Here is a 57,671-nt window from a genome sequence, read left to right as displayed (position 1 = left end):
GCGCTCACAGGCCATGAGGATTTTCGCCAATTGGCCGGTGAGCATGGTCGAGACGCCGATGTAGCGCGCCTTGCCGGAACGCACGATATCGTTCATGGCACTCATGGTTTCTTCGACCGGCGTGTTTACATCGAAGTAATGCAGCATGAACACATCGACGTAATCCATGTTCAGGCGCTTCAGCGAAGCATCGATGCTGTCCATGATGTGCTTGCGGGAATGGCCGCTGGCGTTAATACCGTTGCGAGTGCCGTAGCCGACTTTAGTGGTAATGACCAGGTCTTCACGACGGGCCAGGCGCTTGACAATGCGCCCCACCACTTCTTCGCCGACACCGGCGGAATAGAAATCCGCGAGGTCGATAAAGTTCACGCCGTTATCGAGGGCGTGCGCGACGATCGGCTCGCTTTTCTTCTCGTCGAAGATCCACGGTTTCCAGTCCGGGGTGCCCATGTTCATGGTGCCCAGGCACAGGCGGGAGACTTGCAGGCCAGAGTTGCCCAAACGTATGTATTGCATGGTGCGGACCTCAGGCTTTGGGTGTGTAGAAAGGGTTGCTGATGTGATTGACCACATCCGCCAGTTGCGCGGTTTCCGGCTTGCCGGTCAGCGCGGCACGGATCGCCGTGCGGCAGGCGTTGTAGTTGTTCAGGTAAACCGCATCAAGGTCATCGCAGGACGGGTTGACCCAGTTGGCGGTGACGATGGCCCATTCGTCTTCGGCTTCCGGCGGCAAGGTGCCGTCCAGCAACGCTTCAAGCACAGCCTTGGCGATACCGGCCTGGGAGGCGCCCCAGGTGGCGTTGCCGTGCAGGTCGCCGCTAATCGCGGCTTTGTTGACGTAAAGGGTCATTGGCTTGACCGGAATGTTCGGCTGGGCAATCACCATGAACGGGCAGTGCCCCTGGCTTGGCGACGCCAGGCTGTTGGCAAACGCCTGGCCGGCCGGGCCATTGCGCGGGCCGATCAGAATGTTGATGTGCGCGGCGTTCACGCCCGGGCCTTCGAAACCTTCACCGATGTACAGGTCGAGTTCTTTCATGAGTCGTTACTCTTCAGGGAGTTGAGGTTGATCAGAAACGCACGCAGGCAGCGGGCCTGGCGTGGCACATGTCGGGGTTCGAAGAGCGCAGCGGGACGCTGGCGAAGACGCGGCAGAGATGATGAGTCATGGTTGCAAACGCTCTTTTTTGTTGTTGATGAGCTGGTTTGCGATTTTTTAACACTGGAGGTTTGCGCGGCTGTAACCATTAAAAGTCATGAGGGCATGAGTTCAAGTCATACCCTGTAAAACCTGTGGGAGCGGACGGGCTCCCCACAGGCATTCAGAGGATTGGACTATTGCGATGGGGCGTCTTTTTTCATGGTGTCTTTGCTCATGCTGTCCTTGGACATTGCATCTTTGGACATGCTGTCTTTCTTCATCGTGTCCTTGGACATGGAATCCTTTTTCATCGTTGTTTCTTTTTTCATGGTGTCTTTGGACATGGCGTCCTTGGACATCGAATCCTTGCTCATGCCGTCGCTGCTCGTGGTATCGGTAGCAAATACACTGGCGGCGCCCAGTGCGATGCACATGGACAGAACGGCGGTTGCTAGCTTTTTCATGATGTACTCCTTGAAGCTCAGGTTGGGGACGGGGTGAGTTTGCTTGTCAGCTGCCACCGAACCAGTTGTAACCCTGGTCTTCCCAGTAGCCACCGCTGTAGGTGTTGCTGACGAAAATCGCCTGAATGTGTTTGGGGTTTTTGTAGCCCAGCTTGGTGGGCATGCGCAGCTTCATCGGGAAACCGTACTGGCGAGGCAGCACCGCGCCGTCATAGGTCAGCGTCAGCAAGGTTTGCGCATGCAGCGCCGTGGCCATGTCGATGCTGGTGTAGTAATCGTCCGCGCATTTGAAACCGACGTACCTGGCATCGGTGTCGGCGCCGACGCGCTTCAGAAAATCGCTGAACCGTACGCCTCCCCAACGTCCGATGGCACTCCAGCCCTCGACGCAAATGTGCCGGGTGATCTGTTCGGTCTGCGCCATGGCGCGCAGTTCTTCAAGCCGCCAACTGTGTTTGTCCGCAACCATGCCGGTCACTTCCAGCCGGTAGCTTTCTTCCTCCACCGTCGGTGCTTCATCAATCCCGTAGAAGGCATTGAAGGGGAATGGCCGGGTGATCATGGATTCCGGGTAGGTCGGCGCCAGGGCGTTGGGATTGAACAACCAGCCTTGCACCCGATCATTGAAACGGGACATGGACGACAATGCGGTGTCGACGCTTTCGTTGTCGGTCAGGTTGCAGCCAGACAACATCGCCACACCGCCGAGGGTCAGGCCGCGCAGCAGGAACGCGCGGCGCGAAGGGTCGGGGATCTGCGGGGCGAGTATTTTTCGGGCGTCTGTCAGGATCGAGGACTCGTCCAGCCCTGAACGTTCGATGCGCTTTTTCATACCCGCTCCTTGCGGCCGGCGATCATGGCCCACAATGTTTTTGGAACCAGTGCGACCATCAGCAGGTGCACCGCCACGAAAGCCACCAACAGCGACATGGCGAAGAAATGCACCCGTCGCGCGCCTTCGTAGCCCGCCAGCAGTTCACGCAACAGCGGAAACTGGACGGACTTCCAAAGCACCAGCCCGGAGATCACCAACAGCGTGATGTCGACCATCACGAACAGGTAGGCCACCCGTTGCACCTGGTTGTAATGACTCAGGTCGGCGTGGCTCAATCGCCCGCTCAACGCAGCCCACAGGTCATGCAGGACACCTTTGGGCGAGACGGGCAGAAAGCGGCGTTTCAGACGACCGCTGAACAGATTGATGGCGAGATAAACAAGGCCATTGATGGCCAGAAACCACATCGCCGCGAAGTGCCATTGCAGTGCACCGCCGAGCCAGCCGCCCAGCGTGATCGATTTGGGAAAACTGAAGTCATAAATCGGCGAGGCGTTATAAATACGCCAACCGCTAGTGACCATGACCAGCACGGCCAGGGCGTTGAGCCAATGGGTCAGCCGTAACCAGCGCGGATGGCTATTGACGACGGGTGAAGCAGATAGCTGCGACATGTCCGGCTCCCTGCAGTTGTTCGTTGGAGCCGAGTATGGGAGCCGAGAGATCGCCAAATCCTCACGTAAAGTTAAATTAAACGTGATAACTCCCGAGGCGTTGGAACACGCTTCGCCCTGCAATTGTGGTTAAAATGCCGCCCCCTCAAATTGCCGACCCTGCCCGATGAACTCAGACGCACTTGCCACCCTCCACGCCCACCTGCTGACGGCCCTGGCAACGGCCCCTGCGGAAACCCGCCGTTTGTTTCACGGCCGTGGCCGCTGCTGGCCGGGGCTGGAGCAGTTGACCGTCGACTGGTTGCAGGGCGTGGTGCTGGTCGCGCTGTTCAAAGAACCGGAAGTGGCTCAGCTGGAAGATTTGAAACGACTGCTGATGCAGATCACCCAGTCACCCGAGTGGGCACAATCCGGCGCGCACACCTTGCTGCTGCAACATCGCTACCTGCTCCAAAGCACCACCGAGTGGTTGCTGGGGGAGGTGATCGATGAGATGACCATCACCGAGGGCGGCTTGCGGTATCGCGTGGACTTGGGCCGCAAACAGAACACCGGGTTGTTTCTCGACATGCGCTACGGCCGCGACTGGGTGCGGGAGAATGCCCTGGGCAAGCGCGTGCTGAACCTGTTTGCCTACACCTGCGGGTTTTCGGTCGCCGCCATCGAGGGTGGCGCCCAGCACGTGGTCAATCTGGACATGTCCAGCCCGGCCCTGAGCCGTGGGCGCGACAATCACCGGCTCAACGGGCACGATTTGAGCCAGGTCAGTTTTCTTGGTCATGACCTGTTCAAGTCCTGGGGCAAGGTGATTGGCAAGGGGCCTTATGACCTGGTGATCATTGACCCGCCATCCTTCCAAAAAGGCAGTTTTTTGCTGACCAAGGATTACCAGCGCGTGTTGCGCCGGTTGCCGGAATTGCTCAGCCCTGCGGGCGCGGTGCTGGCCTGCATGAATGACCCGGCGTTTGGCTCTGACTTCCTGATCGATGGGGTGATGCGTGAAGCGCCGAGTTTGCGTTTTGAGCAGCGTCTGGAGAATCCGCCGGAGTTTCCGGATGCGGATGTTGAGTGTGGGTTGAAGGCGTTGGTGTTCAAACTGGGCGACTGAACCCTGTCGGGCTCAACGCGGCTGCAACACCAACGCAAACAGCTCCCCATGCCCGTTCACGTTGAGCTTGTGATAGACATTGCGCCGATGCACTTTCACCGTCTCCGGTGAGATGCCCATGTGCTGGGCGATGGCTTTGCTGGAGAAGCCCTGAAGGATCAACCGGGCGGTTTCGATTTCCCGCACCGACAGGCGTGCGTCGAAGCGGTCCAGCAATGTCGCCAGATCACCAGCCACCGGTTCGGCCGTCGCACCTTCCGGCGGCATCAATTGCAGATGACGGCGCATCGCCGACAGTACCCAGTCGCGCACGCACAGCAGTCGTCCCTGCTCTTCGAGGCTGAATCGCGTTGAGCGCCCCAGCGACAATCCCAGTACTGCGCCGTCGACATTGACCATGAACTGCAGCTCGTCCGCCCCCACCACCGAGCGGAAATAGCTCAGGTAGTACTCGCTTTGCTGGAATTGGTCGGGTGCCACCGATTCGAGGCTGTGCAGGCCCTCGGCAATACCGGCGCAAACGGCCTGGTAAAAAGGGTCGAGGAGGTACATGCCAGCGCTGTAGTCCGCCAATTCTTCGTGCTCGGCGGCACCGCCCTTCGAGTCGAAATCAATCAGCAAACGCGGGACACGCCCCGAGCGCATCACCGCGACCAACGCATTGTCCAGCGGCACCAGCAGCCGCAACGTGTCGACCAGCGCCCGCCAGAAACCGTCCTGGCCCAACGCGCCAAACACCCGTGCCAGCGATTGATGCACCGGCAGCTCTTTCAACAATGCGTCCACGCACTACCCCTTTCGAGTAACCCATGATGGGAATGGGTGAGTCCCCCGCCTGCCAGTACGCTGCAAGCACCTGTTCATCACCGGCCTGCAGCAGGCCAGGAGTGCCGCATCATGAGTTGTCACCGCTCGCATATCAATCTAGGACTGGGCGCCTGTTTGTGCGTCTCTCTGTCGGCCATGGCCACCGACGCCCCGACCGTGCATGTCTACAACTGGTATGACTACATCGGTCCCAATACCCTGCACGACTTCAAGCGCGACACCGGAATCGAGCCGGTCTACGACACGTTCGACAGCGCCGAAGTGCTGGAAGGCAAACTGTTGACCAGTCGCAGCGGCTACGACGTGGTGGTGGCGAGCAACTTCAGTCTGCCGACGCTGATCAAGGCCGGCGCCCTCGCCCCGTTGCCTCACGCGCAAATGCCCGACTTCAAGAACATGGACAGTGACCTGCTGGCGAAACTCGCCAACAACGATCCGGGCAACCAGTACGCGGTGCCATACCTGTGGGGCACCAACGGGATTGGCTACAACATCGACAAGGTTCGCGCCGCGTTGGGCGACAAGGCGCCGGTGGATTCCTGGGACCTGGTGTTCAAGGAAGAGAACCTGGCGAAGCTCGGCCAATGTGGCGTGGCGATGCTCGACTCGCCGTCGGAGATGTTGCCGGTCGCCCTGCACTACCTGGGCCTGCCACCGAACAGCACCAACACCGAGGACTACAAGAAAGCCGAGGCGCTGCTGCTGAAGTTGCGCCCGCACATTGCGTACTTCAACTCGTCCAAATTCATCAGCGACCTGGCCAACGGCAACATCTGCGTGGCGGTGGGCTGGTCCGGCGCGATGCTGGAAGCCAAGACCAACGCCGAGCAGGCCAACAACGGCGTGAAGATCGCCTACAGCTTGCCGAAGGAAGGCGCGCCGGTCTGGTTCGACACGCTGGTGCTACTCAAGGACGCACCGCACCCAGAACAAGGCCTGGCGTTTATCGACTACCTGATGCGCCCCGAAGTCATCGCCCCAGTCAGCGATCACCTGAACTACCCCAACGGCAATCGCAGCGCCACGCCGCTGGTGGCCGAAGCGACCCGCATCAACCCTGCTGTGTACCCATCGGCTCAAGCGCTGGCCACTTTGTTCACCCTTCAACCGCTGCCGCCGGCGACTGAACGGGTGCGCACGCGGGTCTGGAGCAAGGTCAAAAACGGCCAGTAACCCTGAGACCACGCGATTTGGCATTCCAATTATTTTTAGTGAAGATGAGAAACCCATGAAACCACGTGCCCGTGACCTGAACATCCAGTTCGGCCAACTGCAACCCGGCCCGCTCAATGCCATCACCGACGTACCCGGCGTTCGCGTCGGCCACAGTGAGGTGCGCGGCCGCACCGACAGCGGTCGAGACATCCACACCGGTGTCACCCTGATCGAACCGCGTGCCGGTTCCACCAACCAGCAACCGTGTTTTGCCGGTGTGCATGTGCTCAACGGCAACGGTGACGCCACTGGCCTTGAGTGGATTCGCGAAGCCGGCCTGCTGACCAGCCCGATCGCCTTCACCAACACCCACAGCCTCGGTGTGGTGCGCGATGCGCTGATTGCACTGGATCGCCAGGCCCAACCCGATGACGGCCGACTGTACTGGAACATGCCGGTGGTGCTGGAAACCTACGATGGCTTGCTCAGCGACATCAATGGTTTCCACGTCAAACCCGAGCATGTGGCCCAAGCGCAGCGCAATGCCGTTGACGGACCGGTGATCGAAGGCGCAGTAGGCGGTGGCAGCGGGATGATCTGCCATGAATTCAAAGGCGGGATTGGCACGTCCTCGCGCCGCTTGAGTCCTGCGCAAGGGGGCTGGACCGTCGGCGCCATCGTCCAGGCTAACCATGGCATCCGCAACGAGTTGCGTGTCGACGGTTACCCGGTCGGACGCTACATGGAACAGGTCGACTCGCCGTTCCTCAAAGCCTCGCTACCGTATCCGGGCATGGGTTCCATCGTCGTCTGCCTGGCCACGGATGCGCCGTTGCTGCCGCACCAATGCACACGCCTCGCGCAGCGTGCCAGTCTGGGATTGGCCCGCACCGGTGGCGGTAACGAGGACCACAGCGGTGACATTTTCATTGCCTTCGCTACCGGCAACCAGCACGTGCCGCCTGCCGCTTATGAAGGCAAAGGCGCGCCCACGTGCGACAACTTGCGCATGGTCAACAACGATCACATCAGCGAGTTGTTTCTGGCGGCTACCGAGGCCGTGGAGGAAGCCATTATCAATGCCCTGCTCGCGTCTGACACCGCGGAAGGCAATGGCCATACCGTGAAGGGCCTGGATGCCGACACGCTGCTCAAGGCAATGCGTCAGGCGGGTTGGCCGGGCCAGCGCTGACAGCGTCGCCCGATGCCACGTGTCGGGCGAACACGGCTTACTCTTCCAGCACCAGCAGCGGCGTGCCTTTTTTCACGATGTACGTCGCCAGCTCCGACGCTTTACCGCCCCCCAGGTTCTTCGCGACATGCGCCGTGCCCGCCGGGATGTACAGCGAATCGCCAGCCTTTAGCGTGACCGGTGGCCGGCCCTCCAGTTGATACTCAAACGACCCTTCGATGACGTAAGCCACTTCCACGCCCGGATGCGAGTGTTTGGGCGAGGCCACGCCAGCGTCGAAATCGACACGCACCTGGATCACCTCACGCTCGGCCGCCCCCAGGTCCTGGCGCACCAGATCGGTACGGTGGATTCCGGACTGCCAGTTTTTCGCAGGCTGCGGCTCGTGATTTGCCTCGCCAGCCTGCGAAAAGCTCGCGAAGGCGGCCAGTGAAAGAACGGCAAGGGCATTGCCTGACCGGCCAGCCGTGTTGCGGGAAGTGATACGGAACATCGCGAATCTCCAATGACTGCCGCCAATGCGGTGAACCCATTTAGCGGCGGCGGTGTATCCCGCGCGTGTCACGCAACCCCTGTTTTTGTATGTGAAGTTGGCTGCCGGCGCCGGAGATACGTAGCGATACAAACGTGTGCCCGCGAAGACCGATTATCTGAAGAGATGCCCACTGCCCCCTGATTACTGATCCTGAGCCGCCATCGGGTTCGCCCCGCGGCTACCCTTGAAGGCCTCTCGCCGTGCTTTGCGTTCAGCGGCGTAGGCTTCGCTGGGCGTGCTGAGCAGCTCGCCACGGCGCAAAGGTTCGCCGCAATGTGCACACAACGGGCCCAATCCGGCAGGCTGGCGACAGGTGGCGTGGGTGTAAACGACCGCCAACCCCTCCTCCTCTGACTTGCACCAGGTTTCCCCCCAGGCGCGCAATGCCAGCACCACGGAATAGAACGCATCGCCTTTGGGCGTCAGATGGTACTCGTAGCGCGGGGGCCGTTCGCTGTAAGCGCGGCGCGCGATCAGCCCGTCAGCCTCCAGGCGTTTGAGGCGGGTGGCGATCATTTGCGGGGTCCCGGCGGTTTGCGCCTGGATCTCGTCGAACCGATGACTGCCCATGAACAACTCGCGCAGCACCAGGACCGTCCAGCGGTCGCCGACGACGGCCTCGGCCCGTGAAATCGGGCACAGGGTTTCAGGAACAGGTGTATTTACCGACATGCGGTCTTGCCTCTTTTGCTGTTACTATGATTATCATATCAACATGATGTCCCGGCAAGTGTCGGGCATCGGTCACTCAAACATTCCTGGAGAACGCAGCCATGTCAAAAGCCCTCTATCCCCTCGACAGAACCGCTTATCTGTTGGTCGATCCCTACAACGACTTCCTTTCCGAGGGCGGCAAAGTCTATCCGCTGATCGAACCAATCGCCGTGCAAGTCGGCCTGCTCGACAACTTGCGCGCACTCGACCGCACGGTACGTGCCCTCGACATTCCGGTATTCATCGTACCGCACCACCGCTGGGAAAAAGGCGACTACGAAAATTGGGATCACCCAAGCCCTACCCAATGCAAGATCATGCACATGCATCACTTTGCGCGTGGCGAATGGGGCGGCGAATGGCACCCGGATTTCGCACCCAAGGAAGGCGACATCGTCGTTCAGGAGCACTGGGGTTCGAGCGGGTTTGCCAACACCGACCTTGATTTCCGCCTTAAGCAGAAAGGCATCACCCACGTGATCATCGTTGGCTTGCTGGCCAATACCTGTATTGAAGCCACTGCACGTTACGCCCAAGAACTCGGCTATCACGTCACCTTGGTGCGCGACGCAACGGCCGCCTTCAAGCCAGAAATGATGCACGCGGCCCATGAACTGAACGGCCCGACCTTTGCCCATTCCATCGTGACCACCCCAGAACTCATCGCCACATTGACTCAAGGTGAACGCCCATGACCTTGACTGGCAAGCTCATGATCGGCGCCCACGATGTGCCCGGTTCCGAAGGGACGATGAAGGCGCTCAACCCGGCCACAAACCAGCTGATCGAGCCGGACTTCGCCCTGGGTGGCGCGGCCGACGTCGACCGGGCCGCGACCCTCGCCGATGAGGCATTTGATGTTTACAGCCACACCTCGCTCGACCGGCGCGCGGCGTTCCTCGACAGCATTGCCGACAATCTCGATGCAGTCCGCCAGTCGCTGGCTGCCAGAGCCGCCCTCGAAACCGGTGTGCCGGAGGCGCAACTGGAGGGCGAAGCAATAAAAGCCGCCACACAGTTCCGCCAGTTCGCTGATGTCGTGCGCAGAGGACGCTTCCTGCAACTGGCCATCGATCCGGCACAGCCTGACCGTCAGCCGCGCCCGCGCATGGACCATCGCTTGCAGAAGATCGCCCTCGGCCCGGTGGCGATTTTCGGCGCAAGTAACTTTCCGATTGCGTATTCGGTCGCCGGCGGCGATACCGCTTCGGCACTGGCGGCCGGCGCGACCGTCATCCTCAAGGCGCATAACGCGCATCCCGGGGCTTCGGAAATTCAGGCACACGCCATCCGCCAGGCCGTACAAGCGCACAATCTGCCCGAAGGTGTGTTCTCGATGGTACGCGGTGGCGGTAACGCCATCGGTGAAGCGCTGGTCGATCACCCGCTGATCAAAGCGGTGACGTTCACCGGTTCCGAGCGTGGCGGCATGGCCCTGTATCGCCGTGCGCAACTGCGCCCCGATCCGATTCCCGTCTTTACCGAGATGACCAGCATCAACCCGACGTTCATCCTGCCCCACGCGCAGGCGGAAAAAGGTGCGTTGATTGGCGACGGCTTTGTCGAGCGCATGCTGGTCAACGTCGGGCAAGCGTGCCTGAAACCCGCGCTGCTGATCGCCATCGACGGACCTGGCTTTGAGGCGATGCGTGCGGCAATGATCAAACGCGTCAACGAGGCCTTGGCGCGACCGATGCTGACACCCGGTATTCACGCGGCCTATCTGAATGGCCTTGGCCAGATCGAGGACGCCGGGGCTCGACGCATTGCCGAAGGCTCGCCGGCCATTGCAGCGCTGGATGGCGCATCCGCCTTGATGGAAGTCGACGGCGCGCAGTTCCTGAGCGATACGCTGCTGGCCGAAGAAGTATTCGGCCCGGCGGCGCTGTTGGTGAACGTCAGGGACGAGGCAGAAATGCTCGCCGTTGCGCGTTCACTCAGAGGTCAGCTGTCGGCGGCCATGCACCTAGAGGACGAGGATTTGCCCTTGGCGCAGCGCTTGTTGCCCGTGCTGGAACGCCGCACCGGGCGCATCGTCGTCAATGCCTTCGCGCACCCGCAGGAAGTGACGTTTGCCACCGTTCACGGCGGACCGTTTCCGGCCACGTCGGACAGCCGCTTTACCTCGGTCGGCATGACCTCGATTGAACGGTTCTTGCGCCCGGTGGCTTACCAGGGCTTTCCGCAGGCACTACTGCCTGAGGTACTGCAAGACGCCAACCCGTTGGCGTTGCCTCGTCTCATTAATGGTCTCTAAAACAGCGGTTCGGGGTTCAATGCCGGGCCATCAGGCCATGCAGGACCCCGAACCTCAACCCGCCTTCTGACGGCGTCATCTGCGAGATACCAAAGACCTTGAACGCCGCCAGCATTACCACCAGACCACCGGGCAAGGTGCTCAATCGGTGGTTTTGCAGGCCGGCCAGTTTCAGCTGTTTGACGTGCCCCACTTCCAGCAGGCGCAACGACAGGCGCAGTAGGCCGCTGTAGGTGATGCCGCTTTCGCCGTCATCGTTCATGCCGTTGGCCTTGAGCACTTTGGCGAGCATCCGTGCCGTCCCCGAAGAGCCGATAGCCTGCTGCCAACCCAAGGCACGATACCGCCGCGCCACTTTCTCAAACTGCAGCGTGGCCACGCGCTCGGCCTCCAGCAGCGCCGGAGCGGTGATGCAACCACCGGAAAAGTAGCGCGCACCAAAGGTACCGCTGCCAATCGCAATGCTTTCGGTCAACAGCGGCTGAGTGCCCTGCCCCAGAATCAACTCCGTGGAGCCGCCGCCGATGTCCACCACCAGTCGCATGCTGTGCGGGCTGGGGATCGAATGAGCCACACCGGCGTACACCAGATGCGCCTCTTCATGCCCGGAGATGACGTCAATCCGAAACCCGAGATGACGCTCGGCACTGGCTAAAAACAGTTGCGCATTGTCAGCTTCGCGAACCGCGCTGGTCGCCACCGCCCGTACCCGGCCAGGTTCAAAGCCGCGTAGCTTTTTGCCGAATCGCGAAAGCGCCTGCCAGCCACGATCCAGCGCCATTTCATCCAGCGCGCCACTCTGAAAACCTTCCGACAAACGGACAGGTTCACGCAGGGTTTTCACCTCGTGAATCATCCACTTCTGGTTCCGTTTGACCGATTGGCCAATCATCAAGCGAAACGCATTGGAGCCCAGGTCAATGGCTGCAAACAGGGAGGCGTCTCCTTTCATGGGGCAGATTCCTGGCAATTTCGTCAGCCCGCGAATGGAGTTCCGCAGAGCGTTCAAGACGGTTTGCGAGGATCCTGCCATGGGCTAGGTGACACCAAGATGACACCCCGCTTTATTTCGCCATGCCCTCAACGTGATTTGTCCGTCACATCCCCAGGCCTGGCATGCCCACTTCCACTTCTGTCGGGACGCGTTCACCAAGACGTGTTTTTTGGACTGCCTTTTAGGGGCGGCTTTTTTTGTCGGGTGGTTTGGACTCGTTTTATCCCTTTTCGACTTCGGCCACGGCTCACATCGCACGCGCTTTGGCGTATAGCGAGAGCCCAATCTTGAGGCTGACCAGGAGAGGGGCAGCCACGACAAATAACAGCGCGACTGCGAAGAACGCGGTATCAAAAGCAATCACCGTAGCCTGACCTGACACGACCTTGCCCAGCAGATTAGTCGCAGCCCGGCCGGCGGCGACTTGATCCATGCCCTTCCCGGCCAGCATCGCACCCGTGGAGGTCAGCCGTTCGATGAGTGCGGTCCCTCCTGGCGTAACGTTGGCACCAAGGACCGCATTGTTGATGACGACTTCATGCTCGATCAGCGTCTGGAGCCCCGCGACGCCCATCAAGCCCCCCAATTGCCGCCCGGTGTTGAACAGGCCAATGCCGAAGGCGAGGTTGCGGCTGTTGAGGTCGCTGAAAGCAATCAGCGTGATCGACAGAAACAGGAAGCCAAGGCCCAGGCCTCGAAGCAGGATGGCTGTCATCATGCTGGCCGTGCCGCTTTCGCTGGTCGAACCGGACAGCATCCACATGGCCCCCATGATCATCAGGATGCCAAAGGGCACAGTCGCCACAGGGGGAACGTGGCGGACTTTGAAGAGAAACGCCGCGAGAAGCAGTGAACCGATAAAAAAACCGCCACTGGGCAACAGGAGCAGGCCGGCATCGGTCGGCGTGAACGCGAGCACCGACAGGGCAAACGCGGGAATCAGGAACGCGCTGCCGAACAACGCGGCACCGGCAACAAAACTGACGATAAAGGCAAAGGTGAAATCGCTCGATTTGAACGGGGTGAAATCGAACAGGCCCTGGCCTTTGCCCCATAGTTGCTGACCGATAAATGCCAGCAACGCGCTGCCGCCCATCATCGTCAGCAACAGAATGCGGGGGGCCTCGAACCAATCCCAGCGGCTGCCCTGGCTGAGCACGTAAGTGAAGCAGAACAACGTCGTAGAGATCAGTGCGAAGCCGAGCCAATCAAAGGAGCGTTGCCGCGCACTGGCAGGCGTGGGGTGGTCAGTGATGAGCAAAAGACCCGTCGCCGCCAAGGCCAGCGGCACCACGCTGAAGAAAATCCAGGTCCAGGACTGGCTGTCGATCAACCACCCTTGCAGGGCCGGGACGATCGTCCCGGGTGCAACCACCGAACCCATGGCGAACAGGGCTTGCAGGATTGGCTGGCTGGAGCGCTTATACGCGCGAAATATCAGCGCCTGCCCCCCGACCAGCAGGATCCCCCCAGCGAAACCCTGCATAACGCGAAGCCCAACCAGCACGTCCATTTGAGCGGTAATGCCGGCCATGCAGCACGCCAGCCCCATGAGCAGCGTTGAGCCGATAATCACATGACGCGGATAGAAACGGCTCAACAGCCACGGGGCGGCCATGAACCCGATCAGCTTGAGCGCGATGTAGCCGACATCCAGCCAGGCGAACTCATCGGGTGTGGCATAAGTGTCGCCGATGATGTCGCCGCGTCCGAGTGACAGAACGGTGCTGGCGATTGCTTCCGTCAATGTGGCCAGCACGATCCCCGTCATGAGCAGAACACCAGAAGCGGCGCTGTCATGACTGCGCGTCGAGACGGTCGTGTTCATGAGCCTTCCCCGCTCGCCACTTCAACGCGCGCGGACAGGCCCGGCACAATTCGCCCCGGCATTGGATTGTGGGCAAAACGGATCTTTACCGGAACCCGCTGAACGACGCGCACAAAGTTCCCGGTCGCGTTGTCGGGCGGCAGCAAGCTGAACGCCGAGCCACTGCCCGGTGCAAAACTGTCGACCACGCCGGCAATGGGCTGGTCAGGATAGCCATCGACCGTGATACGCACACGCTGACCGCAATGGAGGGTTTCGAGCTGGGTTTCCTTGAAATTGGCCACGACCCATACATCGTTGACCGGCACGATGTCGAGCAAGGAAACACCCGGTGTAACGAACCGGCCGAGTCGAATCTGGCGGTTGCCGACAACACCTGCCACCGGCGCCCGCACCACGGTGTGGTCAAGATCGAGCTGCGCGAGATCACGCGCGGCCTGCGCTTGCGACACAGCCGCCTCGGCCGCCTCTCTTTCGGCCACGAACACAGCGATGTTTTGCTGTTGCGCCTCGACCGTTGCCGAAGCGGCCGACACCGACGCCTCGGCTCTGGCGCGCGCGGTGGCGGTTTCATCGACCAGGGCCTGGCTGACCGCGTTGCTGACAATCAGTTTGCGGCTGCGATCATGGGTCTTTGTCGCCAGATCCATCTCGGCCGAGGCCGAGCGTCTTTGCGCTTCGGCCTGTCGAATCAGCGCATGCTGCAACTGGATTTGCGCATCGACATGGGTCAAGCGTGCCTGGGCTGCGCTGACATTGGCCTCGGCTTGCGCCAGTCTGGCGCGATAGTCGCGCTCATCAATACGAAACAGCACGTCACCGGCACGCACAGTCTGGTTGTCTTCGACCTCCAGCGCCGTGACATAGCCAGCGACCTTGGCGGCGAGCGACGTGACGTCACCGCGGACATAGGCATTATCGGTCGAAGTGACGCCCCTCGAAAATGCAATGACCGCCCAGGCCGCCACAACCGCTACGGCGGAGACGCACAGCAGTATGCCGATGGTCTTGCGCTTGCTTCGCCGTGCAACGACGACAGGGGTACCGGCGTCGGCAGCAATGGCGGCCTTGTCCTGGAGCGAGGTCATTGCTTCATTTCCTGTTCAATGCCTGGAACTACTCAGCCAATGGGCGGCAGCGTTTTGCCGCCCGGCTGCCCTGCATTCTTGAGCGTATTGATCGGCTCACTTTTTGATCGGTGTGACGAGCACCTTTTCATCGGTGTCGAGGACGAATACGGCCAACAGGCGTGCAGGTTGGGTGTCGCTGGCGTTGGCGCTGACCTCGTGCACGGAGCCCGGCTCCTCTACGAAGTTTTCACCGACGTGGTAAATCTTTTCCGGCTGGCCTTTGACCTTGATGCGAAATGAACCCTCCAGGACCGTTGCATAAATGAAGGCCGTTTTCGGATGGGTGTGGGACGGCGACGCGGCGCCCGGCCCGTACTCGACGACCACGCCTTTCATGCTCTTGCCGGGGATATTGGGAATGGGGCGATCGAACACGACCGTTACCTTGCCGGGGGGCGGTTCAGCGGCCGACGCTGCGCTGATCGAGAGCGCTGCGAAGGCAGCGGCTAACAGGAATCGGGTAACCATGGGATTGCTCCTTTTGTGGATTGGGAAGTGATGACGCGCGCCGTTACCGGGCCGCCGACTGAGCGATCCAGTCTTCGAAGCGGATCGCTCCAAGGCGTGGGTGCTTGCCGGGCACCAGCGACTGATCGTCGAGCACGGCACCGAAGTAACGTGCGTGCACGTCCGGCGAGACCTTGCGATTGTCCTGAGTCGCCCGCAGAAAACGCCGGGCCAGTTCGTCGAGCGGCATGGCTTCCGGGCCGCCGACTTCAACCGTGCCATTAACCGGTGCCGCCAGCACCACATCGGCCAGCGCCGCCACCACATCGTCGGACGCTATCGGCTGGATCAGCGCCGGCGAAACACAAAACTCCTCTCCGACAGCGAACGATTGGACGATGCCGTCGACAAACTCGAAGAACTGCGTGGCACGCAAGAGGGTGTAGGGAATGCCGGACGCCTTGATCAGGTTTTCCTGCGCAACCTTGGCCCGAAAATAACCGCTGTCGGGCAGCCGTTCGCTGCCAACGATAGACAGCGCAACGTGATAACGAACGCCGGCAGCCGCTTCGGCGGCCAGCAGGTTTCGTGTCGATGTTTCGAAGAAATCAAGCACGGCCTGATCTTCCCACGACGGCGCGTTCGCCACGTCGACAACGATGTCCGTTCCATCCATCGCTTCGGCCAGGCCTTCGCGGGTGATGCTGTTCACGCCGGTGCCGGGGCTGGCGGCGACTGCGTCATGGCCGCGCTCGCGCAGTGTGTTCACAAGTTTCGATCCGATGAGGCCGGAGCCTCCGATAACAACGATCTTCATGGCTTTTCTCCACGTGTCGACGGCAACCATTGCGTCGGTGTAGAGGGAGATTGCCTGCGCGCGCGAGGCAGGTCCTTGCGTCGGGCTTGGATTTACCTTTCTGAAGTCTTGAATTTACGTCCAACGATGGCGCTATTTGTCCAACCTCCTCCGCGGACGGTGCAGCGGGTTTCGAGCTGCCGTATTATCAATTTCAAATACAATTTCGAGCTGCCTGGACATGGAGTTGAGGGCGCTTTGCCAGGGGAAGCACACTTTGCAATTCGCGTTTGAAGACTACGTGCTCGATCAGCAGCGCCGGGAACTGACCTTGCGCGGACAGGTCGTGTCCGTTGGACCGCAGATCTTCGATCTATTGCTATATCTGGTCAGCCATCGCGATTGCGTTGTCAGCAAGGACGATCTCCTCAAAGCAGTTTGGAGCGGCCGAATCGTCTCGGAGTCGACGATCACCAGCCACATCAATGCGGTGCGCAAGGCCATCGGCGATACCGGCGAAGAGCAGCGCCTGGTCCGTACGGTTGCCCGCAAAGGCTACCGCTTCGTCGGCGAAATTGAGCCAGCGCGACAGCTGGGAGAGCCGGGTATCGGCGAACCCGCGCCGTTCAACCCGAAGGAAACGTCGCTACCGGTGTTCACCCTTCCGGACAAGCCCTCCATTACCGTCTTGCCCTTCCAGAACCTGAGCGGCGACCCGGCGCAGGAATACTTCGCCGATGGCGTGGTGGAGGACATCATCGTCGCCCTCTCGCGGATCCGCTGGTTGTTCGTCATCGCGCGCAATTCAAGCTTCACCTACAAGGGACAGGCGGTGGACGTGAAAGGTATCGGCCAGGCGCTGGGCGTTCGCTACGTGCTCGAAGGCAGCGTGCGCAAATGCGGGAACAAGGTGCGCATCACCGGACAACTCATCGACGCAACGAGCGGCACGCACATCTGGGCCGAACGTTTTGAAGGCCTGCTCGACGACATCTTCGAGCTTCAGGATCAAATCGCCGAAAGCGTCGTCGGAGCCATTGCGCCGCAACTGGAACGGGCAGAAATCGAACGCGCAAAACGCAAACCAACAGAAAGCCTGGACGCCTACGACTATTACCTGAGGGCCATGGCAAAATTGCACAGCGGTAGCCGTGAAGCCATCGAGGATGCGCTGCCGATGCTCTACAAGGCCATCGAACTCGACCCGGAATTTGCTTCGGCTTATGGCATGGCCGCCTGGTGCCACTTGTGGCGCAAGCTCAACGGCTGGATGACCGACCGGCCTGCAGAAATCGCCGAAGGCACACGGCTTGCACGCCTGGCGGTGACACTCGGGCGCGACGATGCCGTCGCGTTGACGCGCGGCGGACATGCCCTTGCTCATCTCGCCAGCGATGTCGATGGCGGCATTGCGCTCCTTGACAGGGCGCGCCTGCTCAATCCCAACCTCGCCCCCGCCTGGTTCCTTGGCGGTATCCTGCGAGCGGTGCGCGGTGAAACAGAAGCCGCCATCAAAGACTTGACCCATGCCGTGCGCTTGAGTCCGCTGGACCCTGAAATGTTCAGGATGCAGGTCGGGATGGCGCTCGCGCATTTCTTCGCCGGCCGCTTCGATCTCGCTGCGGACTGGGCAGAAAAGGCCTTGGGTAACCTGCCCAGTCTGTTGGCCGCCGCGGCGCTGGTGACGGCCAGTTATGCACTCAGCGGTCGCATGGAAAAAGCGACGCAGGCCATGCAGCACCTGCACGCACTGGATCCGTCCTTGCGCGCCTCCAATCTTAAGGAGTGGCTGCCCATCCAACGTCCGGAGGATCTCGCACGGTTCGCGGATGGACTGCGGCGGGCCGGATTGCCTGAGTGAACACGCCCCGTCCGGGTTCGTCGATGCCAAGGATCTGACGAACCCTATCACTGTATTTCAGCCACACGAAAACCCGGGACCTTGACGTATGAGCCGGCGAATTATCGCTGTGGGAATTGTCTGGCGCAAAAGCCTGTCGGATGCAATTCCGTCGGGCAGATTTGTATCGATCTGTATGCTCGCAGGCGTTCTTACACAGCGATACACAACGACCGGTTCCAGACACACACGCACGACATGAGGGTGCAAAAGTGCGCCACGTCGCAAGGACTTCCCTGAACCCGCGACCGAAACAAACAAGCCCTAAACCCTCAGCAGGAACTTGCCATGATCAATCAAATCGACACCGTGCTGTACACCGGCAAAACCCACACCACCGGCGGCCGCGACGGTCAGTCCAAAAGTTCGGATGCACGCCTGGACATCAAGCTGTCCCCGCCCGGTTCGTCCGGCAGCGGCACCAATCCGGAACAGTTGCTGGCGGCAGGTTGGTCAGCCTGCTTCATCGGCGCAATGGGTAAGGCGGCGGTGGCGTTGAAAGTGACCCTGCCGAACGATGTCGCCGTGGATACCGAGATTGACCTGGGCAAGACCGAGAATGCATTTTTTCTCCGGGCACGCCTCAATGTCAGCCTTCCGGGCCTGGAGCCAGCCGTCGCTCGCGCAGTTGTGGACGCCGCTCATCAAACCTGCCCGTACTCCAAAGCGACCCGTGGCAACATCGATGTCGAGATCAATCTGGTGTAATCCGGCCCGCTGGAACAGCCTGCCTTCCGGGGTGGGTTGTGCCGATAGCGTTTTTCCGTCCTGTGGCTTTTTTCACAGGAAGAAATCGGTCTAAAAAGCGCGCTTTACACTGCGGATGCTTTGCTATTCTCAAGGTGTAGGTGAAGACGCAGACTGATGCGCAAGCGGATAGCAAGGAGACGTGGGGCACGTCCCGAAGGGTACACGGTTAGAAAGATTTCCGCGCTGAGATCCAGCCCTTATGCCGTGTGAAGCAGAAGTACATAACACCGTTCTGTCAGAGTCCTGATAAACCTTGTAAGCCAGAAACCAGCACTGGCCACCTACTCGAAATCCGAAGCCCGCCTTGTGCGGGCTTTTTCGTTGTTCGTTCCGCAGCCCAGACCATTGCCCTCCTCCCCGTGCCTCACGCCAGATAAATTCACAAAGAAGCAGAAAATAGTCGCGAGGCTGCGTAATAATCCGTTCAAATCGATGAATACTGAGGAGTGAGTTTTATGACCACGCAATCCGAAACTGCCATTCTGGCCGGCGGCTGCTTCTGGGGCATGCAGGATTTGATCAGGCGAATGCCCGGCGTGCAGTCTACCCGGGTCGGTTACTCGGGTGGTGATGTGCCCAACGCCACTTACCGCAACCATGGCACCCATGCGGAAGCCATCGAGATCGTATTCAATCCGGCAGTGATCAGCTATCGCCAGATCCTCGAGTTTTTCTTCCAGATTCACGACCCTTCGACAGCCAATCGTCAGGGCAACGATGTGGGGCTCAGCTACCGTTCGGCGATCTTCTATCTCAACGAAGAACAGCGCGATATCGCCGAGGACACCGTGGCCGATGTCGATGCGTCCGGTCTGTGGCCTGGCAAGGCCGTCACGGAAATAGCCCCCGCCGGTCCGTTCTGGCAGGCCGAGCCGGAGCATCAGGACTACCTCGAAAAAGTGCCCAATGGCTACACCTGCCATTTCATTCGGCCGAACTGGAAACTGCCGAAACGCGCCCTCTGAAGCAATGACTCGGGTCGCGAGCAGGCTCCTACAATGTTATGGGGTGGGCTCAAGGTTGTGCTTGCACCACCCCACGCGCCTCCAGCAACCGCACAAACATGGTCAAACTCTGCGACACCGTCCCCCGCCGCCACACCAGCCAAGTGCGCAAATACCGGAACGATTGCGACAACGGCCAGATACTCACCGTGGTGCATCCCGGCATGCTTTCCAGCATGCTGCGCGGCATCAGCGCCAGGCCGGCACCGGCGCTGACGCAGGCGAGCATGCCGTGATAGGACTCCATTTCGAAGATCTTGCCCGGCACTGCCGCGTCCTTGCTGAACCAGCTCTCGAAGTGGTGCCGGTACGAGCAATTGGAGCGGAAGGCATAGATGTTTTCGCCATTTACATCCTGCGCGCGATGGATCGGCGAATGTTGGAGCGGCGCGATCAGCACCATCTCTTCCTCGAACGCCGGTACGCCTTCCAGGGCCGGGTGCAGCACCGGCCCGTCGACAAACGCGGCGGCCAATCGGCCCGACAACACCCCGTCGATCATCGTCCCCGAAGGGCCGGTCGAGAGGTCTAACTCAACCTTGGCGTGTTTTTGGTTGTAGGCCGCCAGCAGCTCGGGAATGCGCACCGCCGCCGTGCTTTCCAGCGACCCCAGGGGAAACGAGCCTTGCGGCTCTTCACCCGCCACGGTGGCGCGGGCTTCCTGCACGAGGTCGAGGATGCGCCGGGCATAGTCGAGAAAACTCCACCCGGCCGGCGACAGGCGCAGACGGCTTTTCTCGCGGATAAACAAGTCCACGCCCAGATCAAGCTCCAGCTGCTTGATCCGCGTGGTCAAGTTGGAAGGCACGCGATGGATGTGCTGCGCGGCGACGCTGATGCTGCCGTGCTCGGCAACCGCCTTGAAGATTTCCAGCTGAACCAGATCCAAGTCATTCTCCAAACGTGAACGATTGGCTCAGTATTATTCAGTTTCCAGAAAACAAACACCCCCGTAACCTGAGCGCATTCCCACGTAGCAGGACGGTGCCATGACCAGCGTTTCCAGCCTCACCCACGCTATTTCGATCAACCCGACCACCGGCGAACAGATCGGCCACTACCCTTTTGAGTCCGAGTCAGCCCTGCAAGCCGCCCTGTCGCGGGCCGCGGGCGGCTTCCGTATCTGGCGCAAAACAGCTGTCGAGCAACGCTCGCAATTGTTGATCGCCCTGGCTCAGGCACTGCGCAACAGTGCTGACAACATGGCCACCATGATCACTCTGGAGATGGGCAAGCCAATCACCCAGGCCCGTGGCGAAATCGAAAAGTGCGCGCAACTCTGCGAGTGGTACGCCGAGCACGGCCCGGCCATGCTCAACGCCGAATCGACGCTGGTTGAAGGCGGCAAGGCGCGCATTGAATACCGGCCGCTCGGACCGATTCTGGCGGTAATGCCGTGGAACTTCCCGATCTGGCAAGTGCTGCGCGGCGCCGTTCCCGCGTTGATCGCTGGCAACACCTACGTGCTCAAACACGCCCCCAACGTGATGGGCAGCGCCTACCTGCTGCTGGAAGCCTTCAAGAACGCCGATTTCCCTGAAGGGGTGTTCGAAGTGCTGAACGTTACGCCGGACGGCGTCTCCACAGCCATTGCCGATCCGCGCATCGCCGCAGTGACCCTCACCGGCAGCGTGCGCGCCGGCATGGCCATCGGCGCTCAGGCCGGTGCGGCATTGAAGAAATGCGTGCTGGAACTGGGCGGTTCCGATCCGTTTATCGTGCTCAACGATGCTGACCTCGATGAAGCCGTCAAAGCCGCCGTCATTGGCCGCTACCAGAACACCGGGCAAGTCTGCGCGGCGGCCAAGCGCTTGATCGTCGAGCAAGGCATTGTCGAGGAGTTCACGCGTAAATTTGTCGAAGCCACGGGCAAACTGGTGGTCGGTGACCCGCTGGGCGCCGACACTTACCTCGGCCCGATGGCGCGGTTTGATCTGCGTGACGAACTGGATCAACAAGTGCGCGACACCCTGGAAGAAGGCGCGACCTTGTTGATGGGCGGCAAAAAGGCGCAAGGCCCCGGCAACTTCTACGAGCCGACCGTATTCGCCAATGTCACCGACCAGATGACCTCGTTCAAACAGGAATTGTTTGGCCCGGTAGCCTCAATCATCACCGCACGCGACGCCGCCCATGCACTGGAACTGGCCAATGACAGCGAGTTCGGCCTGGCTGCCACCGTTTTCACCGCCAATGTCGCGCTCGCCCAACAGATGGCCGGCGAACTGGAAACCGGTGGGGTGTTCATCAATGGCTACAGCGCTTCCGACCCCCGCGTGACCTTCGGCGGCGTGAAGAAAAGCGGGTTTGGCCGCGAATTGTCGCACTTCGGCGTGCGTGAGTTCTGCAATGCCCAGACCGTTTGGCTGGACCGCCGCTAAGCGAAATACTCAGCCTGGGCGTCGTTGGCGCCCAGGCTGCAGTTTCCCTCGTGGGCGGCGACTATGCTGTTGGTGGTCACTTCCCGGGAGGCGCTGAAGATGCCACTGACGCTTTATTACCATCCCCTTTCGTCGTACTGCCACAAAGTGCTCATCGCGCTCTATGAGCACGCGGTCGACGTCGACAAACGGATCATTGATCTGGGCAACTCCGCCGAGAAAGCCGAGTTGCAGGCACTCTGGCCGATCGGCAAATTCCCCGTCCTTCGTGATCACACCGGCCAGTGCGATGTGGCGGAGTCGACGATTATCATTGAATACCTGGATCACTATTTTGCCGGGCAAAACCGGCTGATTCCGGGCAATTGGGACACCGCGCTGGAGGTCCGCCTGTGGGACCGCATCTGCGACAACTACCTTCAGACGCCACTGCAACAGATTGTCCTGGATCGCATCCTCGGCGCGAACGGCAATCTGAGCCAACAGCGCGCCACGTTACAGACCGTGTACGGCATGCTCGACCGCCAGTTGGCGAACAACTCATGGTTGGCCAGCGCGGAGTTCAGCCTGGCCGATTGCTCAGCGGCCCCGGCGCTGTTCTATGCCAGTACGCTCGAGCGGATGCCTGATGAACACGGCCACTTACACGCCTATTTCGAGCGGCTGATGAACAGGCCGTCTGTGCAACGGGTGATCGACGAAGCCAGGCCTTACTTCTCGTTCTACCCGTTTGAGCAAGACATCCCGCAACGGTTTCACCCGCGTCCCTAACGCACAATGTCGATCAATTGCTCGCGCTGCGCGCCCGTGAGCATCGGCCCGAAACCGGCGCCCGCATTGTCCGCCATGTAACGCGGATTGCCGGTGCCGGGGATCACGCAGGTCACCGCAGAATGGGACAGCAAGAACTTCAACGCCAGTTGCGCCCAACTGGTGACCCCCACTTGCGCGGCCCACCCGGGCAGTGGCTTGCCCTTCAAACGTTCAAGTAAACCGCCGCCCCCAAACGGCCGGTTGCAGATCACCGCAACCCCGCGTTCGCGACACAGCGGCAAGAGGCGTTGCTCGACACCGCGATCGTCCAGCGCATAATTGATCTGCAAAAAATCCAGGGGCTCGGCCTTGAGCACCGCCTCCACTTCCTCGTAGGCCATCGGCGTGTAATGGGAGATGCCGATGTAGCGGATCCGTCCTTCCTTCTTCCATTCACGCAAGGTCGGCAAATGGGTTTGCCAGTCCAGCAGGTTGTGGATTTGCATCAGGTCAATACGGTCGGTTTGCAGCAGGCTGAAGGACTGCTCCATCTGTGCAATGCCTTCCTCGCGGCCACGGGTCCACACCTTGGTAGCGAGAAACGCCGGCGAGCGCGGTTCATGGATCGACAGCAACTCACCGATGGTCTGCTCGGCGCGGCCGTACATCGGCGAGCTGTCGATGACGGTTCCGCCCTTCTTGAACAACGCGCTGAGCACCTCCGGCAATGGCTTGTAGGCGGAGCTGGAAGGCTCGACATCAAAACCGCGATACGTGCCCAGCCCGACGATGGGCAATGGCTCGTTGCTGGAGGGAATGGCGCGGGTCAGCATGGTCTTGCCTCCTGTTTCCGTCGATGGCGCAGAGGTTGCAAAAGCCCGATCGAAGGTGAAAACCGCCGAAGCACCGGCAGCCAGCGTGAGAAATCGTCGACGCGTGTATCCGTCAGTGTGGCTCATCGTTGTGCCCGTGTAGCCCCAACCCGGGGTGCCCCGCTACCGTTGAACTAAACTCTGGCACCGATCCTGTGTTAGCGGACCTCGATCCCAGAGCCGTCAATGTCGCCCCCTAAAGTTAGTCGAATGTTCAGAAACCTGACGCTTCTCGTTGTCGTCATTGCCGCGTTGTACCTGACGCTGTGTGCGGCGTTGTTCGTGTTTCAGCGCGCGCTGATCTACTACCCGCAAGCCAGCGCGGTCACCACACCCGCGTCGCTGCTGACGTTGACCGTCGAAGATGCCCAAATACAGGTGTCCGTCAGGCCGCACGATGGCCCGAACGCCTTGATCTATTTCGGTGGCAATGCCGAGGATGTGTCTCGCAATCTGTCCGGGTTTTCCCAGGCGTTCCCCGAGCAGGCGCTGTACTTGATGCACTACCGGGGGTTCGGCGGCAGCAGCGGCTCGCCATCGGAGGAAGCGATTGCTCGTGATGCGCTGAGCTTATTTGACCAGGTCTACAGCACCCATCCGAATGTGGCCGTGATCGGGCGCAGCCTCGGCTCGGGCGTCGCCGTGCGCCTGGCCAGTCAACGCCCGGCTGCGCGGCTGATCCTGATCACGCCCTACAACAGCCTGGAAAGCCTGGCCAGACAACAGTTTCGCTGGTTCCCGGTGAAGTGGCTGCTGCAGGACCGCTTCGAATCCTGGCGATATGCAGCGCACATCACGGTGCCGACGCTGTTGATCGCCGCCAGCCACGACGAGGTCATCCCGCGCTCCAGCACGCAGCAGCTCTACACCCATTTCGCCCCCGGTGTGGCGACGTTGAAGGCAATCCCGGGCACCGGCCATAACTCCATTTCCGACAGCCCCGAATACTTCAAATTGATACGTGACGGATTATGAGCACGCCGTTTGGCCGCGACGAAAACGACCTGCCCCTCGATGCGATCATGCGCACCATCGAGCGGGAAATCCTCACCGCGATGGGGGAAACACAACGTCCTCGGGCGCTCGCGCCGGTGGACTGTGTTTGAAGTGATTCACACCTGATAAAAGTCCCGGTACCACTCGACAAACTGCGCCACGCCGGTTTCGACGGTCACTTGCGGGCGGAAGTCGACCCAGTCCGCCAGCGCCGAGACATCGGCCCAAGTCTTGATCACGTCACCCGCTTGCATCGGCAGGTTATGGCGCTGCGCTTTGATCCCCAATGCCGCCTCCAGGCACTCGATAAAATCCAGCAATGCGACCGGCCGGCCACGGCCGATGTTGAAGAGCCGGTTGACGCCTCCACTCTCGTGGTACGCCACTGGCGGCTTGGTTCGCAAGCGGGCGATGCCTTCGACGATGTCGTCGACGTAGGTGAAGTCGCGCGCCATCTGACCATGGTTGAACACCTCGATGGGCTGGCCCTTGAGGATCGCTTCGGTGAACTTGAACAGCGCCATGTCCGGGCGCCCCCACGGCCCGTACACGGTGAAAAAGCGCAGGCCGCTGGCCTTCAGGCCGTACAGATGGCAGTAGCTGTCGGCGAGCAATTCATTGGCGCGCTTGCTTGCGGCGTACAGCGAAACCGGATGATCCACCGGGTCATCCACGCTGAACGGCAGCTTGTTGTTGGCACCGTACACTGAACTGCTCGACGCGTAGATCAGGTGCGCGGGCGGACAGTGTCGACAGGCTTCCAGCACATTCAGGAAACCCACCAGGTTGGATTGCGCATAGGCGTCCGGGTTGTCCAGCGAGTAGCGAACACCCGCTTGCGCTGCCAGATGCACCACTTCGGTGAAGCGATGTTCCTTGAACAACGCCATGAGTGCAGGTTTGTCGACAATGTCCATTTTCTGAAAACGGAAGCCCTGCAGCACGCTCAGTTGTTTGAGCCGGGCCTGTTTGAGTTCCACGCTGTAATAGTCATTGAGGTTATCGATGCCTATCACTTCAAGACCTTGCAGGCACAACCGTTTGACCGTGTGATAGCCGATGAAACCTGCGACGCCAGTTACGAGAACGGTCATAGCGCCTTGCTCCCGAGAGACAAGAAGGGCTTAGTTATAGCGTTGCTATTGCATCGGGTCCAGATTCGAAGCGGACTAATTAACAACCCCCATGATTGGGGATAATTCTCAACGGAGTGACTATAACCAGCGTCAAAAGTTTAATCGATCCGACGAATTAAAAATCCCCTTTAAAAACAATTGTTTGAGCAGCAGCAAAAGTACTAATGGATAAATGGCGTGCTTTTTGACGAGTAACGTTTGACAGCTCGCTTAGAGTGGTCGATAACTACACCGGTCTATTGGAACAGTTACGCAAGTGCAGACTCTCTGTTGAGCCACTGATCCTTAGCCAACTACCGAACTATGTTTATGTGGGTTTTTGTACAGACCGTGCGGTAGCTTTGCCCAAAGCAAAGTTGATTCATGCCTCTGCACAGTGCACGGTATAGCGTCACGTTATTGGCTTATGCCCTTTCGTGAAGCGCTGAGTGATTCATTATTGATACACAACACCCTAATTCTATAAGAAGAACGTATCTGCTCAATAACATTTCATAGGCCTCCTATTGAGCCACTGCCTGCCTAAACTTCTCATTCTCAGAGTTTACCAGCATGTCAGCACCTAGCTCCGAGCGGTCTAATTGGTACCTTCTGCAATGCAAACCACGTCAGGATGAACGTGCCCACCTCAACCTGCTTCAGCAGAACTATGTGATTTTCCACCCCCAGCTGGTGACTGAACGCGTGATACGCGGCAAACGCCATCGGGTCCTGGAATCACTGTTCCCTGGGTATCTGTTTGTCCACCTCAGCCGTAACGACAATTGGGCGCCCCTACGCTCCACCCGCGGTGTCAGTCGTATTGTCGAATTCAATCATGGTCCTGCGACGGTGGCAGAGCACGTCATCGAACATTTGCGCGCGCGCTGTTTTGAATCGGCGGGTGCGCGCGTCAACGTCGACCACGATCTGAAACCCGGCGAACGCTTACAAATCATTCGAGGGCCACTGTCGACACTGGAAGGCATCTTCGTGTCCTCGCAGGGGGCTGAACGCGTGATGATCCTGCTACAGTTCCTTAACCGCGATCAAACCATTTGCGTTCCGCTCAGTGATCTCGGACGCCAGAGTACGCCAATACAACTTAATAACTAATAATCTTGCCTTATATGCTTTTCCTCAGGAGCTCTGATATGGCCTTAACGTCACACTGCCCTGTTGCACTGCTGATGGCCTCTCTTTATCCAGGGATGGCCTGGAGTATTAACCCTCAGAACATTGATGTTTATGGATTCAACTTCACACCAACTTTGTTGTTCTCAGAAAGTTACGACGATAACTTTCGCGAACTGGAGAACAACACACAATCTTCCATGATCACCCGGTTAGCGCCCTCCTTCGAGCTCAAGGCTGAAGACCGCAACAGTGCGACCCGCCTGATTTGGCAACCCTCTCAGAACACTTACCACGACGAGCCGGATGCCTCCTATACGGCACAACGGGTGCGAGCGGACAGCATCATGGAATTCACCGACCGGCACCGCCTGAAACTTGAAGCCGAATACCGCAAATGGGAGCGCACGGAATCGACAGCGGTCCCGTACGAGAATGACAAACTCAACAACAAACGCGTCGGCGGCCTGTACACCTACGGCGCCAAGAGCGCGGATAACCAGATTGATGTCGGCGCCAACTACGCAGAACTTCGCTACACCAATGCCGACGGCGTCAACGAGGACAAAGAGCGTAATACAACGGGCGTGACCACCACCTGGTATCACCGCATCGGCAGCAATACCCGTGGCCTGCTGGAATACGACCATACCAACTTCGATTACCTGCAAGCCAACAGCCCGCGCAGCAGTAAATCCGACGCACTCCTGGGCGGTGCAACCTGGGACTTCACCGCCCGCACCTCGGGCAAAGTCCGCATTGGTTACGAAAAGAAAAACTTCGACAGCAGCCAATCCAAAGACCTCGACAACCCCACCTGGCAAGTGGATCTGCAATTCAAGCCGCGCACTTACTCGACCTTTACCTTCGTCGCCCGCCAGGCCCTCGCCGAAGGCGACGATGGCGCTGACGCGGTGAAATCGACCTTCACCCAGGTCGGTTGGCGCCATGGCTGGACCGAACGCATCACCTCCATCGCCCAGGCCGGTTACGGTACTTATGTCTACGAAGGCGAGAGCCGCACGGACAAGGTGCAGGACTACAACCTGGCCATGGTGTACGCCATGCGTCGCTGGCTGGATATAGAACTCGGCTACCGCTACCGGGATGACAACTCGGATGCCGAAAACGAAAGCTACACCCGCAACATCTTTTCGATCAGCTTCAACGTAAGCCTTTAGGAGGGTTGGCCATGAACTCACACACTCTTGGCTTGTTGGTCGCATTGGTATTTGTCCCCAATACGTACGCAGCGGACTCCGGCACTCAGTACAAACTGGCCGCCGGCGATGTCTTGCGCATCACCGTGTTCGGCGAGCCGGAACTGAGCATAAAAAGGGTCCGCCTCAACGACGCCGGAACGTTTTCTTACCCGTTCCTGGGCGAAATTTCCGCCAGGGGCCTCACCCCTAACCAGGTTGAAAAGATCATTGTCGACGGGCTTAAACAGGGCTACCTGACTGATCCGAAAGTCAGCCTGAGCCAGATCGAGTACCGCGCGTTCTACATCAACGGCGAAGTCACCAAGCCCGGCAGTTACCCCTTCGTGCCCGGCCTGACCCTTGAAAAAGCCATTGCCTTGGGCGGTGGCCTGACCGAACGAGCCTCGATCAAACGCGTGACGATTGTGCGCGGCGACAGCGGCCAGACCCTCACCGATGAAGTGACGCGCAGCACCACGATTGCCCCCGGCGACACCATTTCCATTGCACAAGGCTTTTTCTAATCATGGACAACAGCCCTAGCAACTACGTCGAACGTCCGCTGCAAACGCACCTGTATCAACAGCACAGCGAAGACAGGGACACCATTGATCTGCTCAAACTGTGGAGGGTGATCTGGCGTGCGAAATGGAAAATCGGCTGGCTGGTCGTGCTCAGTGTTGCGCTGGCGGTGGTGGCGGTTTCGCTGATCACCCCGCAATACGTCGGCAGCACCACGCTGCTGTTCAACGATAAGACGCCGCCGCTGATGTCCTTCCAGCAAGTGAAGGATTCAGGCAGCAACGCCACCGACTACTTGCAGACCCAGCAGGCCCTGCTGGAGTCTCGCGACTTGGCCGAACGTGCAGTGAAAAAGCTTGGCCTCACCACCAACCCGATCACTGACCCGCGCCAGCAACCGGCGCCGTGGTTCACGCCGCGCAAATGGTTGGCGGACCTTAACCTTGACCAGTGGATCCCGGGACTGGGCATGTTGATGCCGATGAAGGACGCGCCCACCGAGCAAGACGTGTTCAATCAGGTCACGCAAAACCTGATGCTGCACACCACGGTCAAGTTTGTCGGCAAAAGCCAGCTGTTGAACATCGAGGTCGAACTGCCGGACCCTGATCTCGCCGCCGCAGCGGCCAACGCACTGGCCCAGGGCTTTACCGATAGCCAGATCGACACCAGCGAAAAATCTTCGCAGTCCACCACAGCGTGGATGAACACGCGACTGGTCGAACTGCGCAACAACCTGCGCGTGGCCGAGAAAAAGCTTCAGGGCTACCGCGAAGAGCAAGGGCTGGTCGATGTCGGCGGCGTTTCCACCATCAGCGCCAACGAACTGGAGGCTACCGGCAGCCGCATGGTCGACGCCCGCCGCACCCGCGCTGAAGCCGAGAGCGAATACCGTCAGGCCAAGGCCCTGAGTACCGGTGATTTGAGTCGGCTTTCCAGTGTGCCCGCGGTCTTGAGCAACCCGTTGGTCCAGCAATTCCAGGCGGACCGGGCCAAAGCCCAGGCCAAGGTTGATGAGCTGTCGGGGCGTTATGGGCCGAAACACCCGAGCCTGATTTCCGCGCAGTCCGAATTGCGCGCCGCCACCACCGCCCTGCAATTGCAGGTGCAGCAAGTGGTCGCCGGGATCGAGCGGCAATACCAGCTCGCCTCGGCCAGCGAAGCCTCGATCCGCCAATCGTTCAACAGCAACAAGGCGCAGATCCAGGACATCGCGCGCAAGGAGTTCCAACTGCGCGAGTTCCAGCGTGAGGTCGACAGCACCCGTGCGCTGTACGAAACCTTCGTCACTCGCTTGAAGGAAACCGCAGCCACCGCCGACATGGACTCGACCAAAGTGCGCATCGTCGACCCGGCGATTGTGCCGATGGAAGCCAGCAAGCCACGTAAAACGTTGATCGTGGGCATCGTCGGGTTGCTGGCCGCCGTGATTGGCGTTGCACTCGCCCTGCTGTTCGACAGCCTGAGCAACACCTTCAAGACCGACGAGACCATCGAAAGCACGCTTAATATTCCACTGCTCAGCGTTGTCCCGTTGGTGATGAAGAAAAACCGCCGGCAATTGGCGCGGTTGTTCGAGGACAACGACCACCCGCGTTTTTCCGAGACCATTCGCAACCTGCGCACCTGGTTGATGTTGCAAAGCAGCGAAATGCCTTCGCAGGTGGTGCTGGTGACTTCAACGGTTGCCGGTGAAGGCAAAAGCACCATTGCCAATAACCTCGCCAGCTCGCTTACCTCCCTTGAGCGGGTGCTGCTGATCGATGCCGACATGCGCCAGCCGACCCTTTCGCTGAACTTCGACTTCCCGCCGGACTCCCCGGGTCTGGCGAATGTCATTGCGGGCACGGCACGCCTTGAAGATTGCATTGTCTCGGTAGGCAACCTGGACTTGCTGCCGGCCGGAAAAATGCTGCAGCCCTCGGTGGACCTGTTCACCGCACCGCGCCTGCCGTCCCCCGCCGACGCGCTCAACCCGGCACGTCAGCCTCCGCCCCAGGACTTGCTCAGCTCGCCACGCATGGCGCGGATGCTCGAAGCACTGAAGTCGCGTTATCGCCACATCATCATCGACTCGCCGCCGGCGGAGATGATCAGCGATGCGTTGCTGCTGGCGCAGCATTCGGACGCCGTGATTTACGTGGTCAAGGCCGACAGCACGCCGATCAGCCAGGTGCAAAGAGGCATCGCGATGTTGCAACAAAGCCACGTACCGGTGTTCGGTACCGTGCTCAACCAGGTCGACCTGCGCAAGGCGCGCAAGTACGGTTACAACCACTCCCGCACGTTCTATAACTACGACTTCGCGCCCCGATAATGTGTGGTGATGGGGTCTGTAGCTAGGAGGCTTCTGTGGCGAGGGGGCTTGCCCCCGTTCGGCGGCGAAGTCGTCGTAAAACCATTCAGCGCAGTTTTATCTGAGCGGCAGCGGTGACTGGTTTTTCAGGGCCGCTGCGCAGCCCAACGGGGGCAAGCCCCCTCGCCACATGAGCCCCCCAGCCACGGACGCCCCCTCGCCACAGGTAAGTGCCACACCGCAGTTATCCGCCATAACAAAAAGCTGCTTCACCTCTGCCAAAACAAAAACAACTGCTTCACCTCTGCCGAGCTACGGAAAAAGCCTGCGGGAGCCACGCCGTGTCCGCCCGTTTAGTGCTGGTGCATTACTTCTGCCTTGAGGTCAAGCCCATGACTCCGCTCTATACCGCTCACCTGACTCACCGCCGAGGCCTGACGTTCTGGGGCCAGTGGGTCTGTGCGATGACGCTGACCATCGCGCTGCTGATGCTGCTCGTCCTGTGGCGCGTCGGCAGCCTGACCAGCGATTACCGGATCCTGATTATTTTGACCGTCCTCGGCTCGGTGCCGATCTACAGCGTGATGCAGGTCTACCACAAGCGTCATGGCCTGTTGGTCGGGCTCGGTCGTTTGCTCGCCGGCTGGCTGATCCTGCTGGCCGTGCTGGCGGCCATTGCCTTCATCACCCAGACCAGTGCGACGTATTCGCGTCAGGTGATCATGGTCTGGGCGGTGCTGGGTTTTCTGGTCCAGGCGCTGAGTTTCCTGCCCCTGCATTACTTCGCCCGATTGCACTCGCGCATGGTCTGCAAGGAACGTCGCTCGGTGATCATCGGCACCTGCCCGACCGCCCATGAACTGGCGAAGAAACTCTCGCAACCGAACCGTGCGTTGGTCCTGGGGTTCATCGCCGCCGCTGACGACAGCGGTCCGGCGCCGAGCATTCTGCCGCTGCTGGGTCGGGTCGAGGGGATTCGCGAGATCATCACCCGCCTGGCCGTGCGGCGCGTTTACATCGTGCTGACGATGGCGCATGCCGCGACCATCGAAGCGCTGTACATCGACCTGCTGGACATGAACGTTGACGTGGTCTGGATCCCGGATTTCGGCAGCATGGTGTTGCTTAACCACTCGATCTCGGAAATCGAGCGGATGCCGGCGATCTACCTGAATGAAAGCCTGATCAGCTCGCACCCCGCCAGCCTGTTTTGCAAGGACCTTTTCGAGCGCAGCCTGGCGGCCACGGCCCTGATTGTGCTCAGCCCATTGCTGTTGGTGGTCGCGGCTGCCGTCAAGTTGAGCTCACCTGGACCGGTGCTGTTCAAGCAAAACCGCCACGGCTGCAACGGCGAAGTGATCAAGGTCTGGAAGTTTCGTTCGATGCGCGTCCACGACGACCGCGAAGTGCGCCAGGCCACCCGCGAAGACGATCGTGTTACGCCGCTCGGACGCTTCCTGCGCCGCAGTTCCATCGACGAACTGCCGCAGCTGTTTAACGTGCTGTTCGGCCAAATGGCCCTCGTCGGCCCGCGCCCGCATGCCGTCACTCACAACATTTACTACACCGGCAAAGTCCGCGCCTACATGGCCCGTCACCGCCTCAAGCCGGGCATTACCGGGCTGGCGCAGGTCACTGGGCATCGCGGCGAGACCGAGACCGTGGAAAAGATGCAGCTGCGCGTCGCCCAGGACCTCAACTACATCAACCAATGGTCGCTGTGGCTGGACATCAAGATTCTGATCAAGACGCCCTTCACGTTGTTCTCGAAAAACATCTACTGACGCCCTGCTTCGACTCCCCGAGGTTTGATCATGAATGTGAGCGTATTCGGTATTGGTTATGTGGGCCTGGTCCAGGGCGCCGCGCTGGCAGAAGTCGGCCATAACGTGATGTGCGTGGACGTCGACGCCGCCAAGGTCGAGGCCCTCAAGGACGGCACCTTGCCGATCTACGAGCCGGGTCTGAAAACCCTGGTGCGCGACAACTACCAGAGCGGTCGCCTGCAATTCGGCACCGATCTGGCCAGCGCCGTGCAGCATGGCGATGTGTTGTTGATCGCGGTCGGGACGCCGCCTGACGAAGACGGTTCAGCAGACCTTCAGTACGTGCTGAGCGTGGCGCAAACCATCGCGCAGAACATCGACCGGCATCAGATCATCGTCGACAAATCCACCGTCCCCGTCGGCACGGGCGACTTGGTCCGCGCACGCATCGAGCAGGTGCTGGCCGACAACGATCGCGGCCATCTGACCTTCGACGTGGTCTCCAATCCGGAATTTCTCAAGGAAGGCTGTGCGGTGGACGACTGCATGCGTCCGGACCGGATCGTCATCGGCACCGACAGCGCGCACGCCGAAGAGGTCATGCGCGAGCTGTACGAACCGTTCAATCGCAACCGCGAAAAAATCATCGTCATGGACATCCGCAGCGCCGAACTGACCAAGTACGCGGCCAACTGCATGCTCGCGACCAAAATCAGTTTCATGAACGAAATGGCCAACATTGCCGAAAAGCTCGGCGCCGACATTGAAATGGTCCGCCACGGCATCGGCTCCGACCCGCGCATTGGTTATCAATTTATCTACCCCGGTCTGGGCTACGGCGGCTCGTGTTTCCCCAAGGACGTGAAGGCACTGATTCACGCCGCCACCAGCGTCGACATCGATGCGCGGGTGCTCAAGGCCGTGGAGTCGCGCAACAACGAACAGAAAGCCACCCTGTTCAGCAAGATTTTCAATCACTTCGACGGCGCCCTGCGCGGCAAGACCTTTGCTCTGTGGGGCTTGAGCTTCAAACCCAACACCGACGACATGCGCGAAGCCCCCAGCCGGGTCTTGATGGAAGCCTTGTGGCACGCCGGCGCAAGCGTCCAGGCCTACGACCCGAAAGCCATGGAAGAAACCCAGCGCATTTACAGCTCACGCGATGACCTGACCCTGGCGGGCACCAAGGAAGCGGCGCTGAAAAATGCCGACGCCTTGATCATCGTCACCGAGTGGCAAGCGTTCCGCGCGCCGGACTTCGACCTGATCACCCAGCAGCTCAAGCAACCGCTGATTTTCGACGGACGCAACCTGTTCGACCCGCAGCGTCTGAGCAAGCGTGGCTTCACCTATGTGTCCGTGGGTCGGCCGACCCATGCCGCAACTTGAGGAGGGTCGGCCATGATCACGCTGAAAATCGTCAGGCGTTACTCACCGACGTTGCTCGACGCCAGCCAGGCGTATTCCTTCATTAATTTCGCGTCCATCGGCAGCCTGATCAGACAAACCCCAGGTAGCATCACCTACTTTTGCGACGGCATGCTGATGTCGGCGTTCATGTCGCGGGTCACCGGGCGCACTGTCGGCCGGGTCAGTTTTGATTTCACGTCCATCGCTCACCCGGTGCTCGCCAGTGCCGAGCAACAGGGCAAACGGGTGTACTTCGTCGGTGCCCGGCAGGACGAACTGGCGCTATTCATCAGCAAGATCATGGCGCGCTATCCGCGGCTGATCATCGCCGGTTATCACAACGGCTATTTCGATGCAGCTCAAGCCGAGGGCATTCAGGCCGAAATCTGTGGCAGCCAAGCAAATATCCTGATCGTCGGCCTCGGCGCCGGATTGCAGGAACAGTTCGTACAGGACGCCCAGCGCTCAGGGTTTCGCGGCGTTGCCTTTACGTGTGGCGGGTTCATTCGCCAGGAGGCCATGGCCACGCGTCAGTACTACCCGGCGGTGATCAATCGCTTGCACCTGCGGGCGTTCTATCGCATGTACCGTGAGCCGCACACCATCAAGCGCTACTTCATCGACTACCCGAGCAATTTCTTGCAGCTGCTGGCGATGGTCGTTCGGCACGAAGTCACCATCAGTGTCGGGGAATGAGCATGCACATTCTGTTCATCCTCAAGGATTTCACATCGGGCGGTGGCGTCGAGCGCGTTCAGCAGCGCTTGTCCGAGCAGTTTCTCAAGGACGGCCAACATGTGAGCTTCTTTGTCATCAACGGCGACACGCCAGACGCTGAAGGGGTGCAAAGCCTTAACGGCGGCGGTGGCAGCGGTATGTGGGGAATGCTCAAATCCATCGTCCAGTTGCGCCGACTGATTCGCCGCGAGGGTGTCACTCACCTGATTTCCGCCAAGGAACAGGCCAACCTGTGCACGTGGTTCGCCACCCTTGGCAGCGCTTGCAAGGTCATCTATAGCCGCCACGCATCATTCGATTGCACGGAACAGAAAACCGGCCCCGCCAGCCTGCGCCTGCTCTACGCGCTGTACCTGTGTGGCAGCGGAAAGGTCGTAGCGGTGTCCACCGCGCTGCGCCAGTCGTTGGTCGAGATGATGCCGTGGGGTCGGCAGCGCATCCGTTATTGCCCTAACGCGGTCATCACCGACCAGCTCCTGCACGCCGCCAAGGGGCCGTTGCCTACGGAAGTCCCCCGCCATTACTGGCTGGGCCTGGGCCGCTTGGTCGAGCCCAAGGGCTTTAACCTGCTGCTCGACGCCTACGCCATGGCCCTGCAAAGCGAAGCGGTGCCGGACCTGGTGATCGCCGGCGACGGTCCCTTGCGCGAAGCCCTGATCATTCAGGCAAACCGTCTGGGCATCGCGCACCGGGTGCATTTCATCGGGTTCCTGAGCAACCCCTATCCCCTGCTGAAGAACGCCCGGCTATTCATTCTGAGTTCGGTGAATGAAGGCATGCCGACCGTGCTGATCGAAGCCCTGGCGCTGGGTACGCCGGTGCTGGCATGCGACTGCGAGACCGGGCCCCGGGAACTGCTGGACCACGGCCGGCTCGGTCAACTGGTCGAGGTCAACAACGTGCCAGCGCTGGCCGAAGGCATGCTGCAAAGCCTGTTCTTGCAGGGTCAGGTGGCGATCAACGAGGACATGATCTGCGACGCGATCCGCCAGTACACCAGCCAGGACGCCGCGCAGGCGTATTACCAGGTATGGAACCAATGAAAAAGCTGCTGATTATCCTCCACGACCTCAGCGCAGGCGGGGCGGAGAAAATGATGACGCGCCTGGCCGGTGCACTGGTGGACGCGGGAAACGACGTGACCCTGCTGATGCTCACGGGGGGCGGCATCAACGTGGCAAACCTCGATCCCCGAGTAAAAAAGGTTGAACTGGGCAGCCCGCGCAGTTCAAGGGCGGTGCCGGCGCTGGCGCGTTTTCTGTGGCAAAACCGCTTCGACGCACAACTGGCAGCGCTGACACACGTCAACGTGGTGGCCATCGTCGCCGCCGCGCTGTCCGGGACGCTGGCCCGGCTGCACGTCAGCGAGCGCAATGCGTTTTCCCACGACAAGCACGTCAATCCCGACCTCATGGTTCGGATCGCTTACCGGGTGGCGCCGCTGCTCTATCGACTGATTCCCAACCCGGTGATTTGCGTGTCACGCGGCGTCGCCCAGGACTTGATCGACACGACTATTGCGCGTCGCCAGGACGTGACCATCGCCGACAATCCGGTACTCGACAACGACTTTCGTGACAAGCCGCCGCGCCCCCCCAGCCATCCCTGGCTGCTGGAAGCGTCCAGCCCGGTGATCGTCGCCGTGGGTCGCCTGGCGCCGCAAAAAGGCTTCGACACCTTGATCACCGCGTTCGCCGCACTCCCCAATTGCAACGCACGCCTGATCATTTTTGGCGAAGGCGTGCTGCGCGATCGGTTGCTGGCCCAGGCGCGTAAATTGGGCGTTGCGGACCGCGTCGACCTGCCGGGTTACACCCATGACCCGATGGCGGAAGTGGCGGCGGCCGATTGCTTCGTCTTGTCGTCGCGCTTCGAAGGCAGCCCCAACGCGCTGGTCGAAGCATTGTCCACCGGCACGCGGGTGGTCTCGACCCGTTGTCCCCATGGCCCGCAAGACATCCTGATCAATGGCGTCGTTGCCCCCCTCGTGGCAGTCGACGACCCGATTGCGCTGTCGCAGGCCATTGCCCTGCAACTCGCCACCCCACGCGATGTACACCGCCAGGCCCGCCTCGATGCAGCGGCCCGGTTCATGAACGCCAGCGCGGTGAAAACCTACCTCACCGCCCTGCTCGGGAGCCCCTCGACATGAACAGACTGGAGATCCGCTATTCCACCCTGCGTGATGGCTTCACCTTGTTCGGCGTGCTGTTTTACATCCAGGTGATTTCGTTTGCCCTCGGCTTGGGCGGCGCCTCGAGTTTCGACGACATCGACAAAGACCTCGAAGGCAACGTAACCAACCAGGTCTGCGGCTTGATCACGTTGCTGGTGCCGTTGTTTTTCTTCATCCGCAACAAGGTGTTCCTCAGTAAAAGTTTCTACCGCGGCAACTTCTTTCTTCTGCTGTTCCTGCTCAGTGTGATCGCCTCGATCGGCTGGTCCACCGACCCGATGCTCAGCTTCAAACGCTTTGTCGCGATGATGAGCGTGGTGTTTTTCGCCGGCTTCATAGCCTACAACTACAGCCTCGAAAAAATCACTTTCATGCTCGGCTGTGCCATTGGCGCGGCGGCGTTGATCGGCTTGATCCTGGCATTGGTGATGCCCAGCCTTGCGTTTGTTTCCGGCGGCATTCGCGAAGGCGCGTTCAAGGGAATTTTCACGGAGAAGAATGCCGGCGCACGAATCAACGCCATCGCAATCCTGTTGCTGCTGCCGATGATTCGCCAGCGCAACCGATGGGCGCTGTTCTGCTCGTTCTTCTCGTTGATTGCGATCCTGCTCGCCCAATCAGCGACCGGGGTGGTGTTGATCATCGCCGGCACCATCAGCTACTGGTATTTCCTGACACTGATCCGTTTACGCATGAACCGATCGCAGCTGTTGTTCCTCGGCTGCACCCTCCTCTACCTGCTGGTGTGCCTGTTCCTCTACAGCAACTTTGCGGTGTTGCTGGAAATGGCCGGACGTGACCCGTCACTCACCGACCGCACGATGATCTGGGAGCTGCTCGAGCCGTTTGTCGACGATCAATACCTCAAGGGCTACGGCTTCGGCGCCTTCTGGTCGAGCCCCGATGCCGCCGCGTTCATCAAGCGTTGGGGGTACATCGGCAACGCCCACAGCGGCTATATGGAGACGCTGCTCAATGGCGGCATCATTCAGCTGACCGCACTGGCGCTGCTGCTTGCTGAAGCGCTGCTCAAACAGTACCGGGCCGTGACGGCGAACCAGTCTGCACAATTTCGCGCCAGCGCCCTGGTGATCATCGGTCTGTTCGCCGTCACCAACTACGTAGCGTACGTGATTCCCAACTACCGCTCTGCCGAGTTCCTGGTGTTCTGCACCCTGGCCCTGTCGTTTCGGCATCACCCGGCGGCCTCCCCCCAGAGGTCACCGGCAACCCTGCGTCAGCGTCCGTCTGGCAGGGCTTTACCGCGCGATTCAGCCAACGCGTAAAAAAGGAGAAACACCCGTGTCAGACCAAGCCCCGTCTTTACCGCATACAGTGTGTGTCGTGATCCCGATGTACAACGGCGCCGACAGCATTGAGCAAACACTGACCTCCCTGGCCGAGCAAACCCGACTGCCCGACCATGTCATTGTCGTCGACGATGGTTCCACCGATGACGGACCACAACGGGTCAAGGACTTCGCGGCACCGTTTCGCCTGACGCTGTTGCACCAGGCCAACGAAGGCCAGGCCAGCGCCCGCAACCACGGTCTGCGGCACTCTGAAGAGACGTTTGTGGCGTTCCTCGATGCCGACGACCAATTTCGTCCGCAAAAGCTGGAGCTGCAACTGGCCCTGTATGACGAACTCAGTCGTCAGGGACGGCCGGTGGGGCTGATCGACTGCTACACGCAGGTCAATTACAGCGACGGCAGGCGGCAAATGGACAATCTGCGCAAGCACGGCCGGCATTTCTACGATTTCATCCACGCCAATGTCCTCAATGGCGTGTCCACCGCGCTGGTCAAGCGCGACGTGATCCTGCAATACGGCGGCTTCGATGCCAGCCTGCGTTACTCCGAAGACCGCTTCATGTGGACCCGGATCGCCGAACACTGGGAGATCCACACGGTGCCGCAGGTGCTGCTGGAGCGCACGGTCAATGGCAACAACATGACCGCGCAACCGAAGAAGTACTACCCGAACAAGATCAGATTCATCGAGGTCTACCTCGCCCGCTACGGCGCGCAGCTCAGCAAGCAGCAACGGATTGATTTCGTGCTGGGCAACCACACCGACTTTCTCAATGCCTTTTCCCGCAAAGGTGAGTACGCCGATGTGATCGGCGTCTACCGGCGAATGCTGGACTATTCCTGGCAAACACTGATCTTCGCCAACGGTAAGCCGACCTTGCGCTACCTCAACGCTTGCGCCCGTTCATGGCGCAAGGCAACGGCGTCAACCACCGCTCACTGAACCGGTATCCGCCATGGCCAATCATCGTCTGGTGACATTGATCTGGATCTTCACCGAGAAATTCGGCCTGATTTTCCTGTCGATGATTACCTTTGTCGTGTACGCCCGGCTGCTATCGCCCGCAGAGTTGGGCGTGGGCACGGTGATCATTGCCATCGTCGAGTTGATCGGCCTGGTGTATTCATCAGTACTGGAAGACCCGCTGGTACGACTCGAACGGCTGGAGGACACACACATCTCCACGGCCTTCTGGGCAGCGGTACTCGTCAGCCTGGTGTCCATCGTCGTGATCTCGGGTGCGGCGGTTCTGTACACGCCCGACCCGGTGCTGCAATGGATGACCGCGGTGGCTTCGGTGAAAATCCTGTTCACCATGATGGCGCGGGTCTACGTGGCGCAGATGCGCCGAAGCGGCGACTTCAAGACGCTGGCGTCGCGCACGCTGCTGGGCAAAGTGTGTGGTGGCCTCGGCGGCATCGCAGTCGCGCTTTGGGGATGGGGCGCCTGGGCGGTCATTGCCCAGGCGCTGATCATGGAGTTCGTGTCCATCGTTGTATTGATGCGCGCCGACTCACGACGCATCGCCTTTCATATTGACGGCCCGTTCTTGCGCGAGCTGTTGAAGGCCGGTGCACCGGTCGCCGTCAACGCACTGAGTTCGCAAACGCTGCAGCGCGGAGTCAACGTGGTCCTGGGCATGACGGCCGGCGCAAACGCGGTCGGTATGTTCAACATGGCGATGCGCATCATCGAGCTACCACGCACCGCGATTTACAATGGCCTGCTGAGCTATGCGTTGCCGGTGTTCGCCCGGCGCAGCGCCGATCCATCAAGGCTGCGCGCGATCATCAGTGATTCGACCGCCGTCAGCGGCTTCGTGCTGACGCCTTTGTTCATCGGCATCGCACTCACGGCCCACGACGTGATCCTGTTGATCTTCGGCGCCAAATGGACCGAGGCCATTCCCCTTCTACAAGTGCTTGCGTGCACGGCAGCCATCGGCAATATCGCCATGTACGCCACGACCGCACTGGTCGCGGTCAATCGCAGTCACCTGACCATCAAGGCCGAAGTGGCCACCACGCTACTCGCACTCGCGCTGGTCTATAGCTTCGGCAGTTTCTATGGCGGCATGGCCGCCGCCCTCGCGTTACTGGCCCGGATGGTGATCATCACGCCGTTGCAGATCCGCGGTTTGAACAGCGCCATCGGTTATGGCTGGCGGCTGTTTTTCGACACCAACTATCGCAGCGTGATTGCCTCGCTCGTCATGGCCGCGATCGTTCTCCTTGTTTCCTCTCGATCGGGTTTCGACGGTTACTGGCACCTGATCTGCAGCATCGTGGCCGGCGCGCTGAGCTATGCCGTGGCGTATAGCCTCATGCACCCGCGCTGGCCGCAAGAATTCAAATCGGTATTCACCGCCCGCTGAATTCAGTCCCGAAACAGGAACACCTCACCATGCGCAAAACTACGCTAATCACTGGTGGGGCCGGCTACATCGGCTCCCATACCGCCCTGGCGTTAATCAACGCCGGACACCATGTGTTGGTGCTCGACAACCTGTGTAACAGCTGTCGAGAGTCGATCGTTCGTCTTGAGCAGCTGACCCATACCCGGGTCGATTTCATCAATGGCGATATTCGCGACTCGATCTTGCTCGACGATATTTTCAGTCGCTATGACATCGACGCCGTGGTGCATTTCGCAAGCCTGAAATCCGTTGAGGAAAGCTTGCGAAGACCGTTGGATTACTACACCAACAACTTCGCCGGTACGCTGAACCTCTGTGGGGCGATGGCCCGAAACGAGGTGTTCAACCTGGTGTTCAGCTCGTCGGCCACGGTCTATGGCGACCCCACGCAAATACCGATTGCCGAAGATCTCGGCACTGGCAAACCCGTTAACCCCTACGGTCGCACCAAGCTGATGATCGAAGAGTTGCTGACCGACCTGTGTCACTCCGATCCACGCTGGAACATCGCCTTGCTACGCTATTTCAACCCCATTGGCGCTCATGAAAGCGGCATGATCGGCGAGGATCCCCGGGGCCGGCCCAACAACCTGTTGCCGTGCCTGACGCAGGTCGCGATTGGACGAATGCCCGAACTCACGGTGTACGGCTGCGACTATCCCACTGTGGACGGCACATGCGTGCGCGATTACATCCATGTGGTCGACCTTGCCAATGGCCATTTGAAAGCGCTGCAGGTATTGCAAGACTTGGGCGGCATTCATTGCTGGAACCTGGGCACCGGCATTGGCTACAGCGTGCTCCAGATCATCCACAGTTTCGAAGACGTTACCGGCATCCCCATTCCTTACCGCTTCGCTCCGCGCCGCCCCGGAGATATCGCCCAATGCTGGGCCGATCCGAGCAGGGCTGGACGGGATCTGGGCTGGAGCGCACAACGCAATCTGGATCAGATGATGATGGATTCCTGGCGCTGGCAGTCATGCAATCCACAGGGCTATCAATCCTCAATCGACGTTCCGGCATTGACTGCGGTGAAGTAAGCAGTCGCTCCAACGGGAAGGCAAACACATGCTCAGAGACTGTCTGTGGGTACTGCTGTGGTCGGTTTCACTGGTGTGCAGCGCCGCACCAGCGCCTTCCCGTCCGCCCGCTGCCGGGCTGGTGCTGTGGCTGGACGCGGACGATGCGTCGACCATCAGTATCGACACTCAGGACCGCCTTCTGGGATGGAACGACAAGTCCGGCAAATCCAACCACGCCACGGTCGACGATGCCATTGAGTCGTCGCATCCGTTGCGCGTGGCCAATGCCCTGAACGGCCACGCGGTGGTGCGCTTCACTGGCGCTTCGGCGTTGCTGGGCAAAACCATCCGCGCCGGCAAGGGCCCGGCGACCCTCCTGATCGTTTCCCGCCGGCTGCCCGAACAGAGTCCGGCAGACCCGTGGCAGCGGCTGTTCAGCTCGCGTCCGAACAGCGCCGATAACGACAACGTACTGCCGAACTTCGCCATCAGCCTGCGACAGCCAGACGCCTACGCACCGACCTTTTCCGTCCTCGAACTTCAAGACGTGCCAATCGGCCCCTACGCGGTCGGGCGCAACGTGGTCGGAAACGCCGACAATTTCAAAGGCGATATCGCGGAAGTGCTGGTGTACGACCGCCCGTTTGCCTCCCTGGCGCAGCAACAAGAGGCGTATCAATACCTGGCGAACAAGTGGTCAATTGACGTTCCCCGCGAGGCTGATACCTGGACTCGGGTCGGGCCGTTGGGCACGTTACCCAAACCAAGCGACGCTGGCTTGCCCCTGTCCGACCAGGCCAATGCGGGCAACTGGATTTTCGATGGCAATCTGTCCGATGACTTCAATGGCGACGTGCTCGACCCCGTGCGCTGGCACGTCAACAATGCCCAAGGGAATGAATCCCTGGGCCGCAAACCGGCGTTGTTCAGGCCGGCCAATGCGTTCGTGGCCAATGGCAACCTGAACATCGTTTTTCGCAAGGAAGCCTTGCCGCAAAAGTACGTGGATCTGGGTTTCAAGGACTACTCTTCCGCCATGGTTCGCACGGTCGACCGCGGTTTTTACGGTTACTACGAGGCGCGCGCCAAACCCATGGACTCGGCAGGTTCCAGCGCCTTCTGGCTGGCCTGGACGGGCATGGCCGACAACGCCACCGAAATCGACATTTTTGAAATCGCCGGCAAGACCAAAGGCGCTGCACTCGACCGCTCGTACAACATGAACGCCCATCTGTGGGCCACGCCGCAAAGCACCGAACATATCGCCAACGGCAGCGTCTGGGTCAGCCCCTGGCGTCTGGCGAGTACGTTTCATGTCTACGGTTTCGATTGGCAGCCCGACACCCTGCGCTGGTACGTCGATGGCGTGCTGGTCCGGGAAACCAGGAATACGAACTTCTTCTTTCCCATGCAGATCGTCTTTGACAGTGAGGCCATGTGGCAATGGTTCGGCGTGGTCGACGATGCTGACCTGCCCTCTACCTTCAGGGTCGATTACGTCAAGGTGTGGCAACGCAGTCAGTAGCGTTTCTCAATCATGGATCAGCCCGTCAGGTGCCTCCGATTAGCCCTGAACTTTCGTTCGAGCAGTCGAGTCGACAGAATTCCAGCCCCGCCCGCACGCCCGATCATTCCCGCGCGTGACCGCGCTGGGTCAGCGTTCAATCGACAGGGACGTCAGTCGTCAATCAGCGCCAATCCATCTGGAGTGTGTACGTGATCAAACGCCGGCTGAATGAACTGGATTTGCTGCGCTTCCTGGCAGCGCTCGCCGTGGTGTTTTTTCACTATGCTTTTCGCGGGTATGCAAAAGGCGACATGTCTGAAATGCCCTATCCGCTGTTGGCAGAGCCTGCCAAATACGGTTACTTGGGCGTCGAACTGTTTTTCATGATCAGCGGATTCGTCATTCTGATGACGGCGTCGGGCAATAACCTAAGAGCGTTTTTCATCTCCCGCGCCATTCGCCTCTACCCTGCTTTCTGGGTGTGCTGCACCCTGACTTTTCTTGTCACGCTGGTCATCGGACAGCCGCGCTACACCGCTAGTATTTATCAATACCTTATTAACATGACGTTGCTGGGCGACTTTGTAGGCGTCGAACCAATAGACGGCGTGTACTGGTCGCTGTTTGTCGAAATAAAGTTCTACCTGATGATCTCCATTCTCCTGGCCTTCAAGAAAATAGAAAAAATAGAAACCTTTCTCGTGTACTGGCTACTGATCTCTGCCGGCGCCGAAGTATTCGCTTTTGAAAAGTTGCGCTCGACATTGATTACCGACTACGCCGCCTATTTCATCGCGGGCGCGACGTTCTACATGATCTGGGCCAAGGGGTTCACCATAAGACGCGTGTTGCTCCTGGCAGGCGCATTGGCATTGGCCTGCTTCACCGCCATCGTATGGGCCCGATTGCTCGAAACCAAATACCCGACCGACTTCGATCCGCTGATCGTCTGCAGCATGATCATCCTGTTCTTTATGACGTTCCTGCTGGTCGCAACCAACAAGACAGCAATGGTGGGAACCTTCAACTGGACGGCATTAGGTGCGCTGACTTACCCGCTATACCTGCTGCATCAAATGATCGGCTTCATGATCTTCAACATTGCCTATCCGGCGGTAAACCCGCACGTCCTGCTCTGGGGCACTGTCGCGTTGATGATCGGTGCGTCTCATGTCATCCACACAAAAATAGAAACGCCCATTGCCAGGCACTTTAAAAAAGCCCTGTCATTCTCCTTCCAGCGTGTCGAGGCGAATAAGCCAAGGTACCTGCGGCCGGTTGAGCGTCAAGCGGACGCAGAACCGACCGAGCCACTCCCTAAATCATCGGCGAAGCGCTGACCACCCGCAGCGCCAATCCTTCGAACGCGTCCAGCGTGATGGTGAATTCCCCTCCGGGCGTCAGGTCTCCTTCCACCCGTTCATTGATGATGTCGACCACCGGCCCCGGTGCAATGTTGGGCAGGTGCAAGGTTTCGGTGATCGCTGTCGAACCGAAGTTCAGCGCGGTGATTTGCGTGCCTTTGCCGGCCGGCAATTCGTGGACCATGACCAGCAGCCCCGGATGCTCGACATCCGGAATCAGGATCTGCCGGCTGGCGGCAATATCGTAGGCACGGCGTGCGGCGAGGATTCGCTTGAGTTGCGAGACGAACGAATCCGGGTCCTTCAGTTGGCTGGTGAGGCTGCCATACAAGGTTTTCGGTCGCGGCATCTGCCCCGCTGAGCGCTCTGCTTCGGGGTTGAGGTCGACCAGATCGTAGGCGCCGCGATGAATCCATCGGGTGTCGCCGTCGTCCATCAAATGCGCGACCTGCTCGGCCGGCAATGGCAGCGCACCGACCAGGTCCCAACCAGACAACGCGAACACGCCGGGCTGCATGGCGTTGTACATCACCAACAGTAAATGCACCTGACGAATCTGCTGGATGTCCTCGGCGGTGATCGCGTCAAGATCACGAATCCCCAACGCGGCCGTGATGATGCTGGCGGTGGTGCAGGACACACCGTTGGTGACGAACTTCAAATTGTACGGCGCGTGCTCCCCGGCCAGGCGTTCATACATCTGCTCGCGAATGTGCTCGCGCAGGATGTTGCCGGGGAAGGTCTGGCCCTGATAGAGGAAGTTGTCGTGGGCGTGCAGCGTCCAGAAATGCACCAGTTCCAGGGTCAGTTCGTCGTGGTTTTGCAAGGCGTGGATCAACGAACCGGGATCGATACCGAGGGTGTGCATCTGCCGCAACATCAAGCGCAGAAATTCGGTATCGCCCATCAGCAACGCGTGCTGGTAGGCCGGTCGGGTGATGAAGTCGTATGAGAGATCCGCGCCGCCATGGGACATGGCGGCGATGTCGTCGACGGTCAGGTTGAGCTCCTGAAAACTGAAGCCGCCCGCTTTGCGGATCGCCCCGGCCAGCAACTGGTTGCCGGTGATTGACAGCGGATGGCTTTCCGACCAGGCAGTGCCGTCGAGTTTGCGTTCAACGCCGAGAAAACCGTTGGCATCCAGACGCAGGATTTTTGCGCCCATCACGTCGATGGCGTGCAGCGCGTCGCCGATGATCATCTGCTGCGCGGCGAAGGTCGGGTCCAGCCAGTTCAGCGAGGGCTGCCCTTCCTTGAAGTAATGCAAATAGACCCAGCGGCGCGGCTTGCCATCGACGCCCACTACAATCGGCGTCGCACTCCAGTCGGTTTCCTTGACCCCGGGCTCGAAGAAGATCACTCGCTGCAATTGGCCGACGATGTAGTGCTTGTCGAGAAGCACGTCGACCTGCAATGGGCTGAGGTTTTGTGCATCGCGGCCTTCGGCGATGTCCGGCAGCAGCGGCCAGTCTTCTTCGCGGATTTCCACCATGTGGTAGAGGCCGGGATAGTCCTCGTACGCCATCTCGGCCAGGCGAAAATCCGCGCCCTTGCCGGTGTGCGACGGGATCACGTCATCGATGATCACCGCGTTGTGCGCGGCGGCCATGCGCACCAGCGCCTGCAACTGCGCCTCGGTGCCCAGTTGCGGGTCGATGTCGAAGCTGATGCGGTCGAAATTGCCGTCAATCGTCGGCGTGCGCTGGGTGCCGGTCAGGCCGCCGGACATTTTCAGCGGGCCATTGTGAATGCCCTGGATGCCGATTCTCGACAGCGCATGCCACAGGGTTTCATCGCCCAGGGCTTCCAGCACGGTGCCGTTTTCCCGAGTAACGATAGACGCCGGGTACGCGGTGAACCACACCGACGCCAACGCTGACGCGTCGCGCGGGCGGGTATGCGCATACGGTTGCTGCCACAAGCGGCCCTGCCCGGAATAGAGCCTGGCCCGCTGCCGGGCGGCGTGCAGCATGGATTGTTCAACCAGCCAGATCACATGGTTCTTGTCCGCTGCGGTCATAAAAACAATCACCTGTCATTAAAGTCAGTGGCGCGAGGCCCGTGTTTATCTGGCGTCGCTCGTTTTAATATGAGGCCCTGCGGCGCGATTCGTTGCATTGACCCGCGAGTGCTTCAAGTAGACGGGATCGGCGCCGATACAATGAAAGCGTCATGGATACGGCGTACGGTGTCCGGTATTGAGCGTCTTATCGCTCTCACTTGCGAGCGTCCCTCGCCAAGGAAGCACAATGATCACTGTTTCAACTTCAACGAATGCGGCGATGTCGGCCTACGCGGCGGCCGTCGATTCGAAGTCTGCCAATGCCCGGCAGCCGGTCGCTCAAGCCGACACGGCACAGGCCAAGGCGTCCAACACGGATTCGGTGAGCCTCTCCAGCACCTCCACCGATTACAGCAGTTCGATCGTCGGCAATACGCCGTACTTTCCGGTGCGCGCGGGAATGAATGCCGATGCGTTGGTGTTGGGTGCGTCAAAGCCCGGTGCGGTCTCCAGTTCCAAGGACAAGACCTTCCCGGAAGTGGCTGCCGATGCGCGCAAGCGCATGGATGAAAAATACGCGCAGATGAGCGCCAGCGGCAAGCCGTACGCCAACACTGATGAAGACCGCAGTGCCCTGTTCGGTGACCTCGATCGACGCTCGCTGAACGCCGTCGCCACCAACGAAGGCGGCAAGTTCACCGCTGACGAACAAGCCTCGGCCCAGGCCTTGATGCGCCAGCAGGGCCGTCTCGCTACCGGGTATTACAGTGGCCCGGCAGACCAGGAGAAAAACTGGAAAGACCCGTTCGCCAACGACCCGCTCGCCCGCGCCCATGCGGCCCTGGATTTTCTCGACAACATGAGCCCCGAGGAAAAGAACACGCCGCAATGGCTGGTTCAGCACTTGTCGCTCGAAGCGGCGTTGAACCAAAGCGCGAATTCGACCGATAAAAAGCCCGGGCACTTTCACAACCTGGCTGAAATCCTCGCGGGCGTGGTGACGGACGGGTCGGACCAGGAAAAAGCCAGTGATGCCAAAACTGACGATCCGCTTGCCCTCATCCTGGCCAAGCTTCAATCGCAGGTTTCCTGATCCCCAGATCACCGCAACCTCCCTGTGGGAATGGCGGTGATTTCAGGTTTTTGGGTACGTAACGCGATCAGCACCGCCAGAACGATCAACCCCGCCGCCACCGCAAACGTCACCCGCATGCCATTACCGGCAAACACCGCGCCCATCGCCGAGGCCCCTGTGATCAACCCCATATTGCGCGACAGACTGAGCAACCCGGCAATCACCCCTCGCTGATCGGCACCGGCACCGGTCATGATCAAGGTGTTATTGGCCGCCTGAAACAGCGCATAACTGCCAGTGATCACCGCGATGGGGACGACATAACCAGGCACACCAAAACCCGCCGGCATGATCGCCAACACCCCGGCGCCCAACGCCATGCTCGCAAGCCCGAACACCGTCATGCGCTGCGCCCCGAATCGATCCACCAGACGCCCCGCCGGTACACCGGCCAACGCCGCCACCAGTGGACCGACGGACAAGGTCAACCCGACCCGCACGGCGTTCAGCCCCAGCGTGCCCGACAAATAAAACGGCCCGACCACCAGCGTCGACATCATCACCGTCGACACCAATGCACTCATGGCCAGACTCGCACTCAGCCCACGCTCACGGAACATCGCCAACTTGACCAAGGGCGACCTGGATCTCGCCTCGACCCACAGGAAAACTCCACCGCCGACACCAGCAACCAGCAACGACCCCCAATCACCCAATGTCATAGCCAGCGCATACGCGCCAAGCGTCAGCGCCAACAGCAACGTCCCCGGAAAATCGAAAGCGCTACGCCGAGCCACCGGCCGATCTGCGGGCAAACAGCGATACGCGAGCACAACGTTCAAAACACCCAACGGCACATTAACCAGAAAAATCGTCTGCCAGCCGAACCCGGAGATCAGCACACCGCCCAGCGAAGGCCCTAGCGTTGTGCCCATCGCCGACATCGTCCCCAGTAAACCCATGGCGCTGCCGGTCTGCGCTGTCGGCACCGTGTCCGCGACAAACGCCACGGTGAGCGCCAACATGATCGCCGCGCCCAGACCTTGCACGGCACGGGCCGCGACCAGCCAGCCCAGCGAAGGCGCGAGCCCACAGGCCAGCGAAGCCAGAGTGAAAATGATGATGCCGCCCAACAACAAGCGTTTGCGACCGATCAAGTCACCGAGTCGTCCGACGCTGACGATCAACGCCGTGATCGCCAGCAGGTACGCCAGGACGATCCACTGCACGTCTTGAAACGCAGCATCAAACGTCTGAGCCAACGTCGGCAATCCGGCATTGGCGATGCTGGTGTCGAGGGAAGGCATCAACATCGACAGCGAAAGGCTGGCAAGCGCCCAGCGGACCGGGGTGGATGGCGTGAAGGTTTTCAAGGGGCTGACCTGTTCTGAAAGATTGGCTTTCAGCGTAAGCGCGTCACTGGCATGGCGGAAGACGCAGCGTTTGCACTTGATACCTGCACACAACGCCATGTCGCCGCCTAGTCGTGCTAACGTTCCGCCATGACCACGCCCGATCTGAACCTGCTGATTACCCTTGATGCCTTGCTGGCCGAAGGCAGTGTGGCGCGCGCCGCTCAACGCTTGCGCCTGAGCCCCTCGGCGATGAGCCGTGCGCTCGCGCGGTTGCGCGAAACCACCGGCGACCCGCTGTTGGTGCGCGCCGGCCGTGGCCTGGTGCCGACACCGCGAGCACTGGAACTGCGCGAACAGGTCCGCCAACTGGTGCAGCACGCCGAAGCGGTGCTGCGCCCTGCCGAGCAACTTGACCTCAAGCAGCTGACCCGGACCTTCACTCTGCGCACCCGCGACGGTTTCGTCGAAAACTTCGGCCCGGCACTCATCGCCCGTCTCAGCGAGGAAGCGCCCGGCGTGCGCTTGCACTTCGTGCAGAAACTCAACAGGGACAGCGCGCTGCTGCGTGACGGAAGCGTCGACCTCGAAACCGGCGTGGTCGGCGACGCCATTAGCCCCGAAGTGCGCACCCGCGCGTTGTTCGAAGATCGCTTTATCGGCGTGGTGCGCGCCGGGCATGGGTTCAGCGAGGGCGAAATGACCCCCACCCGTTACGCCTCTGGCCGGCACATCCTGGTTTCACGCCGTGGACGCGACAGCGGACCGATGGATGATGCGTTGCAATCACTGGGGCTGGAGCGTGACATCGTCACCATCGTCGGCGGTTTTTCCGCGGCACTGGCACTGGCCCGCGCCTCGGACCTGATCGCGACCGTGCCCGAACGGCACACGCGAAACCTGCGCGTCGGGTTGCACAGTTTCTCCCTGCCGATCCCGACGCCACCGATCACAGTCTCCATGCTCTGGCACCCGCGAATGGATGCGGACTCGGCGCATCGGTGGTTGCGTGATTGTGTTCGTGAGGTGTGCGCACAGGCACACTGATTTTTGCGCCACCCGGGTCTAGACTTCAATTCTTGCCAATACGGTCTGCTGGTGTGAGCAAAAGTCATGAGCGACAAAGACGATCTGCGCAAATACTCTTCCCAGGTCATCGACGGCGTCGAAGCCGCGCCCGCCCGCGCCATGTTGCGCGCCGTGGGCTTCACCGATGCCGACTTCAAGAAGCCTCAGATCGGCATCGCCTCCACCTGGGCGATGGTCACGCCGTGCAACATGCACATCGACAAGCTCGCCCTTGAGGTCGAAAAAGGCGCCAATGCGGCCGGCGCCAAAGGCGTCATTTTCAACACCATCACTATTTCCGACGGCATCGCCAACGGCACCGAAGGCATGAAGTATTCGCTGGTGTCGCGGGAGGTGATCGCCGATTCGATTGAGGTGGTGGTCGGTTGCGAAGGCTTTGACGGCCTCGTGACCGTGGGTGGTTGTGACAAGAACATGCCGGGCTGCCTGATCGGTATGGCGCGACTCAATCGTCCGTCGATTTTTGTCTATGGCGGCACCATCCGGCCCGGTGCGGGCCATACCGACATCATTTCGGTGTTCGAGGCCGTGGGTCAGCATGCGCGGGGGGATATCAGCGAAATTCAGGTCAAGCAGATCGAAGAAGTAGCGATTCCAGGCCCCGGCTCCTGTGGCGGCATGTACACGGCCAATACCATGGCCTCGGCCATTGAAGCGCTGGGCATGAGCCTGCCGGGGTCCAGTTCTCAGGACGCGGTCGGCAGCGACAAGGCGTCCGACAGTTTCCGCGCCGGCCAACAGGTCATGGAACTGCTCAAGCTGGACCTCAAGCCCCGCGACATCATGACCCGCCAGGCCTTTGAAAATGCCATTCGCGTGGTCATCGCCCTCGCCGGCTCGACCAATGCCGTGTTGCACCTGCTGGCCATGGCGAATGCGGTGGATGTCGACCTGACGCTGGATGACTTCGTCGAGCTGGGCAAGGTGTCGCCGGTGGTGGCGGACTTGCGTCCCAGCGGCAAATACATGATGAGCGAACTGGTGGCCATTGGCGGTATTCAGCCGCTGATGAAACGCATGCTTGCCGCCGGCATGCTGCACGGTGATGTGCTGACGGTCACTGGCAAAACCCTGGCGGAAAACCTCAAAGACGTACCCGACTATCCCGCAGGCCAGGATGTGATCCTGCCCTTCGACCAACCGGTCAAGAAGGACTCGCACCTGGTGGTACTGCGCGGCAACCTCTCACCCACCGGTGCCGTGGCCAAGATCACTGGCAAGGAAGGTTTGCGCTTTGAAGGCTCGGCCCGGGTTTATCACGGTGAGGAAGGCGCGCTGGCAGGGATTCTCAACGGTGAGGTCAAGGCGGGCGATGTCATTGTGATCCGCTATGAAGGCCCCAAGGGCGGGCCCGGAATGCGGGAAATGCTTTCGCCGACTTCAGCGGTGATGGGCAAGGGGTTGGGCAAGGAAGTCGCGTTGATCACTGACGGGCGTTTCTCCGGTGGCTCGCACGGTTTTGTCGTGGGGCATATCACGCCGGAAGCGTTTGAGGGCGGGCCGATTGCATTGGTTGAAGATGGCGACCGAATCACCATTGACGCAGAAACCCGGCTGATTACGGTGGACGTGACCGACGCGGTGTTGGCCGAGCGTAAGAGTCGCTGGGTAAGGCCGGAGTCCAAATACAAGCGTGGGGTGTTGGCGAAGTATGCGAAGACGGTGTCCAGTGCTTCGGAAGGGGCTGTGACGGATAAGTATCTTTAAGGCTTTGGATTTGTTTTGTTTGGGCTATTGCCATCGCGAGCAGGCTCACTCCTACATTCGATCTTGGGCGTTTACAAAACCCATGTAGGAGAGAGCCTGCTCGCGAAGGCGCCTAGACAGACACCATCAAATCAAAGCCTGAACCGATCCACCGACTGCGACAGCTTCCCCGCCAGACTCGACAGTTCATCGGTCGTCGACGCCGTCTGCCCAATCACCTTGCTGTTCCCCTCTGACATCCCCGCAATCATGTCCACCTGATGGGCGATTTCGTTGCTGGCCAGGCTTTGCTCGCCGATGGTACGGGTAATGTCGTTGACCAGTTGCGTGGTGCTCAGCGTCGCGTCGAGGATTTCACGAATCGCACGCTCGACGTCGGCGGTCACGGCCATGCCTTTGTCGACCTGCGCCACGCCCGCTTCCATGCTGGTCACCGCTTCGCGGGTGCTTTGCTGGATGCGCGCGACCATGCTGGCAATTTCCTGGGTGGAGGCGCTGGTGCGACCGGCGAGGTTGCGCACCTCGTCGGCAACCACGGCAAAGCCGCGCCCCTGTTCACCCGCACGGGCGGCTTCGATGGCGGCGTTCAACGCCAGCAGGTTGGTCTGGTCAGCGATGCCCTTGATCACCTGAATAATGTTGAAAATCCCTTCGGACTCCTTGTCCAGCGTGCGGATCACGTGAGCCGATTGCTGCGCGGAACGGGCGATGCCGTCCATGTCTTCGACGACCTGATGAATCACTCGACCACCATCCTTGGCCAATGACTCGGCCTGGTTGGCCATGTCCAGCGCACGTTCGGCGTGGCGGGTGATTTCCTCGATGCTCGCGGTCATTTCGCTGGCGGCAGCGGCCATGGTGCTGGCTGCGGCGCTTTGCTGCTGGCTGCTGTCGGCGACCTGGTGGCAACCGCTGCTCAATTGACCACTCATGCCGCTCACACCATGAGCGTTGCTGCGCACCACTTCGATCATGCCGCGCAGGTCGCGCTGCATGGTTGCCAGGCTGCGGATCAATGCGCTGGCTTCGTCCTTTTGTGTCGGCTCGACAATCGGTTCGCTCAAGTTGCCGTGGGCGATGCTTTGGGCAATCCGGCTGGCGGTCTGCAATGGCCCCATGATGCTCCGAATCACCCACCGCCCCTGAATCAGCAGCAACACCAGGCTGGCGATCAGCACAATACCCAAGGTGAAGTTGGCGCTATGAATGGCTTGTTGAGTGCCTTGGCTGGTCTGTTGCGTGTTGGTTTCAATCAACTCGCTGAGGGCCGCCATCTGGTCTTCCAGTTGGCTGAACGCGGTATTGAAAGTGCCCAGTTCCTTTTGCGCCGCTTCTGGATTTTCCAGCGCCAGGCCGACGATACGCTCGGCGGCGCTGATGTAGGTGTCGAGGCTCGGTTTGACCTTGTTCAGTGCGGTCTTGAGGGTGTCGTTGACCGGCAGCTTGAGGTTGTCACCCAGCACGTCACGGAAATGCTTCGCGTGTTCCTCGATGGAGCTGTGTACTTCTGCCTTGCTGCTGGTGCTTTTGCCCAAGCCCACCAACATGGCCGACAACACGTCAGCGCGCAGGGCGTCGTGCATCATGTCGGCTTCAAGGTGGTTGCGCAGCGCGGTCATGCTGACTTCGCTCTCGTTCACCGCTTCAGCCATCTGCGTGTTGCCCACGTAACTGACCAGGCTGACGATCAGCGCGGTGAGCACACTGGTGCCGATCAACAGGAGTAAACGGAATTTTATCGACATGGTGCAGCCCTCTGTTGGCACGTCGGCATTTATGAAAAGGCTATCGACTGCGGCTGCCACATATTTAAGGCCGGACCGGTACATTTCGCATTTTGCGACATGCGGTAGGCAATGCCGCTGCTTTTGCGCCCCTCCCTCCTGAACCTAGTCTCAAAACCCCAGTCATACAGGCGCCTTGAATGCCCACTTACCGTCGTCTCTGATCAGAGCTGTCCGCCTCATGCACCCGCCCCTCCTGGCCTTGCGCTGCGCCTCGCTGTGTCTTTTGCCTGTGATTGCTCTATTTGCTTCCCCTGCTCATGCCAATGGCGAACGCCAACTGGTGGCGGCTATCAATGATTACCGTGCCCATCCCCAGCGCTGCGACAGGCGCCCGGCACAACGCCTGGCTCCGCTGGCGCTGAATTCCAGCCTGGCGTTGCCCATCGGTTATGGCGGCGGTTTGCGAGATCGACTCAAGGCGTCCGGCTATTCAGCGGTGACGGTACGCAGCATCCGGGTGATCGGTGCGCAGGATGCCGATGAAGCGTTTGACAGGTTGCAGGACGATTACTGCGCAGCGCTGCTGGACGGCCAGTACGCCGACATCGGTGTCAGTCGCGCCCGAAGTGAATGGCAAGTGGTGCTGGCGCAGCCGGTACTCGACCACAAGGTCGGCGATACCCGAGCTGTCAGCAAAACCTTGCTGGCGCAGGTCAACGCCGCGCGCGCCAAACCCCGGATGTGTGGCGGCCAGCGCTTCTCCGCCGCGCGGCCGCTCGCCTGGAACCCTGCGTTGGGCGCTGCCGCACAAGGGCACAGCAAGGCCATGGCCTACGGCAACTACTTTGCCCACCGCGATCCCGACGGCGATATGCCCGCAGATCGAGCCAGGGCCGCCGGTTACCGTGGCCGGCAGATCGGCGAAAACATCGCCGCCGGGCAGAGTTCACCCAACAAGGCGATGGCCGGATGGCTGGCCAGCCCCGGGCATTGCGCGAATTTGATGAACCCGATGTTTACCCAGGTCGGCGCGGCGTATGCGGCGGATGCTCGTAGCGATGAGGGCGTGTATTGGACGATGCTGTTCGGGGCGCAATAAGTGAGGTCACGCCGGCCGCTTTTTCAGCAGGCACATCACCCACACACTGAAACACAAGTTCGTATCGCGCCTCTGCCTTGGGCAGCAGGGTACGGGCTCCTGGCTCAACCTCGCATTGAACGCTTGCGCGCCAGACGCTGCTGCCAATTGCCATCATTGGCAAGCTGACATTGCTCTTCAGAATCAAACTGCACATGGGCCGATACCGGATTGACGATGACATCCGCGTCGCTCAGAGCCATCGCTGTCAGTTCGACCATGCGCTCCCCTTGCCCGCCGGCCAACGCCTGATCCTTATTAGCCTGAGTGTCAAAAACCCAGATCACCCTGAGGCTTGAAGGGAATACGGTGTAATCGACTACATGGGTCAGCCAATCAAACCCGACGACTTCCGCTTTGGCGGTTTCACAGGCATCGGTCAGGGTGGCGACCAGACGGCGTTCGATGTGAGCCTGGTCGCGTTTGCTCAATCCCATGGAGGAATCCTTGTGATGATCGAGATAAAAGTGGCGGAGCCTACAAATGATGCTTCTACAAATCAAATTGATTCGCCCGTGCAGCAGTGGTTCCAATGCGCCAGCTACCTTCCGGCCTTACTCAACCCTTGTGGGCGCATGGCTTACCCGCGATAGGACCATCAGCCCCGGTCAATTCCGACGCCTCCCATAAAAGCTTTTACCTATCAACCCCGAATACTCCACCTATTAGCTGACTTGGGGATAGGCGTCTAACCTTATCCCAGCGCTGGCGTCAGCCGGCCTGTTTTAGCTGATAAGGAGACAGGAATGAGTCAGAAACATGACTAAGCCTGCCGTGGGCCACCGTGATTGCACCTCGTTTTCCGCTGTACCGATAGCCGTGTGATCAAAACAATCAGTGAATCGAACTGCTGGCCCAGCAGCCTGTGTCATTGCTTTCGCTCGTCGCTATTCCAGAACCCACAAAGGGCCGGATAGCCCGGATGAACACGACCAAAGGTAGCTCGCACATGGCAAATGAATCGAAATGCCCGTTTAACCACGCCGCTGGCGGTGGCACGACGAACCGCGATTGGTGGCCGAACCAGCTGAATCTGAACATCCTGCACCAGCATTCCTCCCTGTCCGATCCCCTGGACGAGGGCTTCAACTACACCGAAGCGTACAAAACACTGGACTTTGCTGCGGTCAAAAGAGACCTCACGGCACTGATGACCGATTCGCAAGACTGGTGGCCAGCCGACTTCGGCCACTATGGGCCGCTGTTCGTTCGCATGGCCTGGCACGCGGCCGGTACTTATCGAACCGGCGACGGCCGCGGGGGTGCCGGCTCCGGCCAGCAACGCTTTGCCCCGCTCAACAGCTGGCCAGACAACGTCAGCCTCGACAAGGCACGCCGGTTGCTCTGGCCGATCAAGCAAAAATATGGCCGAAATATTTCCTGGGCTGACCTGATCGTACTCACCGGCAACATCGCGCTGGAGTCCATGGGCTTCAAGACCTTTGGTTTCTCCGGTGGGCGACCCGACGTTTGGGAGCCGGACGAAGACGTGTACTGGGGCTCTGAAAACAAATGGCTGGGCGGCGACACCCGCTACGGCAAAGAAAACGAACCCATGCAAGAACCTGGCGACGGCCCGCTCGTGGCTGAACCCGGGGAAAACGAGGAGAGCCGTACCGAACAAGGCCGCAATCTGGAAAATCCACTCGCGGCCGTGCAAATGGGCCTCATCTACGTCAACCCCGAAGGCCCTGAAGGCAATCCCGATCCCGTCGCTTCAGCCAAGGATATCCGCGAGACCTTCGGTCGCATGGCGATGAACGACGAAGAAACCGTGGCCCTGATCGCAGGCGGTCACGCTTTTGGTAAAACCCACGGCGCCGGTCCTGCCGACAACGTCGGGGCCGAACCCGAAGCCGCGGGTCTGGAACAGCAAGGTTTTGGCTGGAAAAACAGCTTTGGCAGCGGTAAAGGCGCGGACACCATCACCAGCGGCCTCGAAGTCACCTGGACCACTACACCGACAAAATGGAGCAATAACTACCTGGAAAACCTTTTCGGCTTCGAGTGGGAACTGAGTAAAAGCCCAGCCGGGGCGAACCAGTGGGTCGCTAAAAACGGCGCTGGTGCCGGCACCATTCCGGACGCGCATGACCCGTCCAAACGGCGCAACCCGACCATGCTGACCTCGGACCTTGCCCTGCGTTTTGACCCGATCTATGAGCCGATTTCGCGGCGCTTCCTGGCCAATCCGGATCAACTGGCCGACGCCTTCGCCCGTGCCTGGTTCAAGCTGATCCACCGTGACATGGGACCTCTCTCGCGCTACCTCGGCCCGGAAATGCCGAACGAAGAACTGTTGTGGCAAGACCCGATCCCCGCAGTCGATCATGCCTTGGTCAACGACAGCGATGTCGCAGCACTCAAGGGCAAAATCCTCGCCTCTGGCCTGTCAGTCGCGCAGCTTGTCTCGACCGCCTGGGCGGCAGCCTCCACCTTCCGTGGCTCCGATAAACGTGGTGGTGCCAACGGCGGACGCCTGCGTCTGGCCCCGCAGAAATTCTGGCAAGCCAACCAGCCCGAACAACTGACGAACGTGCTGGCGAAACTCGAAAGCATCCAGAACGAGTTCAACAGCGGCGGCAAGAAAGTCTCGCTGGCTGACCTGATTGTGCTGGCCGGGAACGCTGGCGTTGAACAGGCGGCAAAAAATGCCGGGCAAACCGTCACCGTGCCGTTCACGCCGGGTCGGATGGACGCGTCACAAGAGCAAACCGACGTGGAGTCCTTCGGCTTCCTCGAACCGATTGCCGATGGGTTCCGCAACTACCTGAAAACCAACTATCGCGTACCGGCGGAGCACTTGTTGATCGACAAGGCGCAATTGCTGACGCTCACCGCGCCAGAAATGACCGCGTTGATCGGCGGCCTGCGCGTGTTGAACACCAACGTCGGACAA

At 60.1% G+C, this 57,671-nt stretch carries 50 protein-coding genes and 3 pseudogenes (2 of these 53 only partly in view); 32 read left to right on the top strand and 21 right to left on the bottom strand.

The window, feature by feature from the left end:
* The 5 genes from NL116_RS13065 to NL116_RS13045 form a co-directional block, all read right to left on the bottom strand.
* Positions 1–519 carry the 5' portion of an aldo/keto reductase gene (locus tag NL116_RS13065; protein ID WP_494377518.1) on the bottom strand. The gene continues 516 nt to the left of window position 1, outside the view, so 519 of the gene's 1,035 nt are visible here — the first part of the coding sequence; its start codon is at positions 517–519; its stop codon lies off the left edge, out of view.
* 10 nt (positions 520–529) lie between these two features.
* The gene (gene fae / locus NL116_RS13060) at positions 530–1,042 is read right to left on the bottom strand and encodes a formaldehyde-activating enzyme (protein WP_494377517.1); all 513 of its coding nucleotides are present in this window, start codon (positions 1,040–1,042) and stop codon (positions 530–532) included.
* A 296-nt stretch (positions 1,043–1,338) separates the two neighbouring features.
* Positions 1,339–1,608 (bottom strand): pentapeptide MXKDX repeat protein, encoded by a 270-nt coding sequence (locus NL116_RS13055; RefSeq protein ID WP_494377516.1) that lies wholly within the window; start codon positions 1,606–1,608, stop codon positions 1,339–1,341.
* A gap of 46 nt (positions 1,609–1,654) precedes the next feature.
* Positions 1,655–2,440 (bottom strand): molybdopterin-dependent oxidoreductase, encoded by a 786-nt coding sequence (locus NL116_RS13050; RefSeq protein ID WP_494377515.1) that lies wholly within the window; start codon positions 2,438–2,440, stop codon positions 1,655–1,657.
* A complete protein-coding gene (locus tag NL116_RS13045; RefSeq protein WP_494377514.1) occupies positions 2,437–3,057 on the bottom strand; it encodes a cytochrome b/b6 domain-containing protein in 621 nt (206 codons plus the stop codon). The genes NL116_RS13050 and NL116_RS13045 overlap by 4 nt, the downstream gene beginning before the upstream one ends.
* 166 nt (positions 3,058–3,223) lie before the next feature.
* Between NL116_RS13045 and NL116_RS13040 the strand changes: the two genes are divergently transcribed.
* Positions 3,224–4,165, top strand: a complete 942-nt coding sequence (locus NL116_RS13040; protein WP_494377513.1) for a class I SAM-dependent methyltransferase — start codon at positions 3,224–3,226, stop codon at positions 4,163–4,165.
* A 12-nt stretch (positions 4,166–4,177) separates the two neighbouring features.
* Here the strand turns inward: NL116_RS13040 and NL116_RS13035 are convergent, their stop codons facing one another.
* Positions 4,178–4,951: a helix-turn-helix transcriptional regulator gene (locus NL116_RS13035; protein ID WP_494377512.1), complete on the bottom strand. Its 774-nt coding sequence runs from the start codon at positions 4,949–4,951 to the stop codon at positions 4,178–4,180.
* Positions 4,952–5,062: 111 nt separating this feature from the next.
* On the opposite strand from NL116_RS13035, the gene NL116_RS13030 reads away from it, so the two are divergent.
* Both NL116_RS13030 and NL116_RS13025 read left to right on the top strand, forming a co-directional pair.
* A complete protein-coding gene (locus tag NL116_RS13030) occupies positions 5,063–6,166 on the top strand; it encodes an extracellular solute-binding protein (protein WP_494377511.1) in 1,104 nt (367 codons plus the stop codon).
* A 55-nt stretch (positions 6,167–6,221) separates the two neighbouring features.
* The gene (locus tag NL116_RS13025) at positions 6,222–7,340 is read left to right on the top strand and encodes a DmpA family aminopeptidase (RefSeq protein WP_494377510.1); all 1,119 of its coding nucleotides are present in this window, start codon (positions 6,222–6,224) and stop codon (positions 7,338–7,340) included.
* A 37-nt stretch (positions 7,341–7,377) separates the two neighbouring features.
* Here the strand turns inward: NL116_RS13025 and NL116_RS13020 are convergent, their stop codons facing one another.
* Both NL116_RS13020 and NL116_RS13015 read right to left on the bottom strand, forming a co-directional pair.
* Positions 7,378–7,833 (bottom strand): cupin domain-containing protein, encoded by a 456-nt coding sequence (locus tag NL116_RS13020; protein ID WP_494377509.1) that lies wholly within the window; start codon positions 7,831–7,833, stop codon positions 7,378–7,380.
* Between the two features lie 183 nt (positions 7,834–8,016).
* Entirely contained in the window at positions 8,017–8,547 is a 531-nt protein-coding gene (locus tag NL116_RS13015) for a winged helix-turn-helix transcriptional regulator (RefSeq protein WP_494377508.1), read from the bottom strand.
* A gap of 101 nt (positions 8,548–8,648) precedes the next feature.
* Between NL116_RS13015 and NL116_RS13010 the strand changes: the two genes are divergently transcribed.
* Both NL116_RS13010 and NL116_RS13005 read left to right on the top strand, forming a co-directional pair.
* Positions 8,649–9,284 (top strand): cysteine hydrolase family protein, encoded by a 636-nt coding sequence (locus NL116_RS13010; protein ID WP_494377507.1) that lies wholly within the window; start codon positions 8,649–8,651, stop codon positions 9,282–9,284.
* The gene (locus tag NL116_RS13005) at positions 9,281–10,846 is read left to right on the top strand and encodes an aldehyde dehydrogenase (NADP(+)) (RefSeq protein ID WP_494377506.1); all 1,566 of its coding nucleotides are present in this window, start codon (positions 9,281–9,283) and stop codon (positions 10,844–10,846) included. Before NL116_RS13010 ends, NL116_RS13005 begins: the two co-directional genes overlap by 4 nt.
* A 16-nt stretch (positions 10,847–10,862) precedes the next feature.
* On the opposite strand, the gene NL116_RS13000 is transcribed toward NL116_RS13005, so the two are convergent.
* The 5 genes from NL116_RS13000 to NL116_RS12980 all read right to left on the bottom strand — a co-directional run bounded on the left by NL116_RS13000 (position 10,863) and on the right by NL116_RS12980 (position 16,062).
* Positions 10,863–11,798: a Ppx/GppA phosphatase family protein gene (locus NL116_RS13000; RefSeq protein WP_494377505.1), complete on the bottom strand. Its 936-nt coding sequence runs from the start codon at positions 11,796–11,798 to the stop codon at positions 10,863–10,865.
* Positions 11,799–12,087: 289 nt separating this feature from the next.
* Complete coding sequence (locus NL116_RS12995) at positions 12,088–13,668, bottom strand: MFS transporter (RefSeq protein ID WP_494377504.1); 1,581 nt, start codon at positions 13,666–13,668, stop codon at positions 12,088–12,090.
* A complete protein-coding gene (locus NL116_RS12990) occupies positions 13,665–14,756 on the bottom strand; it encodes an HlyD family secretion protein (protein ID WP_494377503.1) in 1,092 nt (363 codons plus the stop codon). Before NL116_RS12990 ends, NL116_RS12995 begins: the two co-directional genes overlap by 4 nt.
* Before the next feature lie 96 nt (positions 14,757–14,852).
* The gene (locus NL116_RS12985; protein ID WP_494377502.1) at positions 14,853–15,266 is read right to left on the bottom strand and encodes a cupin domain-containing protein; all 414 of its coding nucleotides are present in this window, start codon (positions 15,264–15,266) and stop codon (positions 14,853–14,855) included.
* Between the two features lie 43 nt (positions 15,267–15,309).
* Entirely contained in the window at positions 15,310–16,062 is a 753-nt protein-coding gene (locus NL116_RS12980) for an SDR family oxidoreductase (RefSeq protein WP_494377501.1), read from the bottom strand.
* A gap of 256 nt (positions 16,063–16,318) precedes the next feature.
* Between NL116_RS12980 and NL116_RS12975 the strand changes: the two genes are divergently transcribed.
* The 3 genes from NL116_RS12975 (at position 16,319) to msrA (ending at position 19,656) form a co-directional block, all read left to right on the top strand.
* Positions 16,319–17,902 (top strand): winged helix-turn-helix domain-containing tetratricopeptide repeat protein, encoded by a 1,584-nt coding sequence (locus NL116_RS12975; protein ID WP_494377500.1) that lies wholly within the window; start codon positions 16,319–16,321, stop codon positions 17,900–17,902.
* Positions 17,903–18,229: 327 nt separating this feature from the next.
* Entirely contained in the window at positions 18,230–18,649 is a 420-nt protein-coding gene (locus tag NL116_RS12970) for an organic hydroperoxide resistance protein (RefSeq protein ID WP_494377499.1), read from the top strand.
* A 497-nt stretch (positions 18,650–19,146) separates the two neighbouring features.
* Complete coding sequence (msrA, locus tag NL116_RS12965; RefSeq protein ID WP_494377498.1) at positions 19,147–19,656, top strand: peptide-methionine (S)-S-oxide reductase MsrA; 510 nt, start codon at positions 19,147–19,149, stop codon at positions 19,654–19,656.
* A gap of 49 nt (positions 19,657–19,705) precedes the next feature.
* Here the strand turns inward: msrA and ptrR are convergent, their stop codons facing one another.
* A complete protein-coding gene (gene ptrR, locus NL116_RS12960; RefSeq protein ID WP_494377497.1) occupies positions 19,706–20,584 on the bottom strand; it encodes a putrescine utilization regulator PtrR in 879 nt (292 codons plus the stop codon).
* A 100-nt stretch (positions 20,585–20,684) separates the two neighbouring features.
* Between ptrR and NL116_RS12955 the strand changes: the two genes are divergently transcribed.
* A complete protein-coding gene (locus tag NL116_RS12955; protein ID WP_494377496.1) occupies positions 20,685–22,076 on the top strand; it encodes an aldehyde dehydrogenase family protein in 1,392 nt (463 codons plus the stop codon).
* Between the two features lie 99 nt (positions 22,077–22,175).
* The gene (locus NL116_RS12950; RefSeq protein ID WP_494377495.1) at positions 22,176–22,847 is read left to right on the top strand and encodes a glutathione S-transferase family protein; all 672 of its coding nucleotides are present in this window, start codon (positions 22,176–22,178) and stop codon (positions 22,845–22,847) included.
* Here the strand turns inward: NL116_RS12950 and NL116_RS12945 are convergent.
* The gene (locus NL116_RS12945; protein WP_494377494.1) at positions 22,844–23,788 is read right to left on the bottom strand and encodes an aldo/keto reductase; all 945 of its coding nucleotides are present in this window, start codon (positions 23,786–23,788) and stop codon (positions 22,844–22,846) included. The genes NL116_RS12950 and NL116_RS12945 overlap by 4 nt on opposite strands.
* 99 nt (positions 23,789–23,887) lie before the next feature.
* Here NL116_RS12945 and NL116_RS12940 point away from each other — a divergent pair, with 99 nt between their 5' ends.
* Complete coding sequence (locus NL116_RS12940) at positions 23,888–24,676, top strand: alpha/beta hydrolase (protein WP_494377493.1); 789 nt, start codon at positions 23,888–23,890, stop codon at positions 24,674–24,676.
* Positions 24,673–24,807 (top strand): annotated as a pseudogene (locus NL116_RS12935) (bestrophin family protein); the annotation flags it as partial. The gene NL116_RS12940 and the pseudogene NL116_RS12935, both read left to right, overlap by 4 nt.
* A 6-nt stretch (positions 24,808–24,813) precedes the next feature.
* Here NL116_RS12935 and NL116_RS12930 read toward each other — a convergent pair.
* Entirely contained in the window at positions 24,814–25,791 is a 978-nt protein-coding gene (locus tag NL116_RS12930) for an NAD-dependent epimerase (protein WP_494377492.1), read from the bottom strand.
* A gap of 594 nt (positions 25,792–26,385) precedes the next feature.
* Between NL116_RS12930 and rfaH the strand changes: the two genes are divergently transcribed.
* The 15 genes from rfaH (at position 26,386) to NL116_RS12855 (ending at position 44,658) form a co-directional block, all read left to right on the top strand.
* The gene (rfaH, locus tag NL116_RS12925; protein WP_494377491.1) at positions 26,386–26,928 is read left to right on the top strand and encodes a transcription/translation regulatory transformer protein RfaH; all 543 of its coding nucleotides are present in this window, start codon (positions 26,386–26,388) and stop codon (positions 26,926–26,928) included.
* A 38-nt stretch (positions 26,929–26,966) separates the two neighbouring features.
* Positions 26,967–28,127: an outer membrane beta-barrel protein gene (locus NL116_RS12920; protein WP_494377490.1), complete on the top strand. Its 1,161-nt coding sequence runs from the start codon at positions 26,967–26,969 to the stop codon at positions 28,125–28,127.
* 11 nt (positions 28,128–28,138) lie between these two features.
* Positions 28,139–28,672 (top strand): polysaccharide biosynthesis/export family protein, encoded by a 534-nt coding sequence (locus tag NL116_RS12915; RefSeq protein ID WP_494377489.1) that lies wholly within the window; start codon positions 28,139–28,141, stop codon positions 28,670–28,672.
* A 2-nt stretch (positions 28,673–28,674) separates the two neighbouring features.
* Positions 28,675–30,987, top strand: a complete 2,313-nt coding sequence (locus NL116_RS12910; RefSeq protein WP_494377488.1) for a GumC family protein — start codon at positions 28,675–28,677, stop codon at positions 30,985–30,987.
* A 371-nt stretch (positions 30,988–31,358) separates the two neighbouring features.
* Positions 31,359–32,750 carry an undecaprenyl-phosphate glucose phosphotransferase gene (locus NL116_RS12905; protein ID WP_494378056.1) on the top strand — a complete coding sequence of 464 codons (1,392 nt, stop codon included), beginning with the start codon at positions 31,359–31,361 and terminating at the stop codon, positions 32,748–32,750.
* A 30-nt stretch (positions 32,751–32,780) separates the two neighbouring features.
* On the top strand, positions 32,781–34,121 hold the full coding sequence (locus NL116_RS12900) for a UDP-glucose dehydrogenase family protein (protein WP_494377487.1): 1,341 nt from the start codon (positions 32,781–32,783) through the stop codon (positions 34,119–34,121).
* Between the two features lie 12 nt (positions 34,122–34,133).
* The gene (locus tag NL116_RS12895) at positions 34,134–34,838 is read left to right on the top strand and encodes a WecB/TagA/CpsF family glycosyltransferase (protein WP_494377486.1); all 705 of its coding nucleotides are present in this window, start codon (positions 34,134–34,136) and stop codon (positions 34,836–34,838) included.
* Positions 34,839–34,840: 2 nt separating this feature from the next.
* A complete protein-coding gene (locus NL116_RS12890; RefSeq protein ID WP_494377485.1) occupies positions 34,841–35,923 on the top strand; it encodes a glycosyltransferase in 1,083 nt (360 codons plus the stop codon).
* The gene (locus tag NL116_RS12885; RefSeq protein WP_494377484.1) at positions 35,920–37,032 is read left to right on the top strand and encodes a glycosyltransferase; all 1,113 of its coding nucleotides are present in this window, start codon (positions 35,920–35,922) and stop codon (positions 37,030–37,032) included. The genes NL116_RS12890 and NL116_RS12885 overlap by 4 nt, the downstream gene beginning before the upstream one ends.
* The gene (locus NL116_RS12880; RefSeq protein ID WP_494377483.1) at positions 37,029–38,342 is read left to right on the top strand and encodes an O-antigen ligase family protein; all 1,314 of its coding nucleotides are present in this window, start codon (positions 37,029–37,031) and stop codon (positions 38,340–38,342) included. The genes NL116_RS12885 and NL116_RS12880 overlap by 4 nt, the downstream gene beginning before the upstream one ends.
* Positions 38,343–38,358: 16 nt before the next feature.
* Positions 38,359–39,312, top strand: coding sequence for a glycosyltransferase family 2 protein (locus NL116_RS12875; protein WP_494377482.1), 954 nt, complete (start codon positions 38,359–38,361; stop codon positions 39,310–39,312).
* A gap of 13 nt (positions 39,313–39,325) precedes the next feature.
* Complete coding sequence (locus tag NL116_RS12870; protein ID WP_494377481.1) at positions 39,326–40,744, top strand: oligosaccharide flippase family protein; 1,419 nt, start codon at positions 39,326–39,328, stop codon at positions 40,742–40,744.
* Between the two features lie 29 nt (positions 40,745–40,773).
* A complete protein-coding gene (gene galE / locus NL116_RS12865) occupies positions 40,774–41,829 on the top strand; it encodes a UDP-glucose 4-epimerase GalE (RefSeq protein ID WP_494377480.1) in 1,056 nt (351 codons plus the stop codon).
* 28 nt (positions 41,830–41,857) lie between these two features.
* The gene (locus NL116_RS12860) at positions 41,858–43,336 is read left to right on the top strand and encodes a family 16 glycosylhydrolase (RefSeq protein WP_494377479.1); all 1,479 of its coding nucleotides are present in this window, start codon (positions 41,858–41,860) and stop codon (positions 43,334–43,336) included.
* A gap of 191 nt (positions 43,337–43,527) precedes the next feature.
* Entirely contained in the window at positions 43,528–44,658 is a 1,131-nt protein-coding gene (locus NL116_RS12855) for an acyltransferase family protein (RefSeq protein ID WP_494377478.1), read from the top strand.
* On the opposite strand, the gene treS is transcribed toward NL116_RS12855, so the two are convergent.
* Positions 44,636–46,702 (bottom strand): maltose alpha-D-glucosyltransferase, encoded by a 2,067-nt coding sequence (treS, locus tag NL116_RS12850; RefSeq protein ID WP_494377477.1) that lies wholly within the window; start codon positions 46,700–46,702, stop codon positions 44,636–44,638. The two genes, NL116_RS12855 and treS, sit on opposite strands and share 23 nt — an antisense overlap.
* A gap of 229 nt (positions 46,703–46,931) precedes the next feature.
* On the opposite strand from treS, the gene NL116_RS12845 reads away from it, so the two are divergent.
* Positions 46,932–47,777: a hypothetical protein gene (locus NL116_RS12845; protein ID WP_494377476.1), complete on the top strand. Its 846-nt coding sequence runs from the start codon at positions 46,932–46,934 to the stop codon at positions 47,775–47,777.
* 8 nt (positions 47,778–47,785) lie between these two features.
* On the opposite strand, the gene NL116_RS12840 is transcribed toward NL116_RS12845, so the two are convergent.
* On the bottom strand, positions 47,786–49,132 hold the full coding sequence (locus NL116_RS12840; protein WP_494378055.1) for an MFS transporter: 1,347 nt from the start codon (positions 49,130–49,132) through the stop codon (positions 47,786–47,788).
* 129 nt (positions 49,133–49,261) lie between these two features.
* Here NL116_RS12840 and NL116_RS12835 point away from each other — a divergent pair, with 129 nt between their 5' ends.
* Positions 49,262–50,158: a LysR family transcriptional regulator gene (locus tag NL116_RS12835; RefSeq protein WP_494377475.1), complete on the top strand. Its 897-nt coding sequence runs from the start codon at positions 49,262–49,264 to the stop codon at positions 50,156–50,158.
* Positions 50,159–50,224: 66 nt separating this feature from the next.
* Positions 50,225–51,907, top strand: coding sequence for a dihydroxy-acid dehydratase (gene ilvD, locus NL116_RS12830; RefSeq protein ID WP_494377474.1), 1,683 nt, complete (start codon positions 50,225–50,227; stop codon positions 51,905–51,907).
* A 131-nt stretch (positions 51,908–52,038) separates the two neighbouring features.
* Here the strand turns inward: ilvD and NL116_RS12825 are convergent.
* Both NL116_RS12825 and NL116_RS12820 read right to left on the bottom strand, forming a co-directional pair.
* Positions 52,039–52,635: pseudogene (locus tag NL116_RS12825) on the bottom strand (methyl-accepting chemotaxis protein); the annotation flags it as partial.
* Positions 52,636–52,944: 309 nt separating this feature from the next.
* A pseudogene (locus NL116_RS12820) lies at positions 52,945–53,652 on the bottom strand (MCP four helix bundle domain-containing protein); the annotation flags it as partial.
* Between the two features lie 220 nt (positions 53,653–53,872).
* Here NL116_RS12820 and NL116_RS12815 point away from each other — a divergent pair.
* Entirely contained in the window at positions 53,873–54,733 is an 861-nt protein-coding gene (locus NL116_RS12815) for a CAP domain-containing protein (RefSeq protein ID WP_494377473.1), read from the top strand.
* Positions 54,734–54,837: 104 nt separating this feature from the next.
* Here NL116_RS12815 and NL116_RS12810 read toward each other — a convergent pair whose 3' ends face one another.
* On the bottom strand, positions 54,838–55,209 hold the full coding sequence (locus NL116_RS12810) for a hypothetical protein (protein ID WP_494378054.1): 372 nt from the start codon (positions 55,207–55,209) through the stop codon (positions 54,838–54,840).
* A gap of 512 nt (positions 55,210–55,721) precedes the next feature.
* Here NL116_RS12810 and katG point away from each other — a divergent pair.
* On the top strand, positions 55,722–57,671 hold the 5' portion of the coding sequence (gene katG, locus NL116_RS12805; RefSeq protein ID WP_494377472.1) for a catalase/peroxidase HPI. Its footprint extends 306 nt past the window's final position; 1,950 of the gene's 2,256 nt are visible here — the first part of the coding sequence; the start codon lies at positions 55,722–55,724; the stop codon falls past the right edge of the window.

It is taken from the genome of Pseudomonas sp. FBCC-B1667 (assembly GCF_059133255.1).
The sequence above is the reverse complement of the archived record's forward strand: the minus strand, read 5'-3'. Positions and strand labels throughout refer to the sequence as shown.

Bases quoted from the DNA above. Each gene is read 5' to 3' on its own strand.
- NL116_RS12905 (WP_494378056.1), top strand. From the start codon at position 31,359: ATGACTCCGCTCTATACCGCTCACCTGACTCACCGCCGAGGCCTGACG.
- NL116_RS12835 (WP_494377475.1), top strand. From the start codon at position 49,262: ATGACCACGCCCGATCTGAACCTGCTGATTACCCTTGATGCCTTGCTG.
- NL116_RS13055 (WP_494377516.1), bottom strand. From the start codon at position 1,608: ATGAAAAAGCTAGCAACCGCCGTTCTGTCCATGTGCATCGCACTGGGC.
- NL116_RS12920 (WP_494377490.1), top strand. From the start codon at position 26,967: ATGGCCTTAACGTCACACTGCCCTGTTGCACTGCTGATGGCCTCTCTT.
- NL116_RS12915 (WP_494377489.1), top strand. From the start codon at position 28,139: ATGAACTCACACACTCTTGGCTTGTTGGTCGCATTGGTATTTGTCCCC.
- NL116_RS13005 (WP_494377506.1), top strand. From the start codon at position 9,281: ATGACCTTGACTGGCAAGCTCATGATCGGCGCCCACGATGTGCCCGGT.
- NL116_RS12900 (WP_494377487.1), top strand. From the start codon at position 32,781: ATGAATGTGAGCGTATTCGGTATTGGTTATGTGGGCCTGGTCCAGGGC.
- NL116_RS12890 (WP_494377485.1), top strand. From the start codon at position 34,841: ATGCACATTCTGTTCATCCTCAAGGATTTCACATCGGGCGGTGGCGTC.
- NL116_RS12930 (WP_494377492.1), bottom strand. From the start codon at position 25,791: ATGACCGTTCTCGTAACTGGCGTCGCAGGTTTCATCGGCTATCACACG.
- NL116_RS12980 (WP_494377501.1), bottom strand. From the start codon at position 16,062: ATGAAGATCGTTGTTATCGGAGGCTCCGGCCTCATCGGATCGAAACTT.
- fae (WP_494377517.1), bottom strand. From the start codon at position 1,042: ATGAAAGAACTCGACCTGTACATCGGTGAAGGTTTCGAAGGCCCGGGC.
- msrA (WP_494377498.1), top strand. From the start codon at position 19,147: ATGACCACGCAATCCGAAACTGCCATTCTGGCCGGCGGCTGCTTCTGG.
- NL116_RS13025 (WP_494377510.1), top strand. From the start codon at position 6,222: ATGAAACCACGTGCCCGTGACCTGAACATCCAGTTCGGCCAACTGCAA.
- NL116_RS12885 (WP_494377484.1), top strand. From the start codon at position 35,920: ATGAAAAAGCTGCTGATTATCCTCCACGACCTCAGCGCAGGCGGGGCG.
- NL116_RS13000 (WP_494377505.1), bottom strand. From the start codon at position 11,798: ATGAAAGGAGACGCCTCCCTGTTTGCAGCCATTGACCTGGGCTCCAAT.
- NL116_RS12845 (WP_494377476.1), top strand. From the start codon at position 46,932: ATGATCACTGTTTCAACTTCAACGAATGCGGCGATGTCGGCCTACGCG.
- NL116_RS12870 (WP_494377481.1), top strand. From the start codon at position 39,326: ATGGCCAATCATCGTCTGGTGACATTGATCTGGATCTTCACCGAGAAA.
- rfaH (WP_494377491.1), top strand. From the start codon at position 26,386: ATGTCAGCACCTAGCTCCGAGCGGTCTAATTGGTACCTTCTGCAATGC.
- NL116_RS12995 (WP_494377504.1), bottom strand. From the start codon at position 13,668: ATGAACACGACCGTCTCGACGCGCAGTCATGACAGCGCCGCTTCTGGT.
- NL116_RS13020 (WP_494377509.1), bottom strand. From the start codon at position 7,833: ATGTTCCGTATCACTTCCCGCAACACGGCTGGCCGGTCAGGCAATGCC.
- NL116_RS12990 (WP_494377503.1), bottom strand. From the start codon at position 14,756: ATGACCTCGCTCCAGGACAAGGCCGCCATTGCTGCCGACGCCGGTACC.
- NL116_RS12910 (WP_494377488.1), top strand. From the start codon at position 28,675: ATGGACAACAGCCCTAGCAACTACGTCGAACGTCCGCTGCAAACGCAC.
- NL116_RS12940 (WP_494377493.1), top strand. From the start codon at position 23,888: ATGTCGCCCCCTAAAGTTAGTCGAATGTTCAGAAACCTGACGCTTCTC.
- NL116_RS13050 (WP_494377515.1), bottom strand. From the start codon at position 2,440: ATGAAAAAGCGCATCGAACGTTCAGGGCTGGACGAGTCCTCGATCCTG.
- NL116_RS12895 (WP_494377486.1), top strand. From the start codon at position 34,134: ATGATCACGCTGAAAATCGTCAGGCGTTACTCACCGACGTTGCTCGAC.
- NL116_RS12815 (WP_494377473.1), top strand. From the start codon at position 53,873: ATGCACCCGCCCCTCCTGGCCTTGCGCTGCGCCTCGCTGTGTCTTTTG.
- NL116_RS13045 (WP_494377514.1), bottom strand. From the start codon at position 3,057: ATGTCGCAGCTATCTGCTTCACCCGTCGTCAATAGCCATCCGCGCTGG.
- NL116_RS12860 (WP_494377479.1), top strand. From the start codon at position 41,858: ATGCTCAGAGACTGTCTGTGGGTACTGCTGTGGTCGGTTTCACTGGTG.
- NL116_RS12945 (WP_494377494.1), bottom strand. From the start codon at position 23,788: ATGAGCCACACTGACGGATACACGCGTCGACGATTTCTCACGCTGGCT.
- NL116_RS13040 (WP_494377513.1), top strand. From the start codon at position 3,224: ATGAACTCAGACGCACTTGCCACCCTCCACGCCCACCTGCTGACGGCC.
- NL116_RS13010 (WP_494377507.1), top strand. From the start codon at position 8,649: ATGTCAAAAGCCCTCTATCCCCTCGACAGAACCGCTTATCTGTTGGTC.
- NL116_RS12985 (WP_494377502.1), bottom strand. From the start codon at position 15,266: ATGGTTACCCGATTCCTGTTAGCCGCTGCCTTCGCAGCGCTCTCGATC.
- NL116_RS13015 (WP_494377508.1), bottom strand. From the start codon at position 8,547: ATGTCGGTAAATACACCTGTTCCTGAAACCCTGTGCCCGATTTCACGG.
- NL116_RS12970 (WP_494377499.1), top strand. From the start codon at position 18,230: ATGATCAATCAAATCGACACCGTGCTGTACACCGGCAAAACCCACACC.
- NL116_RS12955 (WP_494377496.1), top strand. From the start codon at position 20,685: ATGACCAGCGTTTCCAGCCTCACCCACGCTATTTCGATCAACCCGACC.
- galE (WP_494377480.1), top strand. From the start codon at position 40,774: ATGCGCAAAACTACGCTAATCACTGGTGGGGCCGGCTACATCGGCTCC.
- ilvD (WP_494377474.1), top strand. From the start codon at position 50,225: ATGAGCGACAAAGACGATCTGCGCAAATACTCTTCCCAGGTCATCGAC.
- treS (WP_494377477.1), bottom strand. From the start codon at position 46,702: ATGACCGCAGCGGACAAGAACCATGTGATCTGGCTGGTTGAACAATCC.
- NL116_RS12950 (WP_494377495.1), top strand. From the start codon at position 22,176: ATGCCACTGACGCTTTATTACCATCCCCTTTCGTCGTACTGCCACAAA.
- NL116_RS12810 (WP_494378054.1), bottom strand. From the start codon at position 55,209: ATGGGATTGAGCAAACGCGACCAGGCTCACATCGAACGCCGTCTGGTC.
- NL116_RS13030 (WP_494377511.1), top strand. From the start codon at position 5,063: ATGAGTTGTCACCGCTCGCATATCAATCTAGGACTGGGCGCCTGTTTG.
- NL116_RS12880 (WP_494377483.1), top strand. From the start codon at position 37,029: ATGAACAGACTGGAGATCCGCTATTCCACCCTGCGTGATGGCTTCACC.